This window comes from Bacillus sp. WC2507 (assembly GCF_052656125.1).
Genome location: NZ_JBQXPN010000001.1, coordinates 4,703,278 through 4,760,948 on the forward strand (window position 1 = coordinate 4,703,278; position 57,671 = coordinate 4,760,948).

The 57,671-nt window shown below is 35.5% G+C and carries 47 protein-coding genes and 6 pseudogenes (1 of these 53 running past the window's edge); 18 read left to right on the forward strand and 35 right to left on the reverse strand.

Annotated features, from left to right (window positions below; all coding sequences use genetic code 11):
* Window positions 1-563: 563 nt before the first annotated feature.
* On the reverse strand, window positions 564-1,409 hold the full coding sequence (locus ACUN28_RS24840; protein WP_116329228.1) for an exosporium leader peptide-containing protein: 846 nt from the start codon (window positions 1,407-1,409) through the stop codon (window positions 564-566).
* Between the two features lie 512 nt (window positions 1,410-1,921).
* On the opposite strand from ACUN28_RS24840, the gene ACUN28_RS24845 reads away from it, so the two are divergent.
* A complete protein-coding gene (locus tag ACUN28_RS24845) occupies window positions 1,922-2,110 on the forward strand; it encodes a DUF4177 domain-containing protein (RefSeq protein ID WP_016089115.1) in 189 nt (62 codons plus the stop codon).
* Window positions 2,111-2,401: 291 nt separating this feature from the next.
* Here ACUN28_RS24845 and ACUN28_RS24850 read toward each other — a convergent pair whose 3' ends face one another.
* Complete coding sequence (locus tag ACUN28_RS24850; protein ID WP_016089116.1) at window positions 2,402-2,731, reverse strand: hypothetical protein; 330 nt, start codon at window positions 2,729-2,731, stop codon at window positions 2,402-2,404.
* A gap of 139 nt (window positions 2,732-2,870) precedes the next feature.
* Here ACUN28_RS24850 and ACUN28_RS24855 point away from each other — a divergent pair.
* A pseudogene (locus tag ACUN28_RS24855) lies at window positions 2,871-2,984 on the forward strand (transposase); the annotation flags it as partial.
* Window positions 2,985-3,423: 439 nt separating this feature from the next.
* Here the strand turns inward: ACUN28_RS24855 and ACUN28_RS24860 are convergent.
* Window positions 3,424-3,639 (reverse strand): annotated as a pseudogene (locus tag ACUN28_RS24860) (membrane protein); the annotation flags it as partial.
* A gap of 111 nt (window positions 3,640-3,750) precedes the next feature.
* Here ACUN28_RS24860 and ACUN28_RS24865 point away from each other — a divergent pair.
* A complete protein-coding gene (locus ACUN28_RS24865; protein ID WP_016089118.1) occupies window positions 3,751-4,203 on the forward strand; it encodes a MarR family winged helix-turn-helix transcriptional regulator in 453 nt (150 codons plus the stop codon).
* Window positions 4,204-4,324: 121 nt separating this feature from the next.
* The gene (locus ACUN28_RS24870) at window positions 4,325-4,768 is read left to right on the forward strand and encodes a GNAT family N-acetyltransferase (protein ID WP_016089119.1); all 444 of its coding nucleotides are present in this window, start codon (window positions 4,325-4,327) and stop codon (window positions 4,766-4,768) included.
* A gap of 1,101 nt (window positions 4,769-5,869) precedes the next feature.
* On the opposite strand, the gene ACUN28_RS24875 is transcribed toward ACUN28_RS24870, so the two are convergent.
* The 9 genes and pseudogenes from ACUN28_RS24875 to ACUN28_RS24915 form a co-directional block, all read right to left on the reverse strand.
* Complete coding sequence (locus ACUN28_RS24875) at window positions 5,870-6,055, reverse strand: hypothetical protein (protein WP_080118077.1); 186 nt, start codon at window positions 6,053-6,055, stop codon at window positions 5,870-5,872.
* A 60-nt stretch (window positions 6,056-6,115) separates the two neighbouring features.
* Window positions 6,116-6,206 (reverse strand): annotated as a pseudogene (locus tag ACUN28_RS24880) (ornithine cyclodeaminase); the annotation flags it as partial.
* Between the two features lie 123 nt (window positions 6,207-6,329).
* Complete coding sequence (locus tag ACUN28_RS24885) at window positions 6,330-6,998, reverse strand: hypothetical protein (RefSeq protein ID WP_016089122.1); 669 nt, start codon at window positions 6,996-6,998, stop codon at window positions 6,330-6,332.
* A gap of 1 nt (window position 6,999) precedes the next feature.
* Window positions 7,000-7,278, reverse strand: a pseudogene (locus ACUN28_RS24890) (hypothetical protein); the annotation flags it as partial.
* 63 nt (window positions 7,279-7,341) lie between these two features.
* Window positions 7,342-7,971, reverse strand: a complete 630-nt coding sequence (locus tag ACUN28_RS24895; RefSeq protein WP_016089124.1) for a DUF4352 domain-containing protein — start codon at window positions 7,969-7,971, stop codon at window positions 7,342-7,344.
* 170 nt (window positions 7,972-8,141) lie between these two features.
* Window positions 8,142-8,348: pseudogene (locus tag ACUN28_RS24900) on the reverse strand (nucleotide excision repair endonuclease); the annotation flags it as partial.
* A 236-nt stretch (window positions 8,349-8,584) separates the two neighbouring features.
* Window positions 8,585-9,562: an ornithine cyclodeaminase family protein gene (locus ACUN28_RS24905; RefSeq protein WP_016089125.1), complete on the reverse strand. Its 978-nt coding sequence runs from the start codon at window positions 9,560-9,562 to the stop codon at window positions 8,585-8,587.
* Window positions 9,563-9,580: 18 nt separating this feature from the next.
* Entirely contained in the window at window positions 9,581-10,633 is a 1,053-nt protein-coding gene (locus ACUN28_RS24910) for a proline racemase family protein (protein WP_098800140.1), read from the reverse strand.
* A gap of 216 nt (window positions 10,634-10,849) precedes the next feature.
* Window positions 10,850-11,305, reverse strand: coding sequence for a VOC family protein (locus ACUN28_RS24915; RefSeq protein ID WP_016089127.1), 456 nt, complete (start codon window positions 11,303-11,305; stop codon window positions 10,850-10,852).
* Between the two features lie 131 nt (window positions 11,306-11,436).
* Between ACUN28_RS24915 and ACUN28_RS24920 the strand changes: the two are divergent.
* A pseudogene (locus ACUN28_RS24920) lies at window positions 11,437-11,636 on the forward strand (YflJ family protein); the annotation flags it as partial.
* A gap of 126 nt (window positions 11,637-11,762) precedes the next feature.
* Here ACUN28_RS24920 and ACUN28_RS24925 read toward each other — a convergent pair.
* From ACUN28_RS24925 to ACUN28_RS24955, 7 genes are all read right to left on the reverse strand, one after another.
* Window positions 11,763-12,716 (reverse strand): TRM11 family SAM-dependent methyltransferase, encoded by a 954-nt coding sequence (locus ACUN28_RS24925; protein WP_016089129.1) that lies wholly within the window; start codon window positions 12,714-12,716, stop codon window positions 11,763-11,765.
* Window positions 12,717-12,864: 148 nt separating this feature from the next.
* Window positions 12,865-14,487 (reverse strand): N-acetylmuramoyl-L-alanine amidase, encoded by a 1,623-nt coding sequence (locus ACUN28_RS24930; RefSeq protein ID WP_016089130.1) that lies wholly within the window; start codon window positions 14,485-14,487, stop codon window positions 12,865-12,867.
* A gap of 182 nt (window positions 14,488-14,669) precedes the next feature.
* Complete coding sequence (locus tag ACUN28_RS24935; RefSeq protein WP_016089131.1) at window positions 14,670-14,864, reverse strand: hypothetical protein; 195 nt, start codon at window positions 14,862-14,864, stop codon at window positions 14,670-14,672.
* Between the two features lie 69 nt (window positions 14,865-14,933).
* A complete protein-coding gene (locus tag ACUN28_RS24940; RefSeq protein WP_016089132.1) occupies window positions 14,934-15,983 on the reverse strand; it encodes a M42 family metallopeptidase in 1,050 nt (349 codons plus the stop codon).
* Between the two features lie 143 nt (window positions 15,984-16,126).
* Window positions 16,127-16,453: a nucleoside triphosphate pyrophosphohydrolase gene (locus tag ACUN28_RS24945; protein WP_016089133.1), complete on the reverse strand. Its 327-nt coding sequence runs from the start codon at window positions 16,451-16,453 to the stop codon at window positions 16,127-16,129.
* A 17-nt stretch (window positions 16,454-16,470) separates the two neighbouring features.
* The gene (locus ACUN28_RS24950) at window positions 16,471-16,788 is read right to left on the reverse strand and encodes a hypothetical protein (protein ID WP_016089134.1); all 318 of its coding nucleotides are present in this window, start codon (window positions 16,786-16,788) and stop codon (window positions 16,471-16,473) included.
* Between the two features lie 112 nt (window positions 16,789-16,900).
* Window positions 16,901-17,689, reverse strand: a complete 789-nt coding sequence (locus tag ACUN28_RS24955; protein WP_016089135.1) for an enoyl-CoA hydratase — start codon at window positions 17,687-17,689, stop codon at window positions 16,901-16,903.
* A 309-nt stretch (window positions 17,690-17,998) separates the two neighbouring features.
* Here ACUN28_RS24955 and ACUN28_RS24960 point away from each other — a divergent pair, with 309 nt between their 5' ends.
* Window positions 17,999-19,378: an O-antigen ligase family protein gene (locus ACUN28_RS24960; protein WP_016089136.1), complete on the forward strand. Its 1,380-nt coding sequence runs from the start codon at window positions 17,999-18,001 to the stop codon at window positions 19,376-19,378.
* Window positions 19,379-19,558: 180 nt separating this feature from the next.
* Here the strand turns inward: ACUN28_RS24960 and ACUN28_RS24965 are convergent, their stop codons facing one another.
* Both ACUN28_RS24965 and ACUN28_RS24970 read right to left on the reverse strand, forming a co-directional pair.
* Complete coding sequence (locus ACUN28_RS24965) at window positions 19,559-22,204, reverse strand: S-layer homology domain-containing protein (RefSeq protein ID WP_016136544.1); 2,646 nt, start codon at window positions 22,202-22,204, stop codon at window positions 19,559-19,561.
* A 543-nt stretch (window positions 22,205-22,747) separates the two neighbouring features.
* Window positions 22,748-24,595, reverse strand: coding sequence for an S-layer homology domain-containing protein (locus ACUN28_RS24970; protein ID WP_016089138.1), 1,848 nt, complete (start codon window positions 24,593-24,595; stop codon window positions 22,748-22,750).
* A gap of 264 nt (window positions 24,596-24,859) precedes the next feature.
* On the opposite strand from ACUN28_RS24970, the gene ACUN28_RS24975 reads away from it, so the two are divergent.
* On the forward strand, window positions 24,860-26,293 hold the full coding sequence (locus ACUN28_RS24975) for a glycosyltransferase family 39 protein (RefSeq protein WP_016089139.1): 1,434 nt from the start codon (window positions 24,860-24,862) through the stop codon (window positions 26,291-26,293).
* 12 nt (window positions 26,294-26,305) lie between these two features.
* Here ACUN28_RS24975 and csaB read toward each other — a convergent pair whose 3' ends face one another.
* Together csaB and ACUN28_RS24985 are read right to left on the reverse strand one after the other, a co-directional pair.
* The gene (csaB, locus tag ACUN28_RS24980; RefSeq protein ID WP_016089140.1) at window positions 26,306-27,394 is read right to left on the reverse strand and encodes a polysaccharide pyruvyl transferase CsaB; all 1,089 of its coding nucleotides are present in this window, start codon (window positions 27,392-27,394) and stop codon (window positions 26,306-26,308) included.
* Between the two features lie 130 nt (window positions 27,395-27,524).
* On the reverse strand, window positions 27,525-29,045 hold the full coding sequence (locus tag ACUN28_RS24985; RefSeq protein ID WP_016089141.1) for a putative polysaccharide biosynthesis protein: 1,521 nt from the start codon (window positions 29,043-29,045) through the stop codon (window positions 27,525-27,527).
* A gap of 250 nt (window positions 29,046-29,295) precedes the next feature.
* Here ACUN28_RS24985 and secA2 point away from each other — a divergent pair, with 250 nt between their 5' ends.
* Together secA2 and ACUN28_RS24995 are read left to right on the forward strand one after the other, a co-directional pair.
* Window positions 29,296-31,659, forward strand: a complete 2,364-nt coding sequence (gene secA2, locus ACUN28_RS24990; protein WP_016089142.1) for an accessory Sec system translocase SecA2 — start codon at window positions 29,296-29,298, stop codon at window positions 31,657-31,659.
* Window positions 31,660-31,672: 13 nt separating this feature from the next.
* The gene (locus ACUN28_RS24995; protein ID WP_016089143.1) at window positions 31,673-32,551 is read left to right on the forward strand and encodes an accessory Sec system S-layer assembly protein; all 879 of its coding nucleotides are present in this window, start codon (window positions 31,673-31,675) and stop codon (window positions 32,549-32,551) included.
* Window positions 32,552-32,643: 92 nt separating this feature from the next.
* On the opposite strand, the gene ACUN28_RS25000 is transcribed toward ACUN28_RS24995, so the two are convergent.
* Both ACUN28_RS25000 and ACUN28_RS25005 read right to left on the reverse strand, forming a co-directional pair.
* A complete protein-coding gene (locus ACUN28_RS25000; RefSeq protein WP_016089144.1) occupies window positions 32,644-33,003 on the reverse strand; it encodes a hypothetical protein in 360 nt (119 codons plus the stop codon).
* Between the two features lie 218 nt (window positions 33,004-33,221).
* The gene (locus tag ACUN28_RS25005; protein ID WP_016136542.1) at window positions 33,222-34,700 is read right to left on the reverse strand and encodes a SulP family inorganic anion transporter; all 1,479 of its coding nucleotides are present in this window, start codon (window positions 34,698-34,700) and stop codon (window positions 33,222-33,224) included.
* 336 nt (window positions 34,701-35,036) lie between these two features.
* On the opposite strand from ACUN28_RS25005, the gene ACUN28_RS25010 reads away from it, so the two are divergent.
* Window positions 35,037-35,501, forward strand: coding sequence for a hypothetical protein (locus ACUN28_RS25010; RefSeq protein ID WP_016089146.1), 465 nt, complete (start codon window positions 35,037-35,039; stop codon window positions 35,499-35,501).
* 124 nt (window positions 35,502-35,625) lie between these two features.
* Here the strand turns inward: ACUN28_RS25010 and ACUN28_RS25015 are convergent, their stop codons facing one another.
* Entirely contained in the window at window positions 35,626-36,444 is an 819-nt protein-coding gene (locus ACUN28_RS25015; RefSeq protein ID WP_033660127.1) for a MerR family transcriptional regulator, read from the reverse strand.
* Between the two features lie 110 nt (window positions 36,445-36,554).
* Between ACUN28_RS25015 and ACUN28_RS25020 the strand changes: the two genes are divergently transcribed.
* Entirely contained in the window at window positions 36,555-37,187 is a 633-nt protein-coding gene (locus ACUN28_RS25020) for a GNAT family N-acetyltransferase (RefSeq protein WP_016136540.1), read from the forward strand.
* 137 nt (window positions 37,188-37,324) lie between these two features.
* Complete coding sequence (locus ACUN28_RS25025) at window positions 37,325-37,930, forward strand: DedA family protein (protein ID WP_016089149.1); 606 nt, start codon at window positions 37,325-37,327, stop codon at window positions 37,928-37,930.
* 103 nt (window positions 37,931-38,033) lie between these two features.
* Here ACUN28_RS25025 and ACUN28_RS25030 read toward each other — a convergent pair whose 3' ends face one another.
* The 5 genes from ACUN28_RS25030 to ACUN28_RS25050 all read right to left on the reverse strand — a co-directional run bounded on the left by ACUN28_RS25030 (window position 38,034) and on the right by ACUN28_RS25050 (window position 48,861).
* Window positions 38,034-40,661 carry a Cna B-type domain-containing protein gene (locus ACUN28_RS25030; protein WP_116329221.1) on the reverse strand — a complete coding sequence of 876 codons (2,628 nt, stop codon included), beginning with the start codon at window positions 40,659-40,661 and terminating at the stop codon, window positions 38,034-38,036.
* A 523-nt stretch (window positions 40,662-41,184) separates the two neighbouring features.
* Window positions 41,185-42,741: a fatty acid--CoA ligase gene (locus ACUN28_RS25035; protein WP_016136537.1), complete on the reverse strand. Its 1,557-nt coding sequence runs from the start codon at window positions 42,739-42,741 to the stop codon at window positions 41,185-41,187.
* A 253-nt stretch (window positions 42,742-42,994) separates the two neighbouring features.
* On the reverse strand, window positions 42,995-44,485 hold the full coding sequence (locus ACUN28_RS25040) for a coproporphyrinogen III oxidase (protein WP_016136536.1): 1,491 nt from the start codon (window positions 44,483-44,485) through the stop codon (window positions 42,995-42,997).
* A 140-nt stretch (window positions 44,486-44,625) separates the two neighbouring features.
* On the reverse strand, window positions 44,626-47,595 hold the full coding sequence (locus ACUN28_RS25045; protein ID WP_445423425.1) for a SpaA isopeptide-forming pilin-related protein: 2,970 nt from the start codon (window positions 47,593-47,595) through the stop codon (window positions 44,626-44,628).
* A 396-nt stretch (window positions 47,596-47,991) separates the two neighbouring features.
* Window positions 47,992-48,861: a Cof-type HAD-IIB family hydrolase gene (locus tag ACUN28_RS25050; protein ID WP_016089155.1), complete on the reverse strand. Its 870-nt coding sequence runs from the start codon at window positions 48,859-48,861 to the stop codon at window positions 47,992-47,994.
* Between the two features lie 134 nt (window positions 48,862-48,995).
* Here ACUN28_RS25050 and ACUN28_RS25055 point away from each other — a divergent pair, with 134 nt between their 5' ends.
* Together ACUN28_RS25055 and ACUN28_RS25060 are read left to right on the forward strand one after the other, a co-directional pair.
* A complete protein-coding gene (locus tag ACUN28_RS25055; protein WP_016089156.1) occupies window positions 48,996-49,613 on the forward strand; it encodes a DNA-3-methyladenine glycosylase in 618 nt (205 codons plus the stop codon).
* A 21-nt stretch (window positions 49,614-49,634) separates the two neighbouring features.
* Window positions 49,635-49,991 carry a hypothetical protein gene (locus ACUN28_RS25060; RefSeq protein WP_016089157.1) on the forward strand — a complete coding sequence of 119 codons (357 nt, stop codon included), beginning with the start codon at window positions 49,635-49,637 and terminating at the stop codon, window positions 49,989-49,991.
* Between the two features lie 36 nt (window positions 49,992-50,027).
* On the opposite strand, the gene alsD is transcribed toward ACUN28_RS25060, so the two are convergent.
* On the reverse strand, window positions 50,028-50,786 hold the full coding sequence (gene alsD / locus ACUN28_RS25065; protein WP_016089158.1) for an alpha-acetolactate decarboxylase: 759 nt from the start codon (window positions 50,784-50,786) through the stop codon (window positions 50,028-50,030).
* Between the two features lie 16 nt (window positions 50,787-50,802).
* Window positions 50,803-52,491: an acetolactate synthase AlsS gene (gene alsS / locus ACUN28_RS25070; RefSeq protein ID WP_016089159.1), complete on the reverse strand. Its 1,689-nt coding sequence runs from the start codon at window positions 52,489-52,491 to the stop codon at window positions 50,803-50,805.
* A gap of 403 nt (window positions 52,492-52,894) precedes the next feature.
* On the opposite strand from alsS, the gene ACUN28_RS25075 reads away from it, so the two are divergent.
* The 3 genes from ACUN28_RS25075 (at window position 52,895) to ACUN28_RS25085 (ending at window position 55,689) form a co-directional block, all read left to right on the forward strand.
* Window positions 52,895-53,452: an HAAS signaling domain-containing protein gene (locus ACUN28_RS25075; protein WP_016089160.1), complete on the forward strand. Its 558-nt coding sequence runs from the start codon at window positions 52,895-52,897 to the stop codon at window positions 53,450-53,452.
* A 24-nt stretch (window positions 53,453-53,476) separates the two neighbouring features.
* A complete protein-coding gene (locus tag ACUN28_RS25080; RefSeq protein WP_016089161.1) occupies window positions 53,477-54,073 on the forward strand; it encodes an NDxxF motif lipoprotein in 597 nt (198 codons plus the stop codon).
* A 153-nt stretch (window positions 54,074-54,226) separates the two neighbouring features.
* Window positions 54,227-55,689, forward strand: a protein-coding gene (locus ACUN28_RS25085; protein ID WP_445423347.1) for an IS1182 family transposase whose coding sequence is annotated in 2 segments (ribosomal slippage) — window positions 54,227-54,788 and window positions 54,788-55,689 — 1,464 coding nt in all. Because the reading frame shifts where the segments join, the coding sequence is not laid out codon by codon here.
* Window positions 55,690-55,722: 33 nt separating this feature from the next.
* On the opposite strand, the gene ACUN28_RS25090 is transcribed toward ACUN28_RS25085, so the two are convergent.
* Together ACUN28_RS25090 and ACUN28_RS25095 are read right to left on the reverse strand one after the other, a co-directional pair.
* Complete coding sequence (locus ACUN28_RS25090; protein WP_016089162.1) at window positions 55,723-56,079, reverse strand: YlbF/YmcA family competence regulator; 357 nt, start codon at window positions 56,077-56,079, stop codon at window positions 55,723-55,725.
* 142 nt (window positions 56,080-56,221) lie between these two features.
* A complete protein-coding gene (locus ACUN28_RS25095; protein WP_033659798.1) occupies window positions 56,222-57,358 on the reverse strand; it encodes a DUF445 domain-containing protein in 1,137 nt (378 codons plus the stop codon).
* Between the two features lie 134 nt (window positions 57,359-57,492).
* Here ACUN28_RS25095 and ACUN28_RS25100 point away from each other — a divergent pair, with 134 nt between their 5' ends.
* Window positions 57,493-57,671 carry the 5' end (the start) of a YheC/YheD family protein gene (locus tag ACUN28_RS25100; protein WP_016089164.1) on the forward strand. The gene runs 874 nt beyond the window's last position, so 179 of the gene's 1,053 nt are visible here — the first part of the coding sequence; it begins with the start codon at window positions 57,493-57,495; the stop codon falls past the right edge of the window.

Consider the following 57,671-nt stretch of genomic DNA (forward strand, 5'->3'; position numbering starts at 1 on the left):
ATATTTAATTATAATCCATTTAAGAAACTAGTAAAATTAAGGAGAAACATTGTATGGGGAAAAAGTATTGTTCTTTGGAGATTTTGGAATTGACGATACAATAGCTATCATAACATGGGAAAATAATATTCGGATGGGAGTCCAATACATATTATTAAAATTAAGATGGTTCAAGTCGCAGGAAGGCACCTTTGGGTGTCTTTTTTTACGGCAATATATTAATATTTTCTTTTTACAATTGATAAGAAATTTCACATTTTGTAACGATATCTAATGGGCTTTTGAGCAGTACGATGGACGTCAACAAGATTGTAGTTCCATTGTACTTGAAAACGCTAGATATACTATTATTTGATTTCATCATAAAAGAAAGCATTTCCAAAACAAAGAAGTGAAATTTCACCAAAAACAAGAAGAGTGCCGATTGGCTCTCTTCTTATTTTTACTTAATCTATTAATATAATATCGTTCCAGCAGTATATAAAAATGACCCTTAAGCAAACTTTCCATTTTGGTTTGAAGCAAATTCTACAAAGATTTCCTGACCTCTTGATAGAAATGAACTACGTCGCAGTAGGAGTTATATCCACAGCTGTAATTTTACAAGTTGAAATAGCAAACCTAACGGTTGTAGTTGGGTTTATAGGTAATGTACCTAGTACTATACCTAGTCCTGTTTGTTCCACGTTAAAATCTGCTGCAATAGAACCATTACTTGCTAAAAGACTTACTGTAGATCCAATAAATGCATCCAATAATTGTCTAATTGGTCGTTCACGACATTCACACTCACATCCTACATCGACAGGTGGAAGTAATGTTATAGGTGGTCCTGGCGGTAAAAAACCTACGCCTGTTACATCAGAAATATTGACCACGAAGGTTGCGGTGCCGTCTGTAACTGTAACTAAAAAATCATTCACAGACGTGATAGTAAATAAAAAGAAAAGTGGTGGCGTGTTGGGCGTGTCTGCAATTGTGCCAAGAATCACAGTCTGTCCAATAAGTTGTTGTAAAACGTTCTGCATAGGGAAAACACAGCAATCACAAAGACAGCCTTCAGTTGCTCCTGTGGGACCTGTTGAGCCGGTTGCTCCAGTTACACCTGTTTCTCCCGTTGGACCGGTTGGGCCGGTTGCTCCAGTTACACCTGTTTCTCCCGTTGGACCGGTTGGGCCGGTTGCTCCAGTTACACCTGTTTCTCCCGTTGGACCGGTTGGGCCGGTTGCTCCAGTCGGACCTGTTTCTCCTGTTGGGCCTGTCGCTCCTGTTACACCTGTTAATCCAGTAGGGCCTGTTGGACCAGTGGGTCCTGTAGGCAAAGTAAACGGCGGAATAGGTGGTAATGTAGGACCCAGTAAATTCGGATCAAACGCTGCTCCACTCAAAAACTCATTTTTTCCATTCATGTACACACCTCCTTACAATGCTTGTATTTATCATAATTATTAAATGCTAATTACTAGATAAATGATCTTCACATAAGCGGAAGCTCTCTTTTTTTATTTTCATTCGACAAAATAATATTTGGATGGGAGTCCAAATATTATTAAAATTAAAGTGGTTCAAGTCAGAGGAAGGCACCTTAGGGTGTTTTTTCTTTATGCATTAAAAAGGTATCGACAACATTCCATAGAAAAAACAAGCTAAGAGTATGCAAGATTTTATACAGTTTTTCGGCTCATTCAGTAACAAACAAGAGCCATAAAACCGCACCAGAATAGGAATGTATAAAAAGATGCATAGAATCATAGAAAAAGACAAAGGCGTATCCCTTGTGAGAGTAAGGGGACGACTTTGTCTTTTCTACCGATAATTTGATGCTTTATGTTAACCAAACGTGTATAAAGTATACAGTCAAAAAAGTACAATACATCGCTTCTTCCAAATGGTACAATTAGGAAAAAAAGGGGGAGAGAATATGTATGATTACAAATTTGTGAAAGTCGAAATTGATGGATGGAAAGGGCAACCCAAAGAAGATTATAAGCGTATTATTATCGAACATGCTGAGGATGGTTGGGAATTTGTTCAAGCCCTTACTCTAACAATCTCAGGATACACGACTTCTTTGGAGATTATCTTCAAACGAACCAAAGAACTTCTTTAAAGAACGAAAGAGGTTTGCCTTAAATAACATACAAAAAGAACTGAAATATTTTGGGATCTAATTGTTCTCGATTTAACTTATAAGACAAATAAGCTAATATTAATCAACTTCCAATAACGTTATATTATGTGAACACTAAAGTCCTCCAGTTAAACAATCTGGAGGACTTTTAATAGTTTTCTAAATACGTTGAATCCCGATAATGATGCGTTATGTTATCTGAGCATGTATAGAATATACAGTTAACTAAAAATAAAAAGTTTACATTTTTTATTGTTTCTTGCAAGTAAATTATTTAAATTCTTGTCTATATAATTTAAACGAATAAATAGCTCCAACGAAGAATACAAAGGCTTCAAATAATATAAAGATTTGACGGAAATTCTCGATATCTTTACCAACTAAAGAAATAAATATGCAATTCATTAGAATTTGAGTAGTAAACATACAAGAAATAATTTTAAAATAAATAGGATTTGTTCTTGCATCTGGTTTACCAATTTTTTTGTAAATAATAATAAGTGCAATTACTGAACCCAAAAATAGAAGTGCTGTAAGTCCTACAACGATATTAAAATTGCCTGTACTTTCTAACATCCATTTATTTAATAGATCAATCATTATTATCTTCCTTTCCTACATAAGAGAATATTTCGTTCTTCTTTTTCACTATAATAAAAAAAGAAAAAGGAAAACATCGAACTTTCTTACAAACATTCGTGTATTCTTACAGTTTTGTCATTTTGTAAATGTATTCATCGCCTTTTCTTTCACCATTTTCTTTGGAAAACATAGTGAATTACGAGAAAGAGCGCTACAAGATCAACTTCCAAGAAGTAGTGCACTAAACCTCATAATTAATGCAATTAGTATGTAGAATACTATTTATTTAAGTGAAGCAATAAAAGCTTTGAAGAAAAAAGAACATTTTGATGGTGCTACCCCATCACCATCAAGCTAAGAAAAGCAAATACCCCCAAAACGAGAAAATTGGCATCTCCAGGTGAAAATGTTCAATTTTCTCGTTTTGGGGTGTTATAAAATTTTTAAGTTGATGGGCATGGGATCACCAAAACTTTACGTTTAGACACAATTTAGACACAGATTAACCGATTCCCTGTACGTTAAGGAACCGGTTATAAGTATAGTCGTTCTTGCTGCACTAACTTGCTTCTTCATGAAATAAGAACCACAAAAACCATCCTATTTTGAATGGTTTTTATCTGTATCAGAATGTGATGTTGTACTAGAGTTTGTAAATACACGGTCTAATACTTTTTCAGTCACTGGCATAAAGTAGTTCAATATCAGCCCCCCGAAACTTCAGGTCTTTGTCTTTTTAAACATGAATTACAACCAATCAATAGGAAAGCTAGAATGATTTCCCAACTTCCTACCGTTAGCCCCACGTTTTGGGATAGTCCCACCAAAAGTGCATCAAAAGGTGAAGTTCCAAGATCTGATTGTATTGTAAAAGAAATACCAAGAGTTAATATTAAAATTCCTACTACATAAAAAACATATTGCACTTTACCCACCCTCTTTATCATTTGTTGCAAATACAACGAAAATACGTTACGTTTAATAGATAGAATTTTCATTGTATTTGCAACAAAAAATATCTATTAAGGGAGTTAATTATGAAAGAAATTCTTCGTGAAATTGGAATGATTGCAAGGGCTTTGGATTCGATAAGTAATATTGAATTTAAAGAATTTGACCTTACAAAAGGGCAATATTTGTACCTTGTCCGAATATGTGAAAATCCAGGAATCATTCAAGAAAAGGTAGCTGAGATGATAAAAGTTGACCGAACAACAGCAGCTCGTGCTATAAAAAAACTAGAAATAAATGGATTTATTAATAAGAAAGATGATGAACATAACCAAAAAATTAAAAAGCTTTTTCCAACAGTGAAAGGCAAAAATGTTTATCCTTTTATAAAAAGAGAAAATGATCATTCCAATAAGGTTGCATTAGAGGGATTTTCTGAACTGGAAGTAGAGATTATTTTTAATCTTCTTCAAAAACTGAGAAAAAATGTAGAAGTTGATTGGGAATTTGTTAAAAAGGGAAACAAAAGAAATTATTGATTATATAAAAGGGAGCTAAAACACTTCATCATTATTTTTGTTGCAAACGCAATAAAGTTAGGTTAGATTTAATACATGTATTTTTATCGCAAATGCAACAAAAAACAAGAGGTGAAATTTAATGAGTTGGAAATTAAAAAAATTTGACGAGTTAACAAATACTGAGCTATACAATCTTTTAAAAGAACGAACCTCCGTTTTTGTGGTTGAACAAAATTGCCCTTATCTAGAAGTTGATGGTAATGATTCTTTTTCTTATCATCTTTTTAAAGAAGACAATGGAGAAATCATTGCCTATTTAAGGATTGTTCCTGCAGGTGTTACCTATCAAGAGATATCTATTGGAAGAGTCTTTGTAAAGAAAGAATACAGGGGCCAAAGAATTGCAGAGAAACTTATAAAAAAAGGGCTAGATTTTATTCAAAACGAATTAAAAGAAACAACTGTTAAAATTCAAGCCCAAGATTATTTAAAAAAATTCTACAGTTCCTTTGGTTTTCAAGCTATATCGGAAACATATTTAGAAGATAATATTCCTCACGTCGATATGCTTTTACAAAGGTAAAACAACTCTTCATTATCGGCAGTGGGATTCCCCTTGGAAATAATAAAATCTTCAATTCTTTCACTTCATTAATGTGAAGCAGAGTATTTTATATCTAAAATCTAATGACTAGAAATAAGTAACTAAAGATGAGGATATTCCATCTAATATGTACTCAAGTAATGTTTGGGAAAGATGTTGGCAGGATGCATTAGGTATTAGTAAATCATATTTTAATCAAATAAAATCGTATCTTAAGAAAGGGGATTACTGGGGAGCATTGGGAATGCTTTCATTGCTTGGGCTACCATATAAGCCTGCGATGTTATTTGCTTTTGCAGTAACTTGCGGGCCAGCTCCAGCTTATATTGCACCTAACCCTCATGAATAATAAGCCTGATATCTTATAAGTAAATGAACTAAAATTAGAATCTTTTATCTTTTTAAACAAGTATTTCTGTTAAATATGAAAATATTAAGTATATTCTGTTGAAAAAAAGTAGATTTGAAGTAAGTTAAACTTTCATATGATATGCTTATTCTATACTAACTAATTTTCAGGTGAGGAGTTGATCGGTTATTACTAGTATAGAGAATATATATAATGTTTCTGTATTCTTAATGCTTTTATCTACTTTTTGTTTTTATCTGTATTTACGAAAAATAAAAAGAGAAAGAAAGCTCACTGGTTTCGAATTTACAATGTATATCATAACACAAGTTAGTTACATTCTTTGGGGAATCTATATTATATATATAAATTTCGCATAATTTCCAAGTCATTACTATATTACGTGGACTCTTATTTCATTTACAGGATAAAGAGCCATATAATGTGCAAAAGCTTTCTTATTAAAATCTATACTTTTTTTCATATTAATTAAACCACCCCGCTACTGTTCCAATCGGTAAAAGTTTCATAGCTATTTATTCTCCTTTTTTTTAAATTTATCCATAATATTATGAGCAACTATATTCCATAGTAAAGAAAGTACGGTGACAAAAAGTACAGCTAAAGAAAAATAAATCCTATCCTTCCATGTATCATGTATACTCATGCCCAGTATAATCATTATTAACGCACCAACATATATAACTATTTTTGAAAATTTTCGCATTCTATTATCTCGCTTCCTTCTCAAACTTAAATGAAAATCCCCCGCCATAACCGTTAGGTGAGGTTGCGGAAAAACCTGATTCTTCACCTGCATGGAATCTATAACCATACCCGCCTATTATAATCTCACCTTTCATACATAATGAGCAAAATATATATTGGTTAATTTCACCAAATGTATTATATTTCATTATTCCGAACTTTTAAATATTTTATCTTTCTATTGAATATTAGAATATGAATATTCAATTCTAATCATTAAATATTCTACTTTTTCTTGCTTTACAAGATTTTATGCAAAAAAGACCACCAAAAGGCAGTCTCAAAACTCAATCCTATTCCCCATCCTTCCTTTATCTAAATGTAATTCTATATTCATGATGTTGCTTCTCCCTTTTCTTTTCCGTAGTCTTTACTGACTATAGGAGAACCGCGATTATATACTGAATATTCAATACAGACTCTTTAAAAGGTTTCATGTGTTCTACCTCCACCTTCTATATGCTTCCTTAAATAATAATACCTATGAAGTTCCATAATGAAATGAAACAACATAAACGAAAGCATGGAGTATACACACATTAATACAATTGCTACCATCTTTTGTGTTGCAAAACCAAGACTGATATTAGCAATGAGTTGACCCAATCCTACAAAAGCCAATACTCCGAAGCCAGAATTTTTTTTCGATGACTTTGATTTTTTGATTGGTCCCTGAAGTTTTTTAATATGGTTTTTATAATAATGATTCAAAGCAAAAATATACAAACCAACTGAAAAAATAAAATAGATTGGAGTTTGTAATCCTAACATTCCATATGCAAACTTTTGGGTTATAACTAATAATCCTACTGAACATACGATGCCAAATACCCCACGAAATAGAGTGTATTGTAATTGCCGTTTCCGAGGATTTATAACAATCCATATTGTCCATACATTTAAAAAAACAACTGGTGGAACTATTATGTACATATATATCGGTTGAAAAGGATTCGCAAAAGCAGGCAAAAGCACAAATATATCTGCTATCCCAATGACAAGAGTAATTATAGTCGATCTTATATCATTTACAGCATAAAGAGCCATATAATATTCAAAAACTTTTTTATTAAAATCTGTATTTTTTTTCATGTTAATTAAACCACCCTGCTACTGTTGACCAAGTTTTTTTCGCACCCGTTTTCACCATATCCTTAATACTATCATCTTCACCATCACCATCTAAATCAACATCCCATTTTACACCTTCTGTTAAGTATGTTAATCCTACTGAAATACCGAATCCTGCTGCTGCAACTACCAAAGCTGGTGCAGCAGGAAAAGCGGCAACGGTCAGAACCGCAGCCCCTACAGTTGTTGCTCCTCCTACTACAACATTACCAATAATATCTCCTGCAATTTTATCACTCAGAACGAAATTTTGTGTTAACTTGTAAAAAAACAAGAGGAGCCATCTCCTCTTAATAAATAAACACTATTTAATTTGTTCCTTATACTCATGGTTAACGAGTACATACCATTTTCCTGTATCAAATTTTTCTTTATTAATCACGTAAACTTTATTTTCTCTCTTTACATCCCCTGGTTTTAATTCCTTAGTAATAGTAGAGGTCTCGCCTTTTTCAACCCCATAACTACTAGCTGCCCACACATCACTTTGGTAAGCATTATTATTTTCATCCACTAAATCCACTGATGGTAAAACGGCTAATTTCATCGCTTCGTTTGTGATGTTTTTCCCTTCTACTTCTACCACAATAAAGACATGTCCATTTTCAGGTTCTTGGAATCCGATGCTTTCTTTACCAACCTTATCTCTTTCTACAACTCTTTTTACAGTTACATCAAATTTAGGTGTATGAAAATCCTTGTTTACAGCATACTCTTTTTCTTTTACTTTTGATTGCTCTTTTGTTTGTTCTGTATTTTTCTGCTTTGCATTCTCTTTCGTTTTCGCCTCATCAGTTGTTTGCACTTTTTTTTCTTCTTGTTTAGAATTGGTTTCTTTAGATTCTGAAGAAGTTTTGTCGGATGTATTGCCGCAACCAGATAAATTGAATACTAAAGCGCCACCTAAAATACATGTAGTAAATTTTTTCAACATCTCTTTTTATCCCCCAATAACACGATATATAAATTCCTTACTTATCATAGCAAAAAATACAATCTTAAATTGTTGCATCTTGTCGAATGATTGAGAATAATCAATCGTTTTTATTGCATATAAAAAAACATGATCTTGATGTAGTACCAAGATCATGTTTTACGTTGATGTTATTTATAAAATACTTTATCCATATTATACTTCGCTTGAAATTCGTTAATCATATATGTTTCGTAAATTTCTCTTTCCATCGGATCTTCTACAATACATACATCAATACGATACACTTCATCACGATGATTTTTAATACGTTGTCTTACTTTACGTGCTTTCCCAACAAAAAGAAGTTCGTCATTCAAATTATAGTTAAAAAATAAGGAGAATTATATGATAGGAGTTGCAAATATAAACAGTCGCTGACCATTAGTCTACAACCAACCCCCACACTCCCCAAAAATATATCAACGATTATCCAATTATATCGACCGTAACTTCGAATATATCGACGTTTCGACACAACATATCGACTTACCGACAAATCCCGCAAAAGTTAGCGCCAAAACCACCAACCAATCCCACAACCGTATCAAACACCCCACCAAAAGGCAGTCCCTCAAAACTCAATCCTATTCCCCACTCCGCGCTCCACAGCTTTCTCATACAAATACTTCGCAACGATAATGTCTACTACTGCCAAACCAACTGATTTGAAAATAGTAATCTCTTCGTCGTTTTCGCGGCCGGCTTTTTCTCCGCTTATGATTTGGCCGAGTTCGGCGTGGATGTCGCTTGCTTTGAATAAACCTTCTCGCACTGGAACTTGAAGATCCCCTGTTTCTTCTAGTGCTGCTTCTTTTGATTCGACTACTACTTTGTTTGCGCCCACGATGGCGCGAGATGGTAATTCTTGCATGCTTGGCCTGAATGAGCCGACGGCGTTTACGTGGACGCCTTTTTGTAGTTTTTCTGAGAAGACTGGTGTGGATGCATTCGTAGTTGTGACGATGATGTCTGCTTCGCTTATTGCTTCATTTGCATTTGTTTTAACATAAGCCGGTTTACCAAACTTCTCTTGTATATATTGCGCAAATGCATATGCTTTTTCTTCTGTTCGATTGTATAAAATGACCTTTTCAATATCTCTCACCGCAAATACAGCTTCAGCGATTCCTTTCGCCTGTTCACCAGTGCCGATAATACATAAAGTTTTGGCGTTATGACGAGCTAAATGTTTTGTCGCTACTCCTGATAGGGCGCCTGTTCGAATCATCGTTAAGTAGGATCCTTCTAAAAGTGCGAGCGGTTCTCCCGTTTGAAAGTCAGATAGCATAACAATCCCGTTTATCGTTTTCTTTCCTATCTTTTTGTTCTCAGGGACTACTGTTACTACTTTTAAACCGATTGCCTCAAGTCCTTCCGCTACTGAAGGCATAATCAATGCCGTATTTTGCTCGTTCGCAAATGGTAAGGAACCTCGTATTGGCGTGATTGTTCTTTCTGCGGAAAATTCTTTTAAAGCAAGCGCCGCGTATGCAATGACTTCGTTCATATTTACTAAGTTTCTTTGTTCGTTCGCACTTATGACTAACATATTTATTCACCCCTCTTCTTATCCTAACAAAAATCCCCGATTCAAATCATCTCTCGGGTCTACAACGAACTGATGAAATCCTGTAATAAATGCATACCCCGTTACTTTCGGAACGACAGCTTCATATGTATCTACCGCTGTTACCGACAATACTTCTCCCTCAAATTTCCCGTCAGTAATGCATTCATGGACGAAAATTTCTCCCTTTTGTAAAACATCTTTTTCAAAAAGGGTTGCGATTCTTGCGGAAGTTCCTGTGCCACAAGGAGAACGGTCCACTTGCCCGTCAGCAAAGATCGTTACATTTCGTAAAGTTGCATCTTCTTCTTTCGGTTCATCTGAGAAAATAACGCCGTATATTCCTTTTAGCCCTTCTTCAAGTGGATGCTTTACTTCCATTTTGCTCTCAATGTAGTGCTTAATTTTACCGCACCACGTTTGAATAGCAGCTAAGTCTTTAAAATCGACCTTCAAACCAAATTCTTTACTATCCACAACAGCGTAGAATGCTCCGCCAAACGCGATATCTACTTGAAATTCATAGTTATCTATTTTAATAGGAACGTCTTTTTTGTATACAAATGAAGGGACATTCTCAAATGATACGGACTCTACTTCGCTACCGTTATATTTTGCGTACGCAATCACTTCCCCAGCAGGGCTATCAATGATGAACTTTTGCTTCTCACCTGTCACTTCAAACATACCAGTTTCAATTCCGACTGTAATAACAGCAATAATGCCATGACCACACATCGTACTCCAACCTTCATTGTGCATAAATAACACACCAAAATCAGCGTGAGCACTTGCTGGCGGTGTAATAATACAACCGTACATACCGTGATGTCCCCTCGGCTCATACATAAGAATTTCGCGAAGATGATCCAAATGTTCCATGCAGTATGCGCGTCTTTCCAGCTGCGTTTCTCCTTTTATGTCTGGCACGCCGCCCGTAATAATTCGAAGCGGTTCCCCAGCTACGTGCGCATCAATTGTCGTGTATATTTTACTAACCTTCATTTCTATCTCTCCCCTATATGTTGATACTATTTCCTTTGCAAATATCATGCCAACGCATAGGGTATAGATTTGTATACATTGTTTAAAAAAGCATACACTACTGTCTACTTTTTTATACAGTAGACAGTCGGTGAGTATTAACCCCTAGTCCCGTACTCACCAAATCCAAAACAAAAAACCCCGAAAACTCAGGGTGTGATGCCGCATAGGCGAGGTTATAGTTCCTTTTAAAATAGATTTGCGGGATTTGTGCCAAAATCAAATTCAATTCGGCAATTTTTCCCACTCACTTAAATACATGACATCTTGTTTTACGTTTTTCTTTTCAGGAAGTAAACATAGAAATTCTAAAGAATTACCGTCAGGATCATAAAAATAAAGATTTGCAGTAGGTGTCCAAGTCTGGACCATAGGCTCGGAAGGTTCAAGACCAAAAGCGGCCCTTGGGTTTATTCCTTTATTAAGAAGCCATTCTCTTGCATGAATGATTTCTTCATAGTTAACCTTGAATGCAAAGTGACTTGTATGGAATGCGTCTTCTGATACCTCCCAAATACCCAGCATTTGTTCCTTTTTATTATCTTTATCAAACCAAAAGAATGCTACACGGCGTTCTTCAATTGTAAGAGCATGAAATAATCCAAGTTTAGTATAAAACTCCTTTGCCACTTCTAAATTTTTTGTTTTAACATGTGTTTCATATAAAGTACCTGGAAACAAAGCATATTCCCCCTTTATATTTTTAGAAATTCTTACTATAAAACCTATTTTTATAAACTAAAAATAGAAGTAATATCATATTCTTCTTACATGTTTTTCAAATTTGTAGCACTAATGCTGAATAAAATAGAAAATTCTCTCCCCCCGCCACATATACTGTTCAAAAGCAAAAGGAAGTGATCCAATGTACTATGGAACAAAAGGCTGGTACGTAGCTGAACTAAAAAAATTAGGCGTGCGCTATCATGAAGGACGAAAATTAGAAAGTTACCGCGGACACGTCTTACGTAATTTACTAACTGCAGAACAGGAGAAGACAAAAAAAGAGTAATCTGTTATCGAGTGCTTCTCGGCATTTATCAGCGATTCAACAATTCCCGCCAAATCACTCCTCCATTCCACCAACCAATCCCACATTCATACAAAGCAAAAAAGTCACCCAAACGGGTGACCTTTCTTATTCACAAACAAGAATTTGTCTAGTAAATGATCCTTTTCTTGTAACACAGCGATCGGTAATTTCGAATCCTGCTTCATGGATCATGTCGTCCATTGTTTCCATCGTGACAACGACTACCTTTTTAGCGATGCGGCGCGCACTTGAAAGAATGGAGAACTGGTCTTCTGGTGTGGCATGCGTAAATAAGTCATACGGCATATCGATAATGGCAACGTCGTAGTTCTCCGTAATTTCTTCGATTGGACCTTTTGTTACTGTTCCTTCAAACCCGAAATGTGCGATGTTTTTTCTCGTTCCAAGAACTACAAGTGGATTAATATCTCTACCAACGATGTTAATCCCCATAGAAAGTGCTTCTACTACTACTGTTCCAATACCGCAGCACGGGTCAATTGCTCGTACTCCATCTGGATTTGGTACAGCAATATTTGCAACTGATCTCGCAACACGTGTGCTAAGAGATGTCGAATAGCTATGCGGTTTTTTTATGTGATGATACCAAACTGGCTCACTTTCTACATAGTGTCCGAAGTACCAGCGTCCTCCAAGAGGAACAATCCCGAATACACGCTCTGGATTACGAACATCCGCTTCTCCTTCAATATGCATACCGAGGTCGCGTTCAATGAGACGTCTTTCCCCATATTCAATTTTATTTTCTTTCCCAAGGTCATTGATTTTAACGAAGATAACTTTAAATGACGCCCCCGCCAAATCAATTTGTTCCACTTGTTTTAGAATACTGTCTAAGTCGTCTCCTTCATACATAACCTCAACGCGCTCTTTCATAAACGCACTTCTACTCGGTTCAATTTTGACATCACTTTTCAAAATATTAACGTGAGACTCCATTCCAAAGAACGAGCGCATTTCCAAATAACATAAAGCACGCTCCTCCTCGCGAAACGCATACGTATATATACATGCAGGTGTTTTACTATGATTACTCAATCTATTATCATCCTTTATCGTTTAAAATTATTATGATTACAATTATTCGAATATCTTTTCACGTAAAATTAAATGATATCACATGCCAGAAATAAAGAGAAACGTTAATAAATAAAAGAGACTGCCATTGGCAATCTCTTTTTATTTATTAACGGAAAGAAGATACGCTATTACCCTTTGCTTCGTAATAATCTAAAATACCTTGATAAATCGCTTCTGCTGCACGTTGTTTCTGTTCTGGTGTAGCGAGTTTATTTGCATCATTCTTATTATCTACAAATGCTAATTCTGTTAGTACAGCTGGCATTGTATTATATTTCACTACGTACCAAATATCCTTTTTCACACCACGGTCATATGTCCCAAGTGCTGCTACAAGGCGTTTTTGAATTTTGTCTGCTAATAAGCGACTGTCTTCCGTATGTGGATTCGTTGATCTTGTCGGTGCTGCTGCATAATAGAAAGTTTCTGTACCGTGTCCATTTTTTTCATCCGAACCGTTACCGTGAATACTTACGAAAATATCACCCTTATTTTCATTAGCAAATTCTACTCTTTTTCTTAAAGAATCACTAGAATCTACTCCTGGGCGTGTATCGTTCGTACGTGTTAACTTAACAGTAAATGGTGTCTTTTTCTCAAATATTTTTTGTAATCGTAAAGATGTGTCTAATACGATTTGACTTTCTTTCTCATAATAACCAACATTACCCGAGTCAATTCCACCGTGACCTGGATCAATAATAATCGCTTTACCTTCTAGGAAGTTCTCTTGCTTCACTGGGTTTAATTGATTTTTATCAACCCATTGGAAGCCACTATTTGTACGGATACGAATCCAACTATCTTTTTCTTCAATAACTACTACTTTTTGCGCTTCACGTTTCGCTAGCACTTTAGAAGAATGTGACGCTTCTGCATATGTTGTAAATCCTTCATTAATAACTTCTGTTTTTTCTTTTAAAGGTGTCCATTTCTCACCTTTGCTCGTTACAATTTTAATCCATCCATCTCGCTCTTCTTTTACTACAACTTTTTGTGGCTCATGTTGCATGTCAGTGATTCCTGATGATAAAGATGGTTGGTGATATGTAATGAACTTACGATCTATATACATTTCCTTCGTTGTTTCTTCTGGTTTGCTAGTATTATCATTATTTTTCTTTAGCTTGTCCGCTTTATACGTCATTTGCGCTGCTTGCTCACGTGGTATAGACAGATCCGGGCTCCAAATTGTCTTCCCAGTACCAGCAGAAATCTCTAACGCTACTAAAATATTTGCTGCTTCTTTACCGAAATGACCTTCTAAATCAGTAAATGGATTCGTGATTGGGGCTGGTACTAAACCTTTTAATTTATAAGCCTTAACAAGCATAGAAGCCATTTCAGCACGCGTTACTTTTCCGTCAGGATCAAATACGCCTGCTCCTCGGCCTGCAATGATATTTTCTTTTTCAATTGCTGCAATATACTGAGTTGCCCAATGATTTTTTGAATCATGAAAAGATGGTTTCCCAGCTGGATCCACTTTTAATCCAATTGCTTTCGCTATAATTGTCGCTGCTTCCGCACGTGTTAAAAGACCTTTTGGAGCAAACGTATCACTTGTCATACCGCTAATGACATCTCGCTCTACTAAATAGTAAATTGCGTCTTTTGCAAATGAGTCGTCTCGAACATCTGAAAACTTCTTCGTTTCTGCTAAACTACTAACTGGATAAGCTAGTAAACTTGCTGCTAACATACCAGCAGCTATTGCCTTGTACTTCATAAAAATTAAATCTCCTCTCGAAATCTCACGTTATACAATTCTCTTAATCAAACTAATATTAAAAATATTAACTGGTAAATAACTCCTATAATAGTTTATAACATTCTATCACTGTAGTAAATACGTTTCCCGCTCATATTATTAAAGATGAACATATAAGAAACAATAAATATAAATAAAATTCAAAAAAGAGATTCGTTATTCATTAAACGAATCGCCCTTTCTATACTACTTAAAGTTTTCTTCGACATATGTCTTACCTTAATATTCTCTACCTTATTTACTTCCTTTTCCCCTGAACTTTCTTTAGCACTTTCTGTAGAACATCCACTTAACGCTAAACTTACTACGATACCACCCATCAATAGTTTCTTCATATTTATCCCCCAAATAAAAAGCTGATTAAAAATAATATTTTTAATCAGCCCTCTCTATTTTCTATAAAATTATTCTTCAATTAAATGAGACATTACATATGCATATACTAACGCTTCTGTATGTGCAATCGAACTTTCATGTGTACGCTCAAATGCATGAGAAGAATCGATACCCGCTCCAATTAATGCATGTTTCACATCAAATCCAGCGTGAATCGCAGCTGATGCATCCGATCCATAGTACGGATAAATATCTACTTTATATTCAATATGATTCGTTTTCGCAAGCTCTACTAAATGTTTACGCAGTGCATAATGATACGGACCGCTAGAGTCTTTTGCACAAATAGATACTGTATATTCGTCAGATGCTTGTCCATCACCTAACGCCCCCATATCAACTGCTAAATATTCAACCGTTTCTTCTGGAATGTTAGAGTTACCACCGTATCCAATCTCTTCATTATTAGAAATTAAAAAATGAGTTGTATATGGTAATGTTACGTTTTCGTCTTGTAATCTTTTAATTAATTTTAATAGAATCGCAACACTTACTTTGTCATCTAAATGACGTGATTTTATGTATCCACTGTCTGTAATTTGAACGCGCGGATCGAATGAAACGAAGTCTCCTACTTCAATTCCTAATTCACGTACTTCATCAGCTGAAAAGACACGCTCATCAATACGAACCTCAATATTTTTCTCATCACGTTTCGCTTCACCTGCATCTTTATATACATGCACAGATGTTTGATGCATTAAAATCGTTCCTGTATACGTCTTACCGCTTGATGTTTCAATTTCGCAATATTCTCCTTCTACAGAGTTCCAGCGAAATCCACCAATCATAGAAAGACTCAGACGACCGTCAGACTTAATTTCTTTCACCATCGCCCCTAACGTATCAACGTGTGCCGTTAATAAACGGTGCTGTGCATCATTTTTCCCTTTTACCGTTAAAATGAGAGCGCCTTTATTGTTACGCTTCGTTTCTACGTTCCACTCACTTACATAGTTTTCAATAAAACGAATGATTTTCTCTGTATTTCCAGACGGACTCGGAATAGAGACAAGCTCCTTAATAAGTTCCATCGTTTCTTTCGTATGATGTGCCATTGTCGTTTCCTCCTCATTTTCTCTATTATTTAGTATACCGAATTTACTATAAATCCTCTACTAATATAGTTTAATTTTCTAAATTATATTAAAATTCACTAAAAAACATAGCGTTATTCATGAACACTATGTTTTCTATCAAACTATTCTTCTGAAACATCTAATAAATAAATGCCTCTTTCAAACCCACCGCGCTCTATTTCTTTTCGCTTACGAAGGCGTTCTACATCTTCAATTGTTGCACCTTCTGCACGCGCTAATGAGATGATCACTTCCAGTGCATCCGCAAGAGAATCTAGCGCATGTTCACGCTCTTTCATAGAAGCAAATTCACGAATTTCTTCTGTTCCAATTTTCGCTAAAGCTTGTATGTATGCTTGTCCTGTTAAATTTTGTGCTGTATATGTTTTTCCAGACATTAAAATCTTCTCTGGAACACGATCTCTTACTAACTTGTTATATGCTGACATCATTTATCCTCCTATGTTTAATAACATCCGAGCTCTGCTGTATAGAAAAACCACTTCTTCGTCACACACGCACTAAGCATATCAATTCCTGATCCATGTGCTCTTACATGCGGAAAGAAATAGTGCTCTGATTCTTCTTCCTTACCATATAAAGTTTGGTACTCAGCTGGAATTGCTTCTTTTTTCACATCTTTTTCTTTCTTCACCCCGCTAGAAAACGCAACGCTTGGATGTCCTTCAAAAAACAAAGCAGTTCGCACCGCCATAGATGGTGTACTATGCAAAGCATAATATGCTATTACAATCATGCCGATAACACCGATAATTTTCTTCATATATTACTCCTTAAAAAAAGTGCTAACACAATTATACTAAAATGTGTTAGCACTTTCTCCCCTTTACCCTAAATTAGCCGGCAGTAAAACTACCACTAATTAAAATTTCATTTTATTCTCCTTTAAATGCTGGCAAACGCTTTTCTAAAAATGCAGCAATACCTTCTTTATGGTCCGCTGTTTGTCTCATCGCATATTGCCCGCGTTTTTCAAGCTGCAGCGTTTGTTCTAAATTAGAGCGATTTACTTCACATAAAATTTGCTTCGTTTGAATCATTGCTTTAATCGGCTTTTGTGACCATTCACTAATTTTTTGCTTCACAGCCGTTTGGAAATCCTCGCTGATTACTTCATCAATTAAACCGATATCAAGCGCTTCTGTTGCTGATAATTTCTTTCCTTCCCAAATAATCTGCTTCGTCATGTTTTCACCGACGCGCTTTTGAAGGAAGAAATGGCCGCCACCATCTGGAATTAAAGCGATTCCAATAAAGTTCATCGCAATAATTGATGAAATATCCGCCATTACATAGTCAGCTGTTAATGCAATACTTAATCCAAGACCAGCAGTTGGTCCATGAATAGCACTAATCACAAGCTTTGGCATCGTATATAAAGTCACGACAACTTCAGAAATGGTATTCATAATACCATCAAACTTGCTTTCATCATTACTTGAAAGCATCGATTTAATATCTCCGCCCGCAGAAAAACCACGGCCGTTCCCGCATAACACAACAATATGTGCAGAACTCTCCGCTACTTCTTTCAGTTTTTGTAATAGCTCTTTTAACGTTGGCTCATCTAATGCATTTAACACCTCTGGGCGATTGACCATAACCGTTGCAACGCGCCCTTCATATTTCACAACGACAGATTCTGTTTTACTTGTTACTTCCATTATATATACCCCTCTTTTCTACATAAAGATTATACTTATATAATTATAGAAAGAAGGTGAAAAACCCTTCTTTTTTCTTAATTTTCTGTCTAATAATCTCGTAATTTGTATATGACCTTGTATAAAACATACAATTCCGTTGAAAAATATAGAAATTAAAGTCGGTTTATCCATACTTTTCATCTATTTACCATTACAATGAAATGGTGTATTCTTAAGTTTGATATAAAAAATTAAATATAGAAATTCTTTTTCCTTCCTATTAATATAGAGGTTTTGAAATAAAGGAATGAAGAAATGGAGGAACATATGGTTACTAAGTTAAAACAGACGGCTAATTCCTTCCCGCATTTCCTACTGCTATTCATTGTGTTTCAACCAATTTTAGATTTATTAACATCTTTTTCAATCTATGTATTACACATGAGTGCAACAGTCGGAATCGTAGTCCGTTTCGCCTTTATGCTTCTTGCATTAGGTTATCTACTTCTTCATCATAAACAACACGGTGCGAAAAAGTATATTCTCTACTTATGTCTCTTTGGCATCGTACTCGCAATCGGCCTTGTGAATAATTTAATGGTCAAATCTCCAGTTTCATTTGGAGAAGAAGTGAAATTTATTTTGAAAAGTATATATCCAATTGTACTACTGTTTGGATATATTATCGCACTAAAAGAATTAAAAAATAACGAATATGCGTTTCATAAAATCATTACGTACTTCTTATATGCAACGTTAATTTTAAGTATTTCAATCATCGCAGCTATGGCAACTGGTACAGATTTCCCAAGCTATCCAAACTCAAAGATTGGTTCAAGAGGATGGTCCTTTGCTGGAAATGATTTAAGTTCCATTTTCGCCATTATGTTCCCAATCGTTGTCTTATACTCGGTTCATAAAACAACTTCTTTCTCAAAAGCGTATTACTGGATTCCAACTGTACTTGCGATGTATGCAAGCATTATGATTGGAACAAAAGTAGGCTATGGTGCCATCGTTATTACACTTGGTATCGCCCTTTTCTTCCTATTCATTGAATATATGATTCATCGTAAAAAAGAAGGAAAAGGATTCACATATCTTGTAAATACAATTGTTGCTGCTGTCGTATTAGGAGGGTTACTCGTACTTACACCGCAAACTCCTATCGCAAAAAACATGACCATCCATTTACAAATATATGAATACAAAAAATCAGTACAAGAAGAAAAAGACCGAAAAGAAGGAAAAGTAGTTACAGATGAAGAACATAAGCAAGGCGAACTAACAGACTCTGAAATGAAAAGTTTAATTTACAGTGATCGCGACAAGTTTTTAAAAGTATATAAACAATACTATAAAGAAGCACCACTGTCTCAAAAACTATTTGGAATGGGCTACGCTGGTAACTATACAACAAAAATGAAGTTAGTCGAAATGGATTTCTACGACCTATTCTTCGCATTTGGTATTGTCGGATTCCTTATGTACTTACTACCGCTTCTTTATTTCGGTATAAAAATATTCATTCGCATCATCACAAACTTCAAGAAGCTATTTAGCGTAAAACATATGCTACTAGCTAGCACACTCGTCCTATCGCTCGGAATCGGCTTTATGTCCGGCCACGTATTAACAGCACCAGCCGTAAGTATATTCTTTACTGTCATACTTGCTTATATGGTTGTTGATTTGGAAATTGAATAACATTGAAATGGCATGCCCCTATTTTAAGGGCATGCCATTTTTTATACTTGCTATGTTTACTTCTTACAACAATCAAACAGCATAAGCCTCCTGCTCGCAAATAACTGAATCATATAGAAAAACCCTTTCAGGAATTTTCCTGAAAGGGTTTTTCGTCAATAACAGATATACTATCTATTATTATTTTTGAACAATAGCAGTTGATGCAGTTACGTTACCAAGTGATAATTGGTTACCTGCAGCATCTGCAATTTTAATGCCGTCTGCATTAGCAGAACCTTTTGCTACTACACTAATTGTTGCAGCTTGAGCAACGTTTAGATCTTTTGCAGTTGTTAAGTAAACAACGTTAGCTTCATCTTTGCCGCCATGTTTAATACCAGCAACTGGAGCATTGTTACCATTTACAACAACTTTTAAGTCGTTGATAAATTGAGCGTCGTCTGCAGCGAACTCTTTAATGTTTTCATCAAATGTAACTTTGATTGTGTTTGAAACGTCAGCTTCATTCGTAGCTTTCACATAAACAGCGCTTGCTAATTTTGGAGCTGTGTTATCGCCGAATTTAATTAGATCTTCCACTGGAGCTTTTGTTTGAGCGTTAGCTACTACTTTGCTTCCAGATGCAGTTAATACGTTTGTGCTAATTGTGAACTTAGCAGATTGATCTTTTGAGAAATAATTTTTTGGTAGAGAAACCTTAACAGTCTTTTTGTTACCAACGAACTCTGCAGTTGTACCTGTTGGTAATGCTTTACCGTCAATTTTGTAATTCTCTACATCTTTCGCGTTACCGCTCATGTCTTGTGTATAGTTGATAGTGATTACATCACCAGCAATTGTAATAATTTCTTTGCCCATCTCTACAACAGGTGTTACGATGCCTGTTTTACCAACATTTGTAATGAACGCAACGTTGCTGTTTGTATTTACAGAGTAAGAAGCTACGTTGTTATCTTTTGCAAACTTAATAGCACCAGCTTTTAATTCTACTGAGTAAGGCTCATCTTTTGCTTCTGAAGCAAGTTTAATATTTAATACATCGCCAACAGCTGTGATTTCAGATGTTACAACTACGCCTTCTTTGTCACGTACTACGATTTGTTCTGGTTTATTCAAATCAATTTTACCATTGAATTTAACTAGTAAGTTATTGCCTTCAATTTTGTTTAAGCTATCAGTAGATACTTTTGGTGTAGCAGTATCAGCAGCTAAAGAAACGCTCATATCAACTGGTTTACCAAGTAAGTTTGCTCCATCTTTGAAGTTCTTAAGGTTAACACTTAAGTCAACGTTCTTTTCACTACCTGCATATAATGGGTTACGCTCTCCATCTTTATCTTCTTTAACAGAAACGATGTATGAAGTTGGATCTTGTGGATCAACTGTAAATTGTACTGCACCTTTTTCACCTTGAGCACCATATGCTGCTGTTGGGAACGTGTAGTTACCTTTTTTCACAGTTACTTCAGGGTTTTGGCTTAATGGCTCTGAGAATGTAACTTTGAAAGTACGGCTATTAATAGCTTTTAATTCTTTCACTTCTGGTGCTGTTGTATCAGAAGATACAGTGTATTTTGTTGTTAAGATTGATGCTTTATTAGCATTTACGCGTAATGTATCTTCAGCATCATATACAACTACTTCATGATCGCCTTTTGCGAAGATTCCTTTATCAGCAATTGCAGCAGTTGTTAAAGTGTATACACCTGGTGTTTTACTTGCAACTTTGTCACCTGCAATTTTAACGCCATCAATTTTAACGTCAGCATTTTCTTTTACTGGTTTGTTGAATGTTAATTCAACTTTGTCACCAATAACGCGTGCACCTAATAATTCTGGAGCTGTTGAGTCAGAGAATGTTTTTTCTGAATCAAGATATTTTTCTACAGGTTTTAAGTCAGCACCTAATACGCCTGTAGTTGAGTGTACTGCATATTTGTCAGAGTTAGCAAATGCTTTGCCAGCTACTAATTTGAAAGTTACGCTCTTACCATCTTTTGAAAGAACACCTTTCTCATTAACATCACCTTCAAAATCAGCAGATGTTAAATCTTTACCATTTTGTTTGAAAATGTAGTTACCTTCTTTAATCGCAGTTTTTTCATTTACTGGGCTTGTGAATGTAACTTTAATTTCTTGCGCGTTGATTGCACTTACAGATTCAACTTTAGCATCTGTTTTTACTTTCGGGCTGTATGTCATTGCATTGTAGATGAACTGAGCAGCTTGCTCACGAGTTACAACGCCGTTTGGATTGTATTTGCCTTCACCTTCACCAGATACGATACCTAGGCTTGCAAGAGTCTCGATTGAAGATTTTGCAGTTGCCCAAGATAAACCGTCGATGTCACTGAAAGTTTGTTTGTTTTCTTCATCAGCTTTGAAACCGTATGCGTTAACAAGAAGCTGTGCCATTTGTGCACGAGTTAATTTCTCGTCTGGACCGAATTTATTTTCGCCTAAACCAGCCATGATTTTGTTAGCTTCAGCAGTTGCGATGAATTTAGCATAAATGCTGCTTTCTGGTACATCTGTGAATGGAGTTTTTGTTGATCCAGTTTCAAGACCTTTTGCTTTTACCATGAAAGTAGCTACTTGAGCACGAGTTACATCGTCACCAAATCCGAATATGCCATTACCAGTACCTACGATAATACCTTTTGCAGCCATAGCGTTGATCGCTTTTGCAGACCAATGTTCTTTAGGAACATCTTTAAACGCGCCCTCTTCTGCAGATGCAGCAACTGGAGCTACTACTCCCGCTACCATTGCTGCTGTCATTGTACCAGCCATTAATTTGTTAAAAGACTTATTTTTTGCCATTGATTTATTTTCCTCCTTGAGAAATATAATACTAGCTTTAGAAATATGTATTTGAAAAACTAGTGATTTACTAAATTCATATATTAATCTACAAACACTTTTTGGAGAATAGTAATTTATTAGCCATAATAAATACTATCTTTTTCCAAAAAGTTAAACCATGTATATAATACGTCATAATTCTTTTTTTTAAAAGATTTTTTTATCGCATAATTCGACAAATTTAAAATGTTTGTCGAATTATATATTTATCAACTTTTCTAATATGTAAACGTATATACATCGCTTGTATTTAATATACAAATAGCATTATAGCACATAATATAAATGAAATGACAATTTATACTTTTTAAAATTATCGACACTCTTCGACAAAAATACGCTTTATTTTTGTTATTTTGTCGAATTATTTGTTATTATTTTCTATAAAGTGGTATTATTTTCATATAAATGTTATTAAATAGCATTTAGGTCATTTATTCCTTTTTTCGACAAACAAAAAGACTGATCCTCTAGGTGATCAGTCTTTTTGTTTTTTCTTTATTATTGTTTTACGTACTCTACATTTTCTTTTGCAATATACGCTTCATTTACAGCAGGGTCATCAGAAATGATTTTAACCCATGCTTGTCCATTTATCGTTTCTTCGCCTGTAATCGTAACAACTTTATTTGCCGCTAAATTATACAGTCGTTCATTCGACGTACGAGGATCTTTTTTCGCTTCCACCTTATTCGTTACACGAGCAAGTTTGTATTTGTTGTACTCTTTTTTACCTAAGTACGAATCAAAACGGAACATATGCCCTGCTACTTTTTTACCCCAGTTTGCATCAGATGCATATTTCATATTTAAACCGCCAGCTTTATCACCTGTATATGTTGCCGTATAGCGCCAATGTCCTGGATTTAAATATCCTTCACTCATATATACTTTTGCAGCATGTTCAATACAATCTTCTTTTGAATTAAATGATAGACCGTTACCAAATGGACTATTATCTGTTGCATTTAAGCCAAATAAATTATTTTTTTCTCGTGCAAGCCTACTTGTCCCAAAATCACTCTCATGAGCTGCTAATGAATATAGGAATAATGCATTTACATTATACTTGCTTTCTACTTCTTTAAATTTCGCACCTAAACCGATTAATGGAGAATCTGCTTTAACTGATTTTATATAACTATCTAATTGTTCTGCCGTGTACTCTGTTTTAGAACGTAATGATACGTAATTAAAATATTGATAGAACGTTTCATTTCCGAATGTTTTTCCATCTACACTATACATTGATTGCCCTTGTTTCATGAACGAAGGGGCTGCACCAAATCTATATTCTGTATATCCAGGTGAGCTTGTATTATACGTGAAATATCTGTGATATAAATATCCATCTGGTTTTACGTAATAAGATGACTTCTTCATTTCATTTTCAGGAATTAAAGTGACTTCATTTTTTTGCACATAACCTGTTAAATCAGAGAGTTGTACTTTCACACGATCTTCTCCAACTTCTAACACTTTAAGTTCCGTTCCATACTGAATGTACGTATATACTGTTTTTAAATTATCACCGTAAACATTAATTGTATCTCCAGAAATTTGCTTCGCCGCTGCAAAGCCATCTTTAATCCATACGTATTCATTTTCATACTTCACTGCATTCATGCCTTTATTTTGTGCAGCTGTAACAGCTTCTTTATATGTAGTGTAACGCTCTACTACTTTTCCTGCATCATTTAACAACACATAATTCTTTGTTTCTATTGGAGTTTCCCCACCGTTGTTACCAATTTTACCAAGCATTAAGTTCAGCATCGCCGAAGCCATGCCTCTTGTCGCTGATAAGTGTGGTCTAAACGTATTATCTTCTGGATAGCCTTTAATAATACCCGTTGCTACCATAACTTGTACATGTTCTTTATAGTTAATACGATTCGTATCAGCAAATGTAAGCGGGCTTACAGTTACGTTAACCTTTTTATAATCTAGTGCCTGCTTTACCATTACGGCCATTTCTTCACGTGTAATCACATCATTTGGTGCAAAAGTCTCAGGACTACGCCCTTTAATAATTCCCGCTCCGAACGCTCTACTTACACCGTCATATAATCCGTATGTTTTTGGCACATCATTAAAATTCGAATCTGCTTGTGGAAGTTGCAGGGCTTTCGCTACTAATGTAGCAAACTCTGCTCTCGTTATCTCTTTGTCAGGTGAATACACATTATTTCCATATCCTGACATGATCCCTTTATTAATAAGAGTACGCATATGCTGCTCAAATAGATGACCTGTAATATCATCACTCGCCGCATAACTTGAAATAGGAGTTAAAAACAATGACCCCGTTAACGCAACTGCTGTAATACCTTTTGAAAATTTCTTCACGGTTATGTAATCCTCCTCGTAATCTACGAATTTATCATTCCAACATCGATTATATACTAATTATATAAACATGATAAACAAAAATTAACATACAGTCTTTTTAAAATGAATATTTTATTATATTAAAATATTTATATACCCTATTGATTGCCCTATGCTCCCCATTCCTTTTACAACCGTAAAATCCTTTATGATATAATGACGTAGTTATTTCTGTTTATATAGAAATAACTACAAAGATATTACATACGACGGAGGATCATTATGCCTAGATTATATGCATTTGCATTTAAATCACTGCAAATATTAACATTGTTATTTTTTGCAATGACTCTTATATACTCATTGCAATTTTTAATAACTGAACCGAAGTACGATCATCCCTATTTCCTTATAGTGGCACTTATAGTCGTTCTAATCGGTATTATATTCATGTCTATCATCGTGAATCGGTTTTTCACTCAAACACAATTTATCATCTTTATTTGTCTACTAGCGTTCACACTTCGTCTTGCATGGGTGTTAACAGTTCAAACAAATGTCGTACAAGATTTCGAACAAATGTATAACGGAGCCGTTGATGCAGCAAATAACAATTTCTCATTCGCGGACAAAGCATATTTTACTACTTGGGTATATCAATTAGGCTTTACAATGTACCAAGCTGGTGTCATCAAATTGTTTGGTGAAGGTGTACTAGCGATTAAACTATTAAACATACTGTACTGTACTGGCATTACATACTTTATATATCGCATAGCTACGCATCTATTTAATGAATTTAGCGGTAGAGTTGCCGCACTTATTTTCGCAACGTACATTCCTAACATTATGATGACTTCTGTACTAACAAATCAGCATCTCGCAACATTTCTATTCTACGGTGGTTTTTATCTTCTCGTAAAAAAAGGAATCTCGCATTCATATGCATGGATATTTGTTAGTATTCTTATTGCATTTGGCGATATTATGAGACCGATTGGTATTGTTATTTTACTAGCTCTCATTCTTTTCTTACTTATCACTCATATAATTGGTGATAAGAAACTGAATAAAAAAATGGTTATATCAAAGCTAATTGGCATGATTGGCATTTATTATATCGTGCATTTCATCTTTAGCTATACATTAATCGCTACAGGGGTTACACAATATCCATTGTCTAGTCGAGACCCTTATTGGAAATTTGTAGTCGGATTCAATCCTGAAACAACAGGTGGATTTTCTTTCCCTGACCATAAACTTGTTTTTCAATATCCGATTGGCGAGGAACGTTTCGAAATTGAAAAACAGCTCATTAAAGAAAGAACTGCCGATAAAGGACAACTATTATTGTTATTCAAAGATAAATTTAAAATTATGTGGGGAGATTATGACGCAGCCATTTATTGGGGATTAGAAGGACATCCAAGACCCGAATTATCAAGATTACTGTGGACGTTAGAAAAATTATGTTATGTAAGCATTTGTATATTCGCTTGCATAGCTTCTATCAAAACGATAAAAGAACAACGAAATAAAACGTTACTGTTCTTCTCATTATTAATTTTAGGGTACGTAGGCGTGCACTTCTTCATTGAAATTCAATCGCGCTATCGCTACTTTATCATCCCGACGTTTATGATCATACAAGGTTACGGTGTCTATCTCATTACACAATATATAAAAGAAAGATTCCAACGTAAAGAAATACACTAACAAAAAAACACTCTACTTTTTCTGTAGAGTGTTTTTTTCTATATGATAAATAATTTTCTTAGCCGCTTGTTCTCCTTGCAGTTGCAGCTCATCTACTCTTCTTTGCAGAGATTGCTGTATCTCTTCATGCTGCGTCACTTGCTTCTTCGCAATTTTATATAAATCGTCTGCACTCCAGTCTCCATCCACACTCCCTATAACCGGTTGATTCACTTGTCTTAAAAATGAATCGATTTTTGGATCGTATGAAATTCCAACCATCGGTGTTTTCGCGACAGCCGAAAAAATAAGAGCGTGAAGACGCATACCAATTAAAAGGGTACATTCTGATAAAATAGATATTTTCTCATCAATATCCATTTTATATGGAAGCATATACGTCTCTTCTCCCATTAAATCCACTACGTCACGCGAAGCATTTTGATCAAACGGACCATGCATCGGGACGAATAAAATTTGGTACCCTTCTTGCTTTAATTTTTTTAAAGCAATCGCTAACTTTTTTATATAATCTTCTTTTGCATTCCAGTGACGCACACTCACTGCAATTATTTTCCCATGCAGAGCATGTTTTTGTAGCCAATCTGATTGTTTTTTTTGTTTCCATGTTAAAACTGGATCTGGAACAAGTTCAATATCCCTTTTCATGCCAAGTTCTTTTAAGTATAAAAATGAATCCTCATCGCGAACTGATATATATGCAGCTTTCGACAAATGCCATTTCACTAATAGTCGATTATGCCTTTTTGTAATCGGACCTATTCCTTGTGAATAAATGTAATACGGTTTTTTTAACATACGAGCAAACCCCATAATACCCGTATAGTATAAAATACTTTTTATACTCGTTTTATCTTGGAGGAGGCTCCCTCCGCCACTAATAAGCCCGTCACTTGTTTTTATTGCATCATAAACCGATTTGATACTCCAACGATCCACCGCTTCTACTCCGTACATTTTCCTTGTATAGTCAGGATCATTTGACAGCACAACGAGTTCAATATTCGGATTCTCTTTATGTAACGATTCAATAATCGATTGTAGAATAGCTTCGTCTCCAACGTTATAAAAACCATAATATCCTGATAAAACTAACCGCACTCTTAATCTCCTCCAACATTTGGTAACCAATCGTTTCACATGTCATAACTGGCACCAACTCCTTACCTAAAAAAGCATCATCACAATAAACCCGTCCGAATTCCAATCCTTACATTTCGTAGTTCTATATTTATTTTTTCAAAAATGGTATTTGTTTTTTTGATATCCAGTTTAATCTCAAAGCACATACCGCATACAAAATTATTGCAATAGCAAGTGCTACGCCACTATATAATAACGCAATCATTCTTGAAGATGTAACATCTATCATAGTAGATAGTTCATATAGTCCTAATCCTAAAATACAAGATACACCTATTACAATAAAAAATCTCCCTATATGAACAGAATAGGAAAGATATTTTCGAATGTACAGATGATTTATGATACAGATTAACACATATATAATCAATGTACTATACGCCGCACCATCTATGCCAAACTTTTTTGTTAATACTATGTTTAAGAAACATTTCACAAAACTTGCGCCAATAACAATCCACGCAGCTTGGGCAGAGCGGTTAATTCCTTGTAAAACTCCTATTGATAATACCATAACTGATGTGAAATACGAACTACCAATCATAACAGCTAACATACTGCTTCCTTTCGCATCTGTAAACAATCCCACATTTAACGGAACCGTTAATGCCATTAACCATATCGTTAATGGCGCTGTTAACACATGCATAAGTGAGTTCGTATTTTGAACTGTCGCTTTTGCTAAATTCATATCTTTTTTTGCTAGTGCAGACGTTAATAATGGTATTAATGGAAATACAATTGCACTGGCGAAAACAACAATTAATTGTGTAAATGCCGAACCGCGGCTATATATACCAAATTGCGCTTGAATTTCGGCCGACGATCCTTGCAGCACGTGCGGCACTGTTAGCGAATCCACCAAATTTAAAAGCGGCATGGATAAAGCTCCAATAGCAATCGGAATAGATACTTGCAATATTTTCTTTCCATCTTTTTTCAAATCTTGTAGTGAATACGAGTTGCTCTTATATTGATATGAACTTTTATTGTATGTCATACGTAAATATATAAGCGAACTTATTACCCCAAGAAAAGATCCAACCATTGCCCCACTAGTAATGATAGCACTACTTTTATTCCAATATACTAATATATAAGCGATGATTAACATAAAAAATACTCGTACAAATTGCTCAATGACTTGTGATATCCCCGTCGGTTTCATATCACCGAATCCTTGAAAATACCCACGATAAACCGCCATATATGGTGCAACGAGTAACGCTAATGACGTAACCAGTAAGGGCGCCCTCGTTTCTTGTCCACCAAGCATACTTGCAATTTCAGTAGAAAATAACACGATTACTAAACACCCGAATATTCCAAATGCTATCCCTATAATCGATGCTGATTTAAATAATTTCGCAATTTCTTTATGCTTATTTTTTTCATTCAATTCTGCAATCAATTTTGAAATTGCCAATGGGACACCAGCTACTGATAAGGTAAGGGCAATCATATATACAGGAAACACGAGGCGAAAAATACCAAGCACTTCATCTCCTGCAATATTTTGTAACGGAATTTGAAAGAAACTTCCAAGCAATTTCGACAAAAAAGTTGTAATTGTTAAAATTGCTGCACCTTTTACAAACTTCTTATTCATGTTCCTTCTCTTTTCTTTTATACATATATTCTCAAACGAATTATTACTAAATATAGAGACTGCTTTTATCTCATTAAATTATCATACCAAATTTCTTATATATTGAATACTTTCTTTTTTATAGCAAAATGAAAGTATTCTTACTCAAAAAACGAGTTCACTCAAACTTCCTACCACTTTCCATTTCTACTTTTTTCTAGTATAACTATACTATAATGTATCTATTGTCAGTAAGAGGAGTGTTACAAGAATGCTGAATTCGGTCAAGAAGTTGTTGGGAGATTCACAAAAAAGAAAGATTAAAAATTATGAACAACTTGTGAATGATATTAATCAATTAGAATCTGTAATGGAAACATTATCAGATGATGAATTACGCCAAAAAACTGGCACTTTCCGAAACATGTTACAAAATGGAAAAACAGTTGACGATATAAAAGTAGAAGCATTTGCTGTCGTTCGAGAGGCGGCAAAACGAGTACTTGGTCTTCGTCACTACGACGTTCAGTTAATCGGTGGCCTTGTGTTACTAGAAGGAAACATCGCTGAAATGCCTACAGGAGAAGGAAAAACTCTCGTTTCTTCTTTACCTACTTACGTACGTGCTCTTGAGAAAAAAGGCGTTCACGTTATTACAGTAAATGATTATTTAGCAAAGCGTGATAAGGAATTGATTGGACAAGTTCATGAATTTCTTGGATTAACAGTTGGATTAAATATGGCACAAATGGAATCTATCGATAAAAAACGCGCTTATGAAGCTGATATTACATACGGAATTGGTACTGAGTTTGGTTTCGATTATCTTCGTGATAACATGGCATCATCTAAGGCGCAACAAGTACAGCGCCCCTATCACTTTGCAATTATAGATGAGATTGACAGTGTTTTAATTGATGAGGCTAAAACTCCACTTATTATCGCTGGGAAAAAGTCAAGCAGTTCCGATTTCCACCATTTATGTGCAAAAGTAATGAAATCATTCCAAGACACTTTGCACTACACTTATGATGCGGAAACAAAAGCATGTAATTTTACAGAAGATGGAATTACAAAAATTGAAGAGTTATTTGATATCGATAACTTATATGATCTAGAGCACCAAACTTTATATCATTATATGATTCAAGCATTACGTGCACACGTAGCTTTCCAACTAGACGTTGATTATATTGTCGAAGACGAAAAAATTATGCTTGTTGATATTTTCACAGGACGTATTATGGATGGCCGCTCTTTAAGTGACGGATTGCATCAGGCACTTGAAGCGAAAGAAGGCTTACCGATTACAGATGAGAATCAAACGCAAGCATCTATTACTATTCAAAACTTCTTCCGCATGTATCCAGCCTTATCTGGTATGACAGGTACAGCAAAAACAGAGGAAAAAGAATTTAACCGCGTATACAATATGGAAGTTATCTCAATTCCAACGAATCGTCCTATACTTCGTGAAGATAAAAAAGACGTCGTATATGTAACAGCCGACGCTAAATATAAAGCTGTCTGTGCAGAAGTAATAAATATACATAAAAAAGAACGTCCTATTTTAATTGGTACGATGTCCATCCTTCAATCTGAAACAGTTGCACGTTATTTAGATGAAGCTAATTTAACTTATCAACTATTAAATGCCAAAAGCGCTGAGCAAGAAGCTGATTTAATTGCATTAGCTGGGAAAAAAGGAAAAATTACAATTGCTACAAACATGGCCGGACGCGGAACAGATATTTTATTAGAAAAAGGCGTCCATGAGCTTGGCGGTTTACATGTAATCGGAACAGAAAGACATGAATCTCGCCGCGTTGATAATCAATTAAAAGGGCGAGCTGGTCGACAAGGTGACCCTGGAAGTTCTCAATTCTTCCTTTCATTAGAAGATGAAATGATGCAACGCTACGCAGGTGAAGATATAGAGAAGCTAAAAAAACCACTTAAAACTGATGAAAACGGTTTAATTTTAAACACTAAAATTTATGATTTAATTAACCGTACACAATTAATTTGTGAGGGTAGTCATTTTTCAATGCGTGAATACAACTTGAAATTAGATGATGTCATAAACGACCAACGAAATGTAGTTTATAAACTTCGTAATAACCTTTTAAACGAAGAAGTAAATATGATAGAGATTGTCATTCCAATGATCAAAAATACACTAACTGTTATTGCTAAAGATCATTTATTAGAAGGCATGCTTCCTGAAGAATGGGATTTCACTAGACTAGTAGAAGATTTAAAAGAAGTTTTATCTACCGAAGAAATTCCAGCATTATCTGCTAATAACGTTCATTCTGCTGAGGACTTACAAGAACTATTAAAAGATACTCTTACAAGTTATATAGAGCGTGTTAACGACTTAGAAAGTAATGAAGATGCACAAGAAGTATTACGTCAAATTAGCTTGCACTTCCTTGATTCTGGTTGGACAAACCATTTAAGTGCAATGCAGCATTTAAAAGAAGGTATTGGCTTAAGACAATACCAACAAGAGGACCCAGCACGCCTTTATCAAAAAGAAGGTTTTGAAATCTTTTTACACACATTTAGCCATTTTGAAAAAGAGGTTGCTTTATATTTAGCAAGATATATAACTGTCCCACAAAATATATAATGAGGTGAATTGCATGCTATCATTTTTAAAGAAGGCAAGAAAAAAAGGTAGAGACTCTGTAATTTCGAGTTCTCAATTATTAGGAAGCGAAGAAAACAGCAATAATACAAAAAACGTAAAACCTAACTTATACTTCCATCCTTCTTGGAATGAGGTTTCACAAGAACAGAAGTATATTTATCAATTTTTACATAAATCTTTGCCTACCTTACAAGAAAATCAAATTTCGCTAGCCGGAATTGAAAGTAAAAAACATGAAAATGCTTATTATATTACTACATTCATTCGTAGTAGTGTAAAGCATCCAATTCAATTTGAAACTCTTACTCTATCTTTATTAAATAAAAATGGAGAAACATGTGCACGCCAAGCATTTGATTTATCACACTTAGAAGAAATCCCATCAAATGTAAATATGCCTTGGACTTTCGTCTTTGAAGAAAATTCAATTACGGAAGCAACCCTATCACCTGAAGACTGGCAACTAGTATTTGAATTAAAAGGAAAACATTCATTAGATTTAGATCCTATATGGCAAGAAAAGCTACCTGAAAGTGCAATAATGAAATTACAAGAAATTGTTGCTAACTTAAATCCACCTGCAGAAGATGAAATTAACTTCCGAGGGCTAAACGCAGTTGTAGAAGAAAACGGAGATTTGAACGCAACTATTTTAATTCGTAATGGCTATAATCAAAATATAACCCTTGAGCAACTTCCATTGCATATTTCAGATCGCTCTGAATCTACCGTTGCGGAAAAAACATTTGCATTAAAAGATTTTCAAATTAAGGCCAATTCTACGAAGCCTTGGACCTTTACATTCCCTGCTGATTCAGTATCAAAAGAACCAATCGATTTATCTAAGTGGAAAGCGTTTATCCCGCAATAACCTTCATTACTCGCTAAGTGAGTAATCAAAAACACGTCGTATTCTTTTATGAATACGACGTGTTTTCCTATGTAAACTATTATGTAATTCAATTAAATGCGTTCAATATAATACGCTGCTTTCAACTTACAAAAATCATCTATATTGTTTACTTCATGATCTTTTAAAATTTTCAATTGCTCTTCAGTCGGCTCTTCATTAATAAGCTCGTTAATTTTTTCATTCACTTTTACTGCTAACGCTTGATGGAAATCTGGATGTTCTTTCAACTTGTCATCTACTTTATTAATCCAAGTTGATTTTGTATATAAATATTGTTTCCACTGTTCAACAAATTGTTGTATGTCAAACTTTTCTTCGTTCCATTCAATTTCCTTCATATACTTCTCAAAAGAAGCAACAATTGAACGTGTAATCCCGACTTTTACTCCATGTGGTAACTGTTTGTACATCAAATATTCCCTCCAGCTTAAAGCGATTTCTTTTCAGCGTAAAGAAATCTTAAAATTCTTACACTTATTACGATAGCATACTGCTAATCTAAAATGTTACTATACTGCTAAGTGTGGCAATTGTCAACAGACGTATAACATCCAGATATTCAAATTCAATACATACATATGCGAATAATCAGAAACCCTCACACTTTATCACGTGAGGGTTCTTATCTCTAACTTATTTTGGCCTTTAAGAATTGTAATTGTTCCCTTTGCTCATCACTTGCCATCGTCACGATTATTTGTTCAATACTCGGATGCAATTGTTCAAGTGTCACACTCGCACCTACTTTACCCGACTGCTCAACAAAGTTTAACAATGCCATAGCTCCTGATACATCCATATAATGCACATCTTTCATACGTAAAACGACCGGAGACTTTACGTCTTGTAGAGTATAAAAAACACGATCCACTGTTAGGAATGAAAGTGGGCCTTTAATTTTATACGTCGCTTCCTTTTCTTTTACAATAGAAGCTTTACGTTCTTTACATTTCACCATGTATATAATGAACGAAAGAATAATACCGAACGCAACAGCGATCATTAAATCAAACTTCACTGTGACAACCATCGTTACGAGCATAACAATGACATCACCTTTTGGTGCTACATGCATTTTCTTCATACTTTCCCAATCAAACATGCCAATACCAGTTAAAATTAAAATACCTGATAATACAGCAAGTGGAATGTATTGTACGACTGATCCAAGTCCCATAATGAAAATAAATAATATAATACTATGCATACTTGCTGAAAGCGCCGTTTTACCACCACTTCTTATATTAACGATAGACCGTACAGTCGCTCCTGCCCCTGCTAATCCGCCAAACAATCCGCTCACCATATTACCAATACCTTGTCCGACCAGTTCTTTATTACTTTTATGACGTGTACCCGTCACATTATCCATTACGACCGATGTTAACAACGAGTCAATCGATCCTAATAAAGCAATACTAAGCGCTGGTAAAATAAGTTCTACGATGCCTGTTCCACTTAAAGATGGAATATGAAGCGTCGGCATTGCTTCTGGAATCGTTCCAATCTTTTCAATCACCTTATTTAATGACAGGTTTCCGATAACCGGTAACTTCACTGTAAGCCCCTCTAACGCCGAAGAAAATAAAGGAAGCATAGCTGTCACACCAACTAATGCAACTAAACTAGATGGAATGGCCTTAATCCACTTTCCAGAAACAATCATCACAATAATCGTTAATACTACGAGTAGAAAACTATTTTGCACATGCTTTATTTCACCTAAAATAATAATTAATGCGATACCGTTCATAAATCCGGAAACGACCGGATATGGAATGTACCTCACGTAAGAGCCAAGCTTACATACCCCGAATAAAATTTGGAACAGTCCGGCCATCATGAAGGCTATAAAACTCGCCTCTAATCCGTGCGTCGCAATAACTCCTGTTGCGATAACCGTAATCGGCCCCGTTGGCCCGGTAACCTGACCCGGTGTACCACCAAACAACGCCGCAAATAAACCTGCAAAAATCGCACCATACAATCCGACTAATGCTCCCTCAGACGTTCCCGTTGCAGCAATACCAAATGCAATGGCCAGTGGCAACGCAACGATCGCAACCGTAAAACCTGCTAAACATTCCTTTGCTATTTTTTGAAACATAAAAAAACCACCTTCGTATAAAGTGAAACTTTAATCAGTGGAGTTTTGTTCCTCCCCACTAATTATTAGTTGAGCCAATCGGGCTTTTACAGGCAGTTGATCTCCCACCTAAATTCCTCGCATTCACCGAAATTTGAGGTGGGAGTTTTACTGCCCGTTAATGCGGGATAAAGTCCATTTTCCATTGTACACCTAAAAAGATACATTCGTTAGTCCACTTTTTACAGTATCGTGACGTAAACGCATTCAATTTCAAGCTACCCCCCATCTTTGGAAACCATTATAACTATGCTATAATAGATAAATTAAATCTTTTATTATATATTTGGAGGCACTATGCTAACTTTTGAAGAAAAATTATCGATTATTGAATCTTTCCCTGAATTAGAAAGAAAAAACGTATCATTAAAACGCGTGAACTTTCACTTTGAAGAAAGTCGTTTAGATAAAAAGAACGTTGTTTATCACTTACATCCAAATGGAAACGGCTTTGTATATGCAAGTGGTATTAAAGGTTACAAAACGGATGATAAAGGTATGGTTAACATCCGCGAATTTTCAGCAGATGAATTACGCTCAGTAATCGAGCAATCAATTGAATTACTTTCACAAGAAGAAATAGTCATTCCTGCAGAACCTGCGAAAGAAGAAGAATGGCATAACGAAGACGGTCATATCCTTACTCTTATCTCAGAAGATGATATGTGGAACGTGTACGCTGGTGTAAACTTAGACGGTACATTCAACTCTTATCCAGAAGCTGCGGAATACCTTGATGAAGAAGGATTTTCACGTAAATAATACGATCCAATGAAGCCATCCCATTTTTGGGGATGGCCTCTCTTATTAATAAGTAGGCAACCCAGTTAAGTCGATGTATTTAGAGTTAGGCTTTTTGGATAGTCCCACTCCTAAATTTATGGCATCAAAATTTCTTATTTTCACTATCCCCTATAAAAATTTGAATTTGACAACTGTATGTCTCCGTATTAAAAATATCACTAACTAACTCCACTTCAATAAAACTCTCTACTTCTATATTAGTTTCTTTTATATATTTAATCATAGTATTTCTACGTTCCTCTTCATTCTCTTTACTATACGCTAACGTTATATATTTCCCGCCTGGTAATACTTTTATATTTTGCATCTCTTCCATATGTACATCATCTCGTATTTTATTAAAAACATACTTCGGTTCTACATTCCAATTTTCATTTACATTGTAGAGAATCCCCATCTCCATTGCCATTTTCTCTTCATAATCTTGCACGATTTTCTCTAAATCGGAATAATACAGTAACTCCTGTAAACTCCCTACTTCTTTACAAGGCGCAACAACTACATAACGCTGTTCAAAAAATTCAATAGAGATTTCATCATTCTTTAATATTTCCTGTGAACTCACTACTTTCGTATGTAAGTCATCAATCGTTTCCATTACCTCTTCCATTTTCTTCATATGCTCTTCCGCTTCTTCTCTTTTCACTTGTAAAAATCGCAGCAATTTATCCGTATTACATTCCTTAAAAATCTCTTGGAGCTCTACTATGCTGGTGTTCAACTCTCTACAGCTTTTTATAATATCAATGTGAATAAATTGATCTATAGAATAATATCTATACCCCGTTGATTCATCAACATGTTTTGGAATAAGAATCCCCATCTTATGATAGTATCTTAGCGCTTTTATCGTAATATCCTTTATTTTTGCAACTTCTCCAATAGAAAATAATTTTTTCATTTGCATCTCTTCCCTTATATTTTTTTCGTATGCAACCATTGACTCTCCCCTAAGAGGAGACCTTACTATTTATAATAAGTCATTTACATTGATAAAGGGAGTATACAATTATGAACACAGTAAAATATAGAAATCTTGTTAAAGAAGACTATGAGTCTATAAAACATTTAATTGGTGAAGCATTTGGGTTTAACAAATTCATTGCCGATAAAAAATTTTTAAACTCAATATTAAACTTTTATCTACACAGTTGTATTTTAGAAAGTTCCTTCAGTAAAGTAGCTGAAAAAGATAATAAAGTGATCGGTGTCATTTTAGGTGATTCTGAAAAAGATAAAAACCGTTTAAAGAGATTCCATAATACCGTTAGCTTTGCCTTTCATACGCTAAAGCTATTCATAACGAATAAAGAGAATAGAGAATTTTTAAAAGCATTTATACAAGTACAAAAAACCTATAAAGAACTCATTCAAGGAAAAGAAGATCAATTTCAAGGCTGTATACAATTATTTATCGTATCCGAAGAATCGAGAGGTCTTGGAGTTGGGAAGTCTTTACTAAGTCATTTATTCCAATACATGAAAAAAGAAGATGTAACATCTTTATATTTATATACAGATAATGAATGCAACTATGAATTTTATGACAGACAAAACTTCCAGCGCATACAAGAAAAAGCAGTTAATTTTGGACCAAAAGAAGAAGATTTCAACGTATTTTTGTACCGCTATAACTTTAACTAATCGTAATATGTACACTTCAGCGCTCTTTGCTAATTAGCAAAGAGCTATATTAAGTATGGTCAAATAAAAAAACTTCCGCTATTATTCGTTCAAGTCAATTCAAATAGAGGGAACTCACTTTAAAAGGAGCGCACAACATGGAATGGATTCACGAGTTATTTCAGCAATATGGATATTATGTATTACTTGTCGGTTTACTTTTAGAATATATTGCGCTTCCGTTTCCAGGAGAGCCTACATTAGCCTATGCAGGATTTTTATCACACCAAGGTGATTTGAACCTACCAATTTTAATTATGTTATCTTTTATTGGGACAAGTGTAGGTATGACATTCCAATACTTTTTAGGAAATAAACTAGGCATGCCCTTCATTCAAAAGTACGGAAAATATGTATTTTTAACACAAAAAAAAATTGATATGACAAAAATATGGTTCGATACATACGGCTACTTTCTAATCTTTATCGCCTTTTTCATCCCAGGCGTCCGTCATTTCACAGGATACTTTGCAGGAATTATTAACTTACCATTTCGCCGTTTTGCGATGACAATTTATTCAGGGGCTCTATTTTGGGTATCATTCTTCTTGATCGGCGGTTATTGGTTAGGTGAAAATTTAGAAGAGATCTTCCAAATACTTGGACAACACATATGGAAAATTCTCTTCGGTATGATTATCATTACACTAATCACCCGATTTCGTAAAAATATAAAGCATATGATTTTAAAACTTATCAATTAAAACAATAAAATTCAGCTTAACTACGTACGAAAATAAAAAAGCGAAGACTATAGTCTCCGCTTTTTTTACACACATTTTGTTTCCGAACAAACTCTCATGTTCATTAGTTTTTCTGACGTCTAAACAACATCGCTCCGAAAAGTAATAAGAACATACCTGCCATAACAGAAGTAGCTTCTGTTGATACTCCACCTGTTTGAGGAAGAAGTTTTGTTTTCTTATTATTTTCTTCACTTGATGATACCTCAGACTTATTTTGTTCTTTACTGTGTACCTCTTGCTTGTTTTGTACTTCTACTTTTTCTTGTACACTTTGTTTGTTTAATACTTCTGGGTTTTCCTCTTTTAACTCTTCTGTTGTTTCTTCTTTAGTTTGTTCTTCTTTCGGTGTTACTAAAATTTCCGGCTTCTCCGTAACTTCTGGCTTCTCTAACTCTTTTTGCTCTTCTGTCACCTTTGGTGTTTCCGATTTTTCTTCTTTTATCTCTTCTGTTGTTTCTTCTTTAACTTTTTCTTCTTCTGGTGTTACATGAATTTCCGGCTTCTCCGTAACTTCTGGCTTCTCTAACTCTTTTTGCTCTTCTGTCACCTTTGGCGTTTCCGGTTTTTCTTCTTTTATTTCTTCTGTTGTTTCTTCTTCAACTTGTTCTTCTTCTGGTGTTACATGAATTTCCGGCTTCTCCGTAACTTCTGGCTTCTCTAACTCTTTCGGCTCTTCTGTCACCTTTGGTGTTTCCGGCTTTTCTTCTTTTATTTCTTCTGTTGTTTCTTCTTCAACTTGTTCTTCTTCTGGTGTTACATGAATTTCCGGCTTCTCCGTAACTTCTGGCTTCTCTAACTCTTTCGGCTCTTCTGTTACCTTTGGTGTTTCCGGTTTTTCTTCTTTTATCTCTTCTGTTGTTTCTTCTTCAACTTGTTCTTCTTCTGGTGTTACATGAATTTCCGGCTTCTCCGTAACTTCTGGCTTCTCTAACTCTTTTTGCTCTTCTGTTACTTTTGGTGTTTCCGGCTTTTCTTCTTTTATCTCTTCTGTTGTTTCTTCTTTAGTTTGTTCTTCTTCTGGTGTTACATGAATTTCCGGCTTCTCCGTAACTTCTGGCTTCTCTAACTCTTTTTGCTCTTCTGTTACTTTTGGTGCTTCTGGGTTAGTTGGAGCTTCCAGTTCTTCTATTGATTCTTCTTTACCTTGTTCTTCCACTTCTGTTACTTCGTGGATTTTTATATTTGTAATATCATATCCGTTAACTTTCGATTGATATCCTGATACTGGTTGTTCTTTCACTTCATACGTATGAGCTTTTCCTTCACTATCAACTGCTGGTAACTTTCCAAACTCATATTTCCAACCATTTTCTGCCGTAACTTCTTTCGTTGTAATGACTTTACCGTTTTGCAGTAAATCTACTTTAATCGTTTTTGGGCGATCGTTTACTTTATCGCCTTCCCACGTTTTCGTTCCCGTAACTGATGTAGTTTTTAACTTATTTGGAACCATAAGTTTTATTCCCTGTACATCATCCTTCTTAATTGTAAAAGGAATCTTTGCTTTTGGATCAAACTCTACGTAATTCGGAGCAAAAATTTCTTGCACGTAATAATTACCTGGAGTAAGGTTTGGTGCTTCAACTACTCCATCTTTATTTGTTGTATAAGAATCACCAATTTGCTGACCTGATTCTTTATACAATTTAAAAGAAACACCTGGAATAACTTTTCCTTCGTTTCCTTCAATATGTTTCACAATTTGCAGCGTTCCTTTCGCAGGTAAATCCCCCTCAGCTCCGCCGCCAAACGATATATTTTCAACCTTTACATTATTAGATTCAGAAATAGGCTTTTCATATAAAATTTGATAATCAAGTTTATAGTCATTCTGTAAATATTTTAATTTTTTCCCGCTATCAGTAATAGTTGACGTGTAGAAAACCGTAAAGGAATTAGCGCTCCCCATATGTCTATAAACTACAACTTCAAATGAGTTATCGCTAGTAAACTTAATATATCCATAACCTCGCTTTTGAAATTGCTCAAGAGAAAAATATTCTCTATTATTAATAGTTATCTTAAAACTATCTTTATTAAGCATTTGTCCTTCTTGTAAAGTATCTTTCAAAATGATGTTGTCATGTAAATGTTGTTTCTTTAAATTTATATTTAAAAACCAACGTACTTCATTACTTTTGTCTGGCTGAATATCACCAGACTTATAGAAAAAGATTCCCGGTTCTGTACCTTCGCCTTTTGGATGCGTAATACTTACCGTTTGCTTTTCTAAACTTGTTCCTAAATTCGTTTGTACATCTTTCGTTTTTCCTGCTTCTACATTCGTACCTTGAACAGCAAAATTAAAATTCCCTCGAATATTTTGGAGCTGTTCCACTGTATCATTAAATGTACAAACTACATTATTTGTATTAATCTGGCACGTACCAAAAACGCGTCCTGATTCATCTTTTAATGCGATAGTTCCACTATAGCCCTTTAATTCTGGAGGTAGTGTTAACGTTAATGTATCCCCAGACTTCATCTTCTTTCCAGGCTTTTCACTAAAGTTTACATGTATGCTAGTCTTTTCCCCATAATTTAATTTCGTCTTTTCAAATGCAAAACTATCAACAAATCCAGTTGTGTTTAATTCTTGTGCATGACCTACGATAGGTGTAAAAACTTGTCCAATGATAACAGTAAAAATAAAACAAATTACAGATATTCTTTTTAAATATGTACTCATAAACCCTCCATCTTTGATTACTTCATTCTTCTACCCTAAACCACACTTTAAAATAAAGATTATTTGCAGCATCAAACTATCTTTCTTATCTTTTGGGCAGCCAACAATAAATATTAGTCCTTATAAAAGTGCATTACAAGACTGTTCATCCACTATTTATTTTGTTACTATTATAGTAGTAACTTTTTTTTGAAATAAATGACCATTTTATTCATAAGGTCATCTGATGATTAACTATCTTTATCCCTCGAATATACTCCTCCAATACCTTTATTCCACTCACACTAAAATTATTATTTCAACATCTATAAAATCCACCTGAGCAATTTACTAAACCTTTATTTAAAGCGGTATACATGCATTTACAATCAAAGTGTAATGCTACAAAAAATATTTTATATAATAATAAAAGAGGATTTAAATAGAAGATATATACCATTTCTTCAATCGTTTTCAAAAAAATAAAGCTATCTTTTCTTATTAAAAAAGATAGCTTTATCTGTATAGACGACTGCTCTACTCCCTATTGTTTCGCACCCTTCAACGACTCTCTCAGCACAAATTTTTGTAATTTCCCACTCGCATTACGAGGAAGTTCATCCACAAATAAATAATGACGCGGACGTTTATAGTCTGCTAATTCATCACTTTCTTTACAATATGTTTCTAAATCACCTTCTGTAATCGTTTCATCCTTCTTTACAACGACAGCCACAACACGTTCTCCCCATAATTCATCTGGCTCTCCAAGCACTGCAACATCTAATACACCAGGATGACTATGAAGGAAATCTTCAATTTCACGTGGATAAATATTAACGCCACCACTAATTACCATATCATCCACACGATCTGCGACGAATAAATAGCCATCATTATCGAAGTAACCTAAATCACCAGAGTGATACCATCCTTTATACATCGATTTTGCATTTGCTTCTTCTCGGTTATGATAACCAGCCATCATAGTTGGGCCGCGCAAAATAATCTCCCCAACTTCATAAGGAGGCAATACGTCATCTGGCTCTGCTGGTGCATCATCGCTTGGTTTTACAATGCGAATTTCATGACTAAAGCATGGTGTTCCCGCTGAACCTGCTTTCGTCATTTGATCTTCTTCTACTAGAAACGCAACAACTGGTCCCATTTCTGTCATTCCGTAAATTTGTACAAGATCAATATAAAGACGTTCTTTACATTCCTTCACTAGTGCTGGAGCCATCGCTGCCCCACCATATACACCAATCTTCATCGAAGTTAAATCGTACTGCGTTAAATCTTTTTGCAGTAACATATTCCACATCGTCGGTGCTGCAAAAAACGTCGTAATCTTCTCTTCTTGAATCGTATGTAATACTCTATCCGTATCAAAGTGATGTAAAATAACATTCTTTCCGCCAACTTGAATGCGCGGAATAATCCCCGCATTTAACTCACCGCAGTGATATAAAGGCGCAACTACAAGCCCGGCGCTATTTCTATTATATTTTATGAAATACGTACAAATCATACTATGCTCAGCCATATCACGATGGCGATGCAGTACGCCTTTCGGATGACCAGTCGTACCACTCGTATAAAGCATAGAACAATAATCCATTTCATCGACTACAATATCTACTTTTTCAGCTGGTGCTTCATTTACTTTTTCATGGTAAGAACTAGCATAGGAAGGTGTATCATCTTCTACATACCAAAATGACGAATTTGGAAAATCTCGTTCAATAATAGCAACAGTTGATTCAACTGCTTTTTCAAAGACTACTACTTTCGAGGCTGCATCTTGGAGGATATACGATAATTCTTTTGCCTTTAAGCGGAAATTAACCGGGTTAAAGATCGCCCCAATTTTCGCACAGGCTAAGTAAACGTTTACAAATTCACGGCAATTATATAAGTAAACAGATACAGTATCTCCCTTTCTTACCCCTTCTTTCAATAGAGCTTGCGCCGTTTTATTTATTTGCTCATCCCACTGTTTATATGTCCAGCGAATATTTTTTTCAGGCTCTACTAACGCCTCTTTATTCGGATACTTAACAACTGCTAAATCAAAAATTCTCCCTATCGTCATGTACATGCCAACAATTTCCCCCTTTTCTCTTTCATAAATCTATCATTTCGTCCATAAGTAGACATTGTCCTCTAATGATTTGACTAATTTTTCTGATTATTATCGACATAGTTTTACAAACAGTGCCGCTTGGCGGTAAGTGAAATTATATCGACCGCAACTCAAATTATATCAGCGATTTTTCAAACATATCGACTTACCGACAAAAGCTAACAACATAAAAAAGAGGCTGTCCCAAATCGGAACAACCTCCTTCTTCTTATACAAATAGCTCTTCTAAAATTTTCAGTTTGTCTTCTGTATATTTTACGAAGCCATCGTTATATGATTTTGGATCTTTCGGATTTGCGAAGTGCGTAATTGCTCCCGTCTTCGGATGAACAAATTTACTTGATGCACCACAGCCAAGTCCGATAATCGATTGTACTTCTTCCATAATGACAATGTTGTAAATACTTTCTTGCGTCGGCATTGCATATCCAACGTTCTCTAAGTTACCTAAAATATTCTTTTGACGATATAGGTAATATGGTACGTAATTATGCTTTTGCGTCCACTCTTCTGCTTCGTGCATCATCGCTGTAATTTCTTCGCGACCTGCTACTTTATATTTACGTTTGTTTTGCGTCATTTCAGAAGCACGTTTAAATGATAACGTATGAACTGTTAATGATTCTGGCATTAACTTTTCTGTTTCATCTAACGTATGCTTAAAGATATCTAACCCTTCACCAGGAAGACCAATAATTAAATCCATATTAATATTGTTCATTCCCATTTCACGAGCTAAATGATACTTCTCAATTGTTTCTTCTACAGTATGATGACGTCCAATTGCTTTTAGTGTCTCTTGATGGTATGACTGCGGATTAATACTAATACGGTCAATGTTCCATTTATTTAACACTTCTAGCTTCGCTGGCGTAATTGTATCTGGGCGACCTGCCTCAACTGTTACTTCACGCACATTTTTCACATCTGGGAACGCTTCATACATTTCTTCATACAGCATATCCATCTCTTCTGCTGTAATACTTGTCGGTGTACCGCCGCCGTAATAAATCGTCGTAACTTTTACACCTTTTTCTTTTAAAAACTTACCAATTTCACGAACTTCATAATGTAAACCACCTAAGAACGAATCAACAGAGCCTTGACGTCCGTTAATTGCATACGCAGGGAATGTACAGTATGCACATTTCGTTGGGCAGAACGGAATACCGATATAAATACTTACTTCCTCTTTCAAACGGTATAAATCCGGAACAACCGCTAATTGGCAATCAACAATGCGCTGAAGAAGTTCAATTTTCTCTTCATGAATTAAATAACTTTCACGAAGTTCTTGGTGTGCTTCTTCTTTTGACATACCATTTTGAAGCATTTTATGAAGAAGTTTTGTCGGACGAACTCCCGTTAAAATGCCCCAGCTTTGTTCAAGACCAGTTAACTGCTGAAGAACAGAAAGATATACATAAGAAACAACGTGCTTCACTTGCTTCATACGCTCTTTTTCATCTGTGAAAGCAGATAAATCTTTTGCGAATGTTTCTTCATACACATTTCCAGTAGCAACATCTGTTAAACAAGCAGATGCTTTCACATTATCCTCAATGTGTATATCAACGATAAGATTTGCTTCCTCTTGTTCAAATCCAATCGTACTATCTTCAAAAAATAAGCCGCCAATATTTTGCAGCGGACGTAAAAAACGATCATCTTGTAACGTTTTAATTGAAATTAACAACATTATCACCTTTTCATTTGCAAACTCTCTTTAGTTTACTTGAAGGGCGTTTGCAGGTCAATACAGAAGCTTTTACCTTATTTCTTCTATTTAAAAACTTAAAGGCAGAAGAGATGACATTTCTCTTCTGCCTTTTATAAACATTAGCTATTCTTAGTCATAAATCTTAAACGTATTCCCAATAACACAAGAATTACACCTATAAACGGAAGGTAATTTATATTATGCCCTGTAGCTGGAAGTTTTTGATCATTGGAACTGCCTTGTTCTTTTTCTGGTAAGTTAGGCTTTCCTACTTCTTCACTTGAAGTTTCTGTTCCCTGACCCGGCTTCTGTATTCCTTCACCTGGCTTTTCTGTTTCTTCACCTGATTTCTCTGTTTCTCCACCCGGCTTTTCTGTTTCTTCGCCTGGTTTCTCTGTTCCCTCACCCGGTTTTTCTGTTCCTTCACCCGGCTTCTCTGTTTCTCCACCTGGTTTCTCTGTTCCCTCACCCGGTTTTTCTGTTCCTTCACCCGGCTTCTCTGTTTCTCCACCTGGTTTCTCTGTTCCCTCACCTGGTTTTTCTGGACCTTCACCCGGCTTTTCTGTTTCTCCACCCGGCTTCTCTGTTTCTTCACCTGGTTTCTCTGTCTCTTCACCTGGTTTCTCTGTCTCTTCACCTGGTTTTTCTATTTCTTCACCTGGTTTCTCTGTTTCTTCACCTGGTTTCTCTGTCTCTTCACCTGGTTTCTCTGTCTCTTCACCTGGTTTTTCTATTTCTTCACCTGGTTTTTCTGTTTCTTCACCTGGTTTTTCTGTTTCTTCACCTGGTCTTTCTGTTTCTTCACCTGGCTTCTCTGTCTCTTCACCTGGTTTTTCTGTCTCTTCGCCCGGTTTTTCTGTTTCTTCACCTGGTTTCTCTGTCTCTTCACCTGGTTTCTCTGTTTCTTCACCTGGTTTTTCTGTTTCTTCACCTGGTTTTTCTGTTTCTTCACCTGGTTTTTCTGTTTCTTCACCTGGCTTTTCTGTTTCTCCACCCGGTTTTTCTGTCTCTTCGCCTGGTTTTTCTGTTTCTTCACCTGGTTTTTCTGTTTCTTCACCTGGCTTCTCTGTCTCTTCACCTGGTTTTTCTGTCTCTCCACCCGGTTTTTCTGTCTCTTCGCCTGGTTTTTCTGTTTCTTCACCTGGTTTCTCTGTCTCTTCACCTGGTTTCTCTGTTTCTTCACCTGGCTTTTCTGTTCCCGCACCTGGTTTTTCTGGACCTTTGTCTTGTTCTTTTTCATTTGTAATTTCAAGATTTTTAACTTCTACTTTTTCATTAGAAATCTTAAATTTAGTTTCCTTATCAGATAATTTATATCCTTCTGGTGCATGAACTTCTTTTAAAATGTAATCTCCAGGTTCTAACTTCTTAGAAATTGCTTTACCATTCTTATTTGTTGTTAATGTGTCTATTTTTGATCCATCTTTCCAAATTTCAAACACTGCGCCAGCTAATGTTTTACCTGTATCATTAGCATCTACTTTTGTAATTTCTAATTGACCTGTAATTTCTTCTTTCATTTTTTCATTCAATACTTCTCGTTTCGCTACTTTATTTGCTACAACGTTTACTTCTACTGTAACTTCTATCGCTTTGTAGCCTTCTGGCGCTTTCGTTTCTTCTAATGTATACTTACCTGGAACTAAGTTTTCGAATGTAACAACACCATCTTTATTTGTTGTTTTCGCCCCTCCAACTATTTGACCATTTTCGTTTTTTAGTCTAAATTCCGCGCCTTTTAGCACATTTTTGCTCTCAGCATCCTTTTTGACTACCTGTAAACTTCCCAACTCTTTCACATTTTTAACTATTACCGGTGCTACTTTGTTCTCTTCCACAGTAACTTCAATTTTTTCTTTTAGTAATTTATATCCTTCTGGTGCTTTCGTTTCTTTTAATGTATATTTACCTGGTTCTAATTTTTTAGAGATTACTTTACCTGTCTCATCTGTTCGTAATGTATCTATTTGTTTACCATCTTTATACACTTTAAATTCGGCACCTGGTAATAATTTTGTTTCATCACTTGCGTCTACTTTTACAATTTCAAATTGACCTGTTACTTTTTCAACTGATGGCTTATTCCATTTCGGCCAATTAAATTTAAAATTATGAACCTCAAAGCCATCTCTTTGGTGTAATCCACCAAGAAAGACTTGTCCGTTAATTGAGCCACCCTTTGTATCTACAACTGCATTAGGCGCAAATACACTTCCTATTACACCATATCCTTTAGTTGTTATGTTTTTAGCATTTGGAAACACCCAAATGACTTTACTAGCTAACTCAGTAAACGGTGAATCAGGAACATATTTATGCGATGTATCAATTAGGTCTGTTGCCATCCCAGTATTTTTTGTATCATACAAAATTGCGCCGCCACCAAAATTCACTTCTTCTGCATCTGAATAAATAACAATAAAGTCTTTATTACTTACATTCGGAAGATAAACATCACTTACATTAAATGTTTTCTCTCCATTTTGGCCTGAAGAAACGTAAATATTAGGGTTATTTACATCTTCACCGATTCCAAAAGTCATACCCGGTTTTGGCTTATCAGTATGTAATTGGCCCGCATCCTCAATTACACTATCAACGTCTTTTCTAAACTCTTTAAATTTAGCATCAATCTCCGCTTGCTCTTTATAAGAAATACGGTCATATGATGATTTCATTGCACCTTCTGGGTCACCATCTTTTGTCATTGCCACTGTTCCATCTTGAATAATTACTTGTCCTGTTCCCGCTTTCGTAAATTGACCACCTAGTAATAATGATGGATATCCTTCATCTACCCAGGGTGCTCCAGCTATGTTCCATTCTCCAAATGCAGCTGCTAAGACTGTGTAACCTGATGCATTCATATTTTTTTGAATGGCCATTGCACCCTCAATATCCGCACTCGTTGCACTATGATCTCCAAAAATGATTGCATTGTAATAAGATACATCACCTAAGCCTTTTAATTCTGTTGTAGCTGCCTCTGCTTTATATGGTAAATGGATTAAAAAATTCGTACATACTAATAATAAGACTATAAAACTACTACTTAATTTTTTTATTTTTTGATTAAATGATTTCCTCAAAAAATTCATTCCCCCTTTTATAATTCCTAGATTTATGAAAAGAAGCTCATTTCATACATACCAAATCTTACTCACATTAACTTAAAATAATCCATTTAAATAAAACAAAGAAACTCTACAACGAATTAATAACATTACTACAATTCATTTTTGAAATAATACGTGCACTAAACTAACATGCGGAAATGTTTTTACTTACGAAAGCTCAATAAAATTAATCTAAAGAATATTTCACGTGGTGTAACTTTTTTGGTAACATCCTCCACTTTACAACAGTTTTCTAAATGATTCAAGTGAATTGTATGAATTTTAGACACAATTCATCTTTATGAAACGCTTTCATCTCTAAAATAAAACCAATCAAAAAACGTAGCCAAAAGCTACGTTTTTCTTTCATCATTTCGGTGTATTTTTATGATTTTTCAAAAACGGAAGCGGGAATTGCTTACGGAAATGTTCTTTAATCATATACTCTACGCCGTTCTCACTATTTGAACGTGTAATCCAGTCGGCTGCCTGTTTTAACTCTACAGGCGAGTTCCCCATTGCTACCCCGAGCCCTACATTTTCAATTATCTCTAGATCTTCCATGCTATCTCCAATCGCAACCATTTCGTTTAGTGAAATATTTAAATGCTCTCCAAGCAATTGTAATCCGCGTAATTTCGATACATTTTGCGGCAAAATTTCTATTCGTTTCGAATCACACTCAACATACTCGATATCTTGGAATGCTTTTCTTAATGTATTTATCCCTCGTTCTTTTTCACCTTTACTTTGGAAAATAACATCAATTTTTGGCGCCGCTACTGGATGATCACGAAGCGCATCACCTAACGAATCTACAAATTGAACTGGATAAAACAACGGATCTGCGCTTGATAATACAGTACGCGCAATTAAGTTTGGTGTATTTCTCTCACGATTTCCGATTGAAAACCGTTCATGAGAAATACGTACGTTACAATCAAAGTGCTCTAATACTTGCACAATGTTAAACGTCTTCTCTTCCGATAATCTTCTTTGAACGTACGGCTTATCTAACGTTGCTGAAACGAAAGCACCGCCGTGTGTCACTAATATAGAATCTAATTTTAACGCCTTCGCTACTTTATGAGCGGACTGAAAATTACGGCTCGTAAATAATGTAACGTATACATCTTTTCTTTTCACAAATTCAATTGTTTCTCTTAATCCTTTTGCAATTTTTCCGTTGTTGTATAGTAGTGTCCCATCTATATTAAGAGCTAGTAAGCGATAAATCATGTCGCACTCCCCCTCTTCGCTGTTGTACTCTATCCATAATTTATGAAATAAATGTAGCAAATAGAACGAGTTAGAATTACTACTGAAAATTTGGTTTACTATATACATATACACTCAGTAAAGGAGATAGTACAATGCAGGCACCACCTTCCTTTTTTGAAGGCGATACGTTAGAAGTTGCAAAGAAGTTACTTGGACACAAACTTGTACATATTGTAGATGGAATAAAAAGAAGCGGAACGATTGTAGAAGTAGAAGCATATAAAGGTCCCGATGATAAAGCCGCACATAGTTACGGCGGCAGAAGAACGGATCGCACAGAAGTCATGTTTGGCGCACCGGGGCATGCTTACGTATATTTAATTTACGGTATGTATCATTGTTTTAACGTCATTACAGCGCCAGTTGGCACCCCGCAAGGCGTTCTCATTCGAGCCCTTGAACCGGTAGATGGAATAGAAGAAATAAAACTAGCGCGCTACAACAAAACCGACATTACAAAGGCGCAGTATAAAAATTTAACAAACGGTCCTGGCAAACTATGCCGTGCCCTCGGAATTACGTTAGAAGAACGAGGCGTATCCTTACAAAGTGACACATTACATATTGAACTCGTCCCAGAAGAAGAACACATATCATCAAAATATAAAATAACAGCAGGGCCTCGTATTAACATCGACTATGCAGAAGAAGCTGTACATTATCCGTGGCGTTTTTATTACGAGGGGCATCCGTTTGTTTCAAAGAAATAAACATATGTAAAGGGAGAGACTATGAGGGGCAAACCTGAACTAAAAATAGAATCAGAAAAAGTATATAAAACGAAGAAAAATCCTAATGGAATGTTTGTAGCCAAAATACTACAAATTCCAAAAGAAGAAGATAAACTAGACTTTGTTCTTATTTTACAAAATAGAAAAACGAAAACTATTATTTATAACAAAGTTTTAGTAACAACAGATAACGACTATTATTCTTTCCGACTGGCTCGTGGGAATATTGAATGGCCCTCCTTATATACTGTTACGGTATGGGATGGGCTAGGGCATCAATTGATAGAAGTATCAGCCTTAACCGGTAAAAAGAATTATTTCATTTCTGATGAGCATTGTTCCGCATATCGGGAGTAATCCAAAATAAAAGAGAAGCCAAATCGGCTTCTCTTTTTACTCCGCACCTTCCGCAGTCGCAATGTTATCCTCTAAATTTTCTCTAGATAATTCAGCCGCCATAAAATCAGCTGTTTCTGGAAGTGCTAAATGCATATGAGCTTTTTGACAAATTTGGATCGTACAGTTTTCAACCACATAATCGAAAACATGTCCGCCCCCGCTTCTTTCATCATCAATATAATGTAAGTGGAAACCAGCTACACCAATACCTTGCGCATAATCTGGTGTCCAAAATCCAGCTAGCGTACCTTCTGTATTTTCAAATGAGAAGATTGGTTGTGATTTCGTCACTTCAACGAGCGGTGTATACGGTTTTTCTTGCCTTGGAACAGTTCTCGTTCTTACTTCACGGAACGTACCGTCCATTCGAATACCGTAAAATAAGTTTTTACTCGGCATCAATTCATGTAATAAAGCTTCCACTTCTTCACGATTCATCGGACGCTCTATCGTATAACTCATTTCTTTTTCAAAAAACGTTACAGTCGCAAATGGTGTTGTTTCTTCCGGTTCTACTTTTTCTGCTGAACCGTCTGAACGTAAATGATAAAATTCGTTATCAAATGCGATCATTTCACCATCTAATTGATCAAATGTGCCGATGCCGAAATCACCGCGTTCTTTCAATTCCTCAAAGCTAATCACACCATCATATATACCATCTAATAGCGCAAGCATTGTAGATGTTTGATATACTTCGTTATTCGTTCTCGTTCTTTTTGCATCAATATCAATTAATTGCGCAACAGTCATCTCAACCATGCCTCCATTAGTTTAATTGGTTTGGTAATAATTTTTCGCTTAATTTAATGTTGTCACGGTAATCGATTGGAATATCAATAATGACAGGACCATCTGCTGCTAATGCGGCTTTTAATACGCCCTCTAATTCATCTGGCGTGTTAACACGAAGACCTGTCGCACCGAAACTTTCTGCATATTTTACAATATCAACATCGCCGAACTCTGTAGCTGATGTTCTACCGTATTTCATCATTTGTTGGAACGCAACCATATCATACGTACCGTCTCTCCATACAAGATGTACGATCGGAGAATTTAAACGTACCGCTGTTTCTAACTCCATCGCTGAGAATAAGAAACCACCGTCACCTGATACGGAAACTACTTTCTTACCTGGTTCTACTAAAGTAGCAGCAATTGCCCAAGGAAGTGCAACACCTAACGTTTGCATACCGTTACTAAATAATAGTCTACGTGGTTCATAAGAACGGAAACATCTTGCCATCCAAATGTAATGGGAACCGATATCACATGTAACAGTTGTATCGTCATCAATTAAAGAACGCAGTGTACGAATCACTTGAAGCGGATGCGTAACACCTTCTGAAGCACGATTCGGAACTTCTGCTTGTTCTGATAATTTCGCGCGTAATCGTTCTAACACTGCTTCTGATTTCGTACTTAATACAAGTTTCGGTAATTTCTCCGCGATACTATTTACAGTTAAGGCAATATCACCAATTAATTCACGTTCTGGTTGGTAATCATGGTCGATATCTGCTTGATGGTCATCAAGATGAATAATCGTTCTGTCTCCAAGTTTATTCCAGAATTTCGGATCATACTCAATTGGGTCATAACCGATAGAAATCACAAGGTCTGCCTCTTCTAGTAAAATATCACCTGGTTGGTTACGGAATAAGCCAACGCGGCCAAAGAAATGATCTTCTAACTCACGTGAAATGGCGCCAGCTGCTTGATATGTTTCAACGACAGGGAGTTCTGTATCCTCAATTAATTCACGAACGGCTTTCGTCACTTCATTTGTGCTCGCTCTCATACCGAGTAAAATGACCGGTAATTTTGCTGATTTTATTTTGTCTACTACATATGTAACATCATGTGTGGGAGCGATTCCAAGCTGTGGCTTAGAAAGCGCACCGATAGACCCTACAGTCGTTTCCGCAGTCATAACGTCTTGCGGAAGACTTACTAAAGTAGCGCCTGGATTTGTAGAAGTCGCACTTCGGAATGCATTCGATAGTGCTTCTGGCACATTATCAGGATGCTCTACTTCTACGCTATATTTTGTGATTGGTTCGAATAGTGCAGCATTATCCATCGATTGATGCGTACGTTTTAATCGATCCGTACGCGGAACTGCACCAGCTAAAGCAACAACGGGATCACTCTCTGCATTCGCAGTAACAAGACCTGTCGCTAAATTTGATGTCCCTGGTCCTGAAGTTACAAGACATACGCCCGGTTTCCCTGTTAATCTACCAATCGCAGCTGCCATAAATGCTGCGTTTTGTTCATGACGACAAACAATTAACTCTGGTCCTCTTTCTTGCAGTACATCAAATACAGAGTCAATCTTCGCTCCTGGAATACCGAAAACATGTGTAACACCTTGTTTAATTAAACAATCAACAACAAGATCTGCTCCTTTTGTTTTTGTCTTCACGTCGTTTGCTTTTACACCTGTACTCAAACTAATCATTCCTTTATTTCATAATGTGTGTAATAAAGATTTTAAATTTCACCTAGTTAATTAATGTGGTGAAGTATTATTTATTATTATATTACAAATTCATTATTTTTCCAAGAATATGAATATGACATTATTTTGACAACCACTAGAGAATGCGCTTACAACCCTTTATTTATCCTAAAATAATATTTTTATATCTCCTCTAAAAATGGACAAAAAACTTCTATCTCATCACAGTATCAAAAATTTTACAGTACCTTGCAAAGAACACTAGCAAATGATATATTTGTAAATATTGGAACACCCATTAATTGGAATACCATTTACGATTCGTATATCCCTCTTTCAAAAAAGAGAGGATTCTCAGCTATAATTCATCATTTTATAAAGGAAAGTGATTATTATGAACAAAAGTGAATTTTTGGAACAACTTAGTTCTTCCCTGCGGAATATGCCTAATGTAGAAAAGAAAGATATTATTTCAGAGTACGAAACTCATTTTATTAGTGGTAAACGAGATGGAATATCTGAAGAGGAAATTTCTAAAAAACTAGGAAACCCTAAAACGATTGCTAAAGAACTTAATGTTTCATATGCAATACATAACGCTGACAATAAACGAAGCTTTAAAAATATGATAACCGCACTATTTTCTGTTATGGGCTTAAGTGTTTTAAACTTTACCTTTATCATTATCGCCTTTTTCGTACTACTCTTTCTATTACCGATTCTTCTAGCACTTATCATTGCCACTCCATTATTAATTATTTCACCTATTTTATTAATAGGATTAGGATTTTTTAAAGGGTTTCATCAAATTAGTTATTCCGATATTTACAACGTGTTCATCGCTTTTTGCAGCGGTTTGCTCATATCCGTCATATCTTATCAAATGGTAAAACATCTATACGCAACTTTAGTAAAGTATTTAAAATGGAATGTAGCTATTTTACAAAGATAATAATGAATGTACAAGGAGATTAATATGAAAAAGTATATTTTATATCCACTCATGTTACTTACAATTTTATTTCTATCAGCTTGTTCAAACAGTGCACAACCTAAGGAAGAAAACGATATACAATCTATTAAAGATGTTACGATTAAAATTCCGGAAACTATATTCACTTCCTCAAAAAAGAATGAAACTATTAATGAAGATGAAATGAAACAAAATATAAAAACTTATTTAGATTATAGCGGAGAATTATACGAAAACACCGTTCCACTTTCGTCAGCCATGTCTGACGAGAATATCACCGAATCCGACCGAGAGAAATTACAAAAACTAATCGATTTAGCGCAACAAAATGATGCGAACTTCCATCATTTTATTAGTAACAATACGATCCCTGATGATTACAAACAGCCTTCAAAGGAAATCCATGATTATATTTCAGCGTCTACGGCACTTTCAGTAGAACTAGAGCAAGAATTAGAAAAACTCGCTCAAGATGGTAACTTGTTCAAAACTGATTTTTCTTTTACAAAACGCTTTGAACAAGTTAATGGCAGGAAACAAAAAGAAATTGAAAAGTTTTTGAAGGAAAAGAACATTGATACTGAGTATTTCAAGAAATAATGATATATACAAATAGAAACCACAAAAAAGACGCCCCATACAAGGGGCGTCTTTCCAGGCTGTGGAGAAAGTCTTCTCTACAGCCTATTTTTGTGTCTGAACCTCTTTTTATGTGTCAACACTGATAAAAAAGAGGAAAAGGAGCGATTTTTTATGATGGGTGCTTTAAAAAATCATCGTGATGAGCGTGTATCTGTTTCTGTAGAAGAGTTGGTTCCGCAAGATCATTTCCTTCGTGCAATTGAAGCGACAATTAGTTTTGACTTTATTGAGGAGAAGTTACGCCCGTATTACTGTGAAAATAATGGGCGTCCCTCAATCCATCCTATTGTTTTATTTAAGATGATGTTTATTGGATATTTTTATGGTATTCGTTCTGAACGTCAATTAGAAAAGGAGATTAAAACGAATATTGCCTACCGTTGGTTTTTAGGGTTTTCTCTATCAGATACTATCCCAGATCATTCTACAATTAGTTGGAATCGTCGTACCCGTTTTATTCATACAAATATTTTTGAAGAAATTTTTGATGAGATTGTGAGGCAAGCGACGGAGCACCGGATGGTGGGAGGACGTGCGCTGATGACAGATTCTACACATATTAAGGCCAATGCTAATAAAAATAAATTTGTACATAAATATAAAAAAGAAAAGGCAAAGTTTTATATAGATGAACTAGAAGCTGCGGTAATCGAAGATCGTGAGGGACACGGAAAAAAGAATTAAAACCTAGAAAGGAAAGTGATACCCCTACTAAAAAAACTCGTATAAGTACTACGGATCCAGATAGTGGATTTTTAATGAGAGATGGAAAACCGAACGGTTTTCATTTCTTAGATCATCGTACGACTGATGCGAAGTACAATATCATTACAGATACCTATATAACGGCTGGAAATACGGCAGATTCCGAGCCGTATTTAGCACGTCTACAAGCCCAAATTGATAAATTTGGATTTGAAGTGGAAGCTGTCGCTCTTGATGCGGGTTATTTTACAGGTTATATCTGTAAGAAGTTATCAGAAAGAAATATATTTATGGTGATGGGGTATCGCCGATTTGGAAAGAGAAATAAAGAAGTACCGAAAAGCCAATTTAAATATGTAGAAGAAATGAATGCATTTGCTTGTCCGATGGGATGTATTTTAGAGTATGCGACAACGGATCGCGAAGGATATCGTCAATATAAATCGAATCCAGAAGACTGCGCTGTTTGTCCGTTACGTGAGGTGTGCTTTTCAAAGAAACAAAAACAAAAAGTTATCACTCATCATATATGGGAGAAATATAAGGATATCGCTAGAAAAAACAAACTAACAGCTACAGGGAAAAAGTTGTATAAAGTACGCTGTTCAACTATAGAGCGAAGCTTTGCGGACGCCAAAGAACTCCATGGCTATCGATATGCTCGGTTTCGGGGACTGAAGTCTGTCCAAATGCAGGCTTATCTCACCGCAGCTTGTCAAAACATGAAAAAAATAGCCCTCCACCTGACCAAAAAGGGTCTGGTGGAGGGCTATTTTTCTAAATTCTATTATTTTATGGTTTTTTCATTCGCTAAAATCAAAAAAGATTCCAGAGCGTTGGGAACCCTAAAGGGTTTCCCAACACTCTGAAAAGACGCCCCATACAAGGGGCGTCTTTCACTATTACGCTTGTTGTTGCGCGTTATATAAATCTTCAAGTGGCTTCATGATAATTTTGTTAACGTCAGTGATAACGATGTTTAGGCGTTGTTCAGTTTCCATTAACTTTGTAATTTTAGCATCTTGTTGAATGCGAACTACAACTTCTTGTGCTTGTTGGTTGTCTTCTTCAGTGATTTCTTGACCTTGCATCATTTTTTGTTGTAGACCAAGTTGCATTGTGCGGAACTCATCGAATAAGTTCTTTGAAGCTGCATCAGCTTGAACTGCTGCGTAGCTCTCTTTTAACGTTTTGAAATCTTCGTTTTCAGCGATTGCTTTTTGTAATTCATATGCTACATCATGAATGTTTTTTGTCATTTTATTTTTCCTCCTTTAGAAGGCTAGCGCTTTTCTCTCGCACTGCCTTTTACGTGCATTTACATACGCACCTCTTCTTACCATATCAAACTATGCAAGAGATGTGAAGAAATTTCACTTTTATTTCTATGTACTCACCTTATTATCTAAGAAATAACAATAACAGTCCTTGCACGAGTCCGATCATTCCGCCTAATAATGCTCCTAAATACGTAATCATTTTCAATTCATTTTTTGTAATGGACAGGACTAAATCTTCTAGTCTCTCCGTTGAAAATGTGGAGACTTCTTGCTGGACAATTTCCGCAAGATGGAGATTATTTAATATACTCGCTACGTTTTCTGCCCCCCACTTCAAGCCTTTCGTTACTGCACTTGGGACTACCTTTTCCATGATTGTTTCTCGAACCGGCTCACATACTTGCTGCACAGATTGGTTTAAAAACTTACTCACTGTTTCCTCAACTTTAACTGCTGACAATATGGAGCTTACAATCATTTCTTTTTCTACAAACGTTTCTAATTCTTTTACATCTCTTCCTTTTAACTTTTCCCACTCTTTTTGCAGTACATCAGTTAAAAGCTGCTTTGTGCCATCTTGCCCTAAAAACTTAATGACTTCTGGCTGCACACGATCCACTACACTTACATTCCCTAAAAACATTCCGACTAAGTTAAGTAGAGTTCCCCTAGAAGCAAAGAAATCATCAATCATTTTTGAAAGACGAGCTTTCCCTTCTTCACTTTCAAAAAACCTACTTCCTCGCTCTAAAATAAACGCCGAGACATTTTGGATCGCATTCTCTATTTTTTCATGAACAGAATGAGGTAAAGCTTGTTCCCATGTATATGTATAGTACTCCGCTAAAAATGCCTCTATTTTTTCTGTAATCACATGCTCGATTTTGCTGATTGCTTCTTTTTCTACATGCGCTACGTTCCATTTTTCTAACATTTGTCGTAACGACTGTTCATTCGTCATTACTTTATCCACTTCTACTTGTGCCCATTGGATTAAACCTTTTTGAAACTCTTCATTTGTTAACTTCTTTCCGATTCCTTCTGGCGTTAACAAATGCTCGACAACCATTTTCCCTAATTGAACAGCAAGCTCATCACGGCGCTTCGGAATTAATCCTGGGGTAAATGGCACTTGAAACTTCCCAATATAAATAGGGCGATGCGGACGAAATAACATTTTTATCGCTAAATGATTTGTAAATCCTCCAATAATTGCTCCGAGCCCTGTCGTCGTTAACATACTTAACCATATATTCATTACAATCAACCTTTCGCTTCTCCAAAACTATAGCATATCATCATACGGACAAAAGTATAATGGTATAAAAACGTATTTGCAATATATAGCTTCGCCTATTATGTCAACATTTTGTTAGTAAAGGAGTGATTTCGTTGGTTCTCGGTATTTTAACTTGCTGGCCTCATTATGAGCAAACGTATTACACCGAAATCGCTAAACGCGCTCGACTTTATCATAATGTCGTTGCCCAGTTTACGCCATTTGGTATTGATCCTAAAACAGATCTTATTTCTGGTCTGATTTATGATACAGATACAGGGAAATGGAAAGA

What these genes read in the sequence shown, in the direction of transcription:
- ACUN28_RS24840 (WP_116329228.1), bottom strand. Translation starts at nt 1,409, where the DNA reads ATGAATGGAAAAAATGAGTTTTTGAGTGGAGCAGCGTTTGATCCGAAT.
- ACUN28_RS24845 (WP_016089115.1), top strand. Translation starts at nt 1,922, where the DNA reads ATGTATGATTACAAATTTGTGAAAGTCGAAATTGATGGATGGAAAGGG.
- ACUN28_RS24850 (WP_016089116.1), bottom strand. Translation starts at nt 2,731, where the DNA reads ATGATTGATCTATTAAATAAATGGATGTTAGAAAGTACAGGCAATTTT.
- ACUN28_RS24865 (WP_016089118.1), top strand. Translation starts at nt 3,751, where the DNA reads ATGAAAGAAATTCTTCGTGAAATTGGAATGATTGCAAGGGCTTTGGAT.
- ACUN28_RS24870 (WP_016089119.1), top strand. Translation starts at nt 4,325, where the DNA reads ATGAGTTGGAAATTAAAAAAATTTGACGAGTTAACAAATACTGAGCTA.
- ACUN28_RS24875 (WP_080118077.1), bottom strand. Translation starts at nt 6,055, where the DNA reads ATGAAATATAATACATTTGGTGAAATTAACCAATATATATTTTGCTCA.
- ACUN28_RS24885 (WP_016089122.1), bottom strand. Translation starts at nt 6,998, where the DNA reads ATGAAAAAAAATACAGATTTTAATAAAAAAGTTTTTGAATATTATATG.
- ACUN28_RS24895 (WP_016089124.1), bottom strand. Translation starts at nt 7,971, where the DNA reads ATGTTGAAAAAATTTACTACATGTATTTTAGGTGGCGCTTTAGTATTC.
- ACUN28_RS24905 (WP_016089125.1), bottom strand. Translation starts at nt 9,562, where the DNA reads ATGTTAGTCATAAGTGCGAACGAACAAAGAAACTTAGTAAATATGAAC.
- ACUN28_RS24910 (WP_098800140.1), bottom strand. Translation starts at nt 10,633, where the DNA reads ATGATATTTGCAAAGGAAATAGTATCAACATATAGGGGAGAGATAGAA.
- ACUN28_RS24930 (WP_016089130.1), bottom strand. Translation starts at nt 14,487, where the DNA reads ATGAAGTACAAGGCAATAGCTGCTGGTATGTTAGCAGCAAGTTTACTA.
- ACUN28_RS24935 (WP_016089131.1), bottom strand. Translation starts at nt 14,864, where the DNA reads ATGAAGAAACTATTGATGGGTGGTATCGTAGTAAGTTTAGCGTTAAGT.
- ACUN28_RS24940 (WP_016089132.1), bottom strand. Translation starts at nt 15,983, where the DNA reads ATGGCACATCATACGAAAGAAACGATGGAACTTATTAAGGAGCTTGTC.
- ACUN28_RS24945 (WP_016089133.1), bottom strand. Translation starts at nt 16,453, where the DNA reads ATGTCAGCATATAACAAGTTAGTAAGAGATCGTGTTCCAGAGAAGATT.
- ACUN28_RS24950 (WP_016089134.1), bottom strand. Translation starts at nt 16,788, where the DNA reads ATGAAGAAAATTATCGGTGTTATCGGCATGATTGTAATAGCATATTAT.
- ACUN28_RS24955 (WP_016089135.1), bottom strand. Translation starts at nt 17,689, where the DNA reads ATGGAAGTAACAAGTAAAACAGAATCTGTCGTTGTGAAATATGAAGGG.
- ACUN28_RS24960 (WP_016089136.1), top strand. Translation starts at nt 17,999, where the DNA reads ATGGTTACTAAGTTAAAACAGACGGCTAATTCCTTCCCGCATTTCCTA.
- ACUN28_RS24965 (WP_016136544.1), bottom strand. Translation starts at nt 22,204, where the DNA reads ATGGCAAAAAATAAGTCTTTTAACAAATTAATGGCTGGTACAATGACA.
- ACUN28_RS24975 (WP_016089139.1), top strand. Translation starts at nt 24,860, where the DNA reads ATGCCTAGATTATATGCATTTGCATTTAAATCACTGCAAATATTAACA.
- ACUN28_RS24985 (WP_016089141.1), bottom strand. Translation starts at nt 29,045, where the DNA reads ATGAATAAGAAGTTTGTAAAAGGTGCAGCAATTTTAACAATTACAACT.
- secA2 (WP_016089142.1), top strand. Translation starts at nt 29,296, where the DNA reads ATGCTGAATTCGGTCAAGAAGTTGTTGGGAGATTCACAAAAAAGAAAG.
- ACUN28_RS24995 (WP_016089143.1), top strand. Translation starts at nt 31,673, where the DNA reads ATGCTATCATTTTTAAAGAAGGCAAGAAAAAAAGGTAGAGACTCTGTA.
- ACUN28_RS25000 (WP_016089144.1), bottom strand. Translation starts at nt 33,003, where the DNA reads ATGTACAAACAGTTACCACATGGAGTAAAAGTCGGGATTACACGTTCA.
- ACUN28_RS25005 (WP_016136542.1), bottom strand. Translation starts at nt 34,700, where the DNA reads ATGTTTCAAAAAATAGCAAAGGAATGTTTAGCAGGTTTTACGGTTGCG.
- ACUN28_RS25010 (WP_016089146.1), top strand. Translation starts at nt 35,037, where the DNA reads ATGCTAACTTTTGAAGAAAAATTATCGATTATTGAATCTTTCCCTGAA.
- ACUN28_RS25015 (WP_033660127.1), bottom strand. Translation starts at nt 36,444, where the DNA reads ATGAAAAAATTATTTTCTATTGGAGAAGTTGCAAAAATAAAGGATATT.
- ACUN28_RS25020 (WP_016136540.1), top strand. Translation starts at nt 36,555, where the DNA reads ATGAACACAGTAAAATATAGAAATCTTGTTAAAGAAGACTATGAGTCT.
- ACUN28_RS25025 (WP_016089149.1), top strand. Translation starts at nt 37,325, where the DNA reads ATGGAATGGATTCACGAGTTATTTCAGCAATATGGATATTATGTATTA.
- ACUN28_RS25030 (WP_116329221.1), bottom strand. Translation starts at nt 40,661, where the DNA reads ATGAGTACATATTTAAAAAGAATATCTGTAATTTGTTTTATTTTTACT.
- ACUN28_RS25035 (WP_016136537.1), bottom strand. Translation starts at nt 42,741, where the DNA reads ATGTACATGACGATAGGGAGAATTTTTGATTTAGCAGTTGTTAAGTAT.
- ACUN28_RS25040 (WP_016136536.1), bottom strand. Translation starts at nt 44,485, where the DNA reads ATGTTGTTAATTTCAATTAAAACGTTACAAGATGATCGTTTTTTACGT.
- ACUN28_RS25050 (WP_016089155.1), bottom strand. Translation starts at nt 48,861, where the DNA reads ATGATTTATCGCTTACTAGCTCTTAATATAGATGGGACACTACTATAC.
- ACUN28_RS25055 (WP_016089156.1), top strand. Translation starts at nt 48,996, where the DNA reads ATGCAGGCACCACCTTCCTTTTTTGAAGGCGATACGTTAGAAGTTGCA.
- ACUN28_RS25060 (WP_016089157.1), top strand. Translation starts at nt 49,635, where the DNA reads ATGAGGGGCAAACCTGAACTAAAAATAGAATCAGAAAAAGTATATAAA.
- alsD (WP_016089158.1), bottom strand. Translation starts at nt 50,786, where the DNA reads ATGACTGTTGCGCAATTAATTGATATTGATGCAAAAAGAACGAGAACG.
- ACUN28_RS25075 (WP_016089160.1), top strand. Translation starts at nt 52,895, where the DNA reads ATGAACAAAAGTGAATTTTTGGAACAACTTAGTTCTTCCCTGCGGAAT.
- ACUN28_RS25080 (WP_016089161.1), top strand. Translation starts at nt 53,477, where the DNA reads ATGAAAAAGTATATTTTATATCCACTCATGTTACTTACAATTTTATTT.
- ACUN28_RS25090 (WP_016089162.1), bottom strand. Translation starts at nt 56,079, where the DNA reads ATGACAAAAAACATTCATGATGTAGCATATGAATTACAAAAAGCAATC.
- ACUN28_RS25095 (WP_033659798.1), bottom strand. Translation starts at nt 57,358, where the DNA reads ATGAATATATGGTTAAGTATGTTAACGACGACAGGGCTCGGAGCAATT.